41 protein-coding genes and 2 pseudogenes are annotated in these 41622 nt (G+C 64.0%); 28 read left to right on the top strand and 15 right to left on the bottom strand.

The window, feature by feature from the left end:
* Positions 1-726 precede the first annotated feature (726 nt).
* Both B2V90_RS02855 and B2V90_RS02850 read left to right on the top strand, forming a co-directional pair.
* Positions 727-2436 carry a thiamine pyrophosphate-dependent enzyme gene (locus B2V90_RS02855; protein WP_228222737.1) on the top strand — a complete coding sequence of 570 codons (1710 nt, stop codon included), beginning with the start codon at positions 727-729 and terminating at the stop codon, positions 2434-2436.
* Complete coding sequence (locus B2V90_RS02850; protein WP_228222733.1) at positions 2433-4073, top strand: FMN-binding glutamate synthase family protein; 1641 nt, start codon at positions 2433-2435, stop codon at positions 4071-4073. Before B2V90_RS02855 ends, B2V90_RS02850 begins: the two co-directional genes overlap by 4 nt.
* Before the next feature lie 495 nt (positions 4074-4568).
* On the opposite strand, the gene B2V90_RS02845 is transcribed toward B2V90_RS02850, so the two are convergent.
* Genes B2V90_RS02845 through B2V90_RS02835 form a run of 3 tightly spaced genes read right to left on the bottom strand, consistent with a single transcriptional unit; the run spans position 4569 to position 8090 of the window.
* Positions 4569-5633, bottom strand: coding sequence for a tyrosine-protein phosphatase (locus tag B2V90_RS02845; protein ID WP_228222732.1), 1065 nt, complete (start codon positions 5631-5633; stop codon positions 4569-4571).
* Positions 5634-5647: 14 nt separating this feature from the next.
* The gene (locus tag B2V90_RS02840) at positions 5648-5809 is read right to left on the bottom strand and encodes a hypothetical protein (RefSeq protein ID WP_349681202.1); all 162 of its coding nucleotides are present in this window, start codon (positions 5807-5809) and stop codon (positions 5648-5650) included.
* Between the two features lie 10 nt (positions 5810-5819).
* Entirely contained in the window at positions 5820-8090 is a 2271-nt protein-coding gene (locus B2V90_RS02835) for a TonB-dependent receptor (RefSeq protein ID WP_293919609.1), read from the bottom strand.
* Between the two features lie 289 nt (positions 8091-8379).
* On the opposite strand from B2V90_RS02835, the gene B2V90_RS02830 reads away from it, so the two are divergent.
* The 3 genes and pseudogenes from B2V90_RS02830 to B2V90_RS02820 all read left to right on the top strand — a co-directional run.
* Positions 8380-9573 (top strand): TetR/AcrR family transcriptional regulator, encoded by a 1194-nt coding sequence (locus B2V90_RS02830; protein ID WP_228222730.1) that lies wholly within the window; start codon positions 8380-8382, stop codon positions 9571-9573.
* A 57-nt stretch (positions 9574-9630) separates the two neighbouring features.
* Positions 9631-10977: an MFS transporter gene (locus B2V90_RS02825; protein ID WP_266103191.1), complete on the top strand. Its 1347-nt coding sequence runs from the start codon at positions 9631-9633 to the stop codon at positions 10975-10977.
* Between the two features lie 342 nt (positions 10978-11319).
* Positions 11320-11466: pseudogene (locus B2V90_RS02820) on the top strand (molybdopterin cofactor-binding domain-containing protein); the annotation flags it as partial.
* A gap of 60 nt (positions 11467-11526) precedes the next feature.
* Here B2V90_RS02820 and B2V90_RS02815 read toward each other — a convergent pair.
* The 7 genes and pseudogenes from B2V90_RS02815 to mnmA all read right to left on the bottom strand — a co-directional run bounded on the left by B2V90_RS02815 (position 11527) and on the right by mnmA (position 17125).
* Positions 11527-12081 carry an IS5 family transposase gene (locus tag B2V90_RS02815; protein ID WP_414711571.1) on the bottom strand — a complete coding sequence of 185 codons (555 nt, stop codon included), beginning with the start codon at positions 12079-12081 and terminating at the stop codon, positions 11527-11529.
* A 47-nt stretch (positions 12082-12128) separates the two neighbouring features.
* A pseudogene (locus tag B2V90_RS23095) lies at positions 12129-12247 on the bottom strand (hypothetical protein); the annotation flags it as partial.
* Between the two features lie 151 nt (positions 12248-12398).
* Positions 12399-12692 carry a hypothetical protein gene (locus B2V90_RS02810; RefSeq protein ID WP_228222728.1) on the bottom strand — a complete coding sequence of 98 codons (294 nt, stop codon included), beginning with the start codon at positions 12690-12692 and terminating at the stop codon, positions 12399-12401.
* A 504-nt stretch (positions 12693-13196) separates the two neighbouring features.
* Positions 13197-13643 (bottom strand): transcription antitermination factor NusB, encoded by a 447-nt coding sequence (gene nusB, locus B2V90_RS02805; protein WP_228222727.1) that lies wholly within the window; start codon positions 13641-13643, stop codon positions 13197-13199.
* An 86-nt stretch (positions 13644-13729) separates the two neighbouring features.
* Complete coding sequence (hisD, locus tag B2V90_RS02800; RefSeq protein WP_037541960.1) at positions 13730-15019, bottom strand: histidinol dehydrogenase; 1290 nt, start codon at positions 15017-15019, stop codon at positions 13730-13732.
* Complete coding sequence (hisG, locus tag B2V90_RS02795; protein WP_228222726.1) at positions 15009-15671, bottom strand: ATP phosphoribosyltransferase; 663 nt, start codon at positions 15669-15671, stop codon at positions 15009-15011. Before hisG ends, hisD begins: the two co-directional genes overlap by 11 nt.
* Positions 15672-16018: 347 nt before the next feature.
* A complete protein-coding gene (gene mnmA / locus B2V90_RS02790) occupies positions 16019-17125 on the bottom strand; it encodes a tRNA 2-thiouridine(34) synthase MnmA (RefSeq protein ID WP_228222725.1) in 1107 nt (368 codons plus the stop codon).
* A gap of 151 nt (positions 17126-17276) precedes the next feature.
* Here mnmA and B2V90_RS02785 point away from each other — a divergent pair, with 151 nt between their 5' ends.
* From B2V90_RS02785 to B2V90_RS02775, 3 genes are all read left to right on the top strand, one after another.
* A complete protein-coding gene (locus B2V90_RS02785; protein WP_228227841.1) occupies positions 17277-17576 on the top strand; it encodes a hypothetical protein in 300 nt (99 codons plus the stop codon).
* 104 nt (positions 17577-17680) lie between these two features.
* Positions 17681-17980 (top strand): DUF1153 domain-containing protein, encoded by a 300-nt coding sequence (locus tag B2V90_RS02780; RefSeq protein WP_009820412.1) that lies wholly within the window; start codon positions 17681-17683, stop codon positions 17978-17980.
* A 224-nt stretch (positions 17981-18204) separates the two neighbouring features.
* Positions 18205-18459, top strand: a complete 255-nt coding sequence (locus B2V90_RS02775) for a GlsB/YeaQ/YmgE family stress response membrane protein (RefSeq protein WP_009820411.1) — start codon at positions 18205-18207, stop codon at positions 18457-18459.
* A 63-nt stretch (positions 18460-18522) separates the two neighbouring features.
* Here B2V90_RS02775 and B2V90_RS02770 read toward each other — a convergent pair whose 3' ends face one another.
* On the bottom strand, positions 18523-18771 hold the full coding sequence (locus tag B2V90_RS02770) for a GlsB/YeaQ/YmgE family stress response membrane protein (protein WP_009820410.1): 249 nt from the start codon (positions 18769-18771) through the stop codon (positions 18523-18525).
* 261 nt (positions 18772-19032) lie between these two features.
* Between B2V90_RS02770 and B2V90_RS02765 the strand changes: the two genes are divergently transcribed.
* The 8 genes from B2V90_RS02765 to ribH all read left to right on the top strand — a co-directional run bounded on the left by B2V90_RS02765 (position 19033) and on the right by ribH (position 28900).
* On the top strand, positions 19033-20202 hold the full coding sequence (locus tag B2V90_RS02765; RefSeq protein ID WP_228222723.1) for an efflux RND transporter periplasmic adaptor subunit: 1170 nt from the start codon (positions 19033-19035) through the stop codon (positions 20200-20202).
* 77 nt (positions 20203-20279) lie between these two features.
* A complete protein-coding gene (locus tag B2V90_RS02760; protein WP_228222722.1) occupies positions 20280-23447 on the top strand; it encodes an efflux RND transporter permease subunit in 3168 nt (1055 codons plus the stop codon).
* An 83-nt stretch (positions 23448-23530) separates the two neighbouring features.
* The gene (locus B2V90_RS02755) at positions 23531-24796 is read left to right on the top strand and encodes a DUF445 domain-containing protein (protein ID WP_228222721.1); all 1266 of its coding nucleotides are present in this window, start codon (positions 23531-23533) and stop codon (positions 24794-24796) included.
* 201 nt (positions 24797-24997) lie between these two features.
* Positions 24998-25471 (top strand): hypothetical protein, encoded by a 474-nt coding sequence (locus B2V90_RS02750; RefSeq protein ID WP_228222720.1) that lies wholly within the window; start codon positions 24998-25000, stop codon positions 25469-25471.
* A complete protein-coding gene (gene ribD, locus B2V90_RS02745) occupies positions 25468-26457 on the top strand; it encodes a bifunctional diaminohydroxyphosphoribosylaminopyrimidine deaminase/5-amino-6-(5-phosphoribosylamino)uracil reductase RibD (protein WP_266103196.1) in 990 nt (329 codons plus the stop codon). The genes B2V90_RS02750 and ribD overlap by 4 nt, the downstream gene beginning before the upstream one ends.
* A gap of 35 nt (positions 26458-26492) precedes the next feature.
* Positions 26493-27107 carry a riboflavin synthase gene (locus B2V90_RS02740; RefSeq protein ID WP_228222718.1) on the top strand — a complete coding sequence of 205 codons (615 nt, stop codon included), beginning with the start codon at positions 26493-26495 and terminating at the stop codon, positions 27105-27107.
* A 69-nt stretch (positions 27108-27176) separates the two neighbouring features.
* The gene (ribB, locus tag B2V90_RS02735; RefSeq protein WP_228222717.1) at positions 27177-28466 is read left to right on the top strand and encodes a 3,4-dihydroxy-2-butanone-4-phosphate synthase; all 1290 of its coding nucleotides are present in this window, start codon (positions 27177-27179) and stop codon (positions 28464-28466) included.
* 11 nt (positions 28467-28477) lie between these two features.
* Positions 28478-28900: a 6,7-dimethyl-8-ribityllumazine synthase gene (gene ribH, locus B2V90_RS02730; RefSeq protein ID WP_228222716.1), complete on the top strand. Its 423-nt coding sequence runs from the start codon at positions 28478-28480 to the stop codon at positions 28898-28900.
* A 41-nt stretch (positions 28901-28941) separates the two neighbouring features.
* On the opposite strand, the gene B2V90_RS02725 is transcribed toward ribH, so the two are convergent.
* Positions 28942-30024, bottom strand: a complete 1083-nt coding sequence (locus B2V90_RS02725) for an alkene reductase (protein WP_228222715.1) — start codon at positions 30022-30024, stop codon at positions 28942-28944.
* A gap of 177 nt (positions 30025-30201) precedes the next feature.
* Here B2V90_RS02725 and B2V90_RS02720 point away from each other — a divergent pair, with 177 nt between their 5' ends.
* The 6 genes from B2V90_RS02720 (at position 30202) to B2V90_RS02695 (ending at position 34705) form a co-directional block, all read left to right on the top strand.
* Positions 30202-30864 carry a COQ9 family protein gene (locus B2V90_RS02720; protein WP_228222714.1) on the top strand — a complete coding sequence of 221 codons (663 nt, stop codon included), beginning with the start codon at positions 30202-30204 and terminating at the stop codon, positions 30862-30864.
* A gap of 82 nt (positions 30865-30946) precedes the next feature.
* On the top strand, positions 30947-31216 hold the full coding sequence (locus B2V90_RS02715; protein ID WP_228222713.1) for a FeoA family protein: 270 nt from the start codon (positions 30947-30949) through the stop codon (positions 31214-31216).
* Complete coding sequence (gene feoB, locus B2V90_RS02710) at positions 31213-33078, top strand: ferrous iron transporter B (RefSeq protein ID WP_228222712.1); 1866 nt, start codon at positions 31213-31215, stop codon at positions 33076-33078. Before B2V90_RS02715 ends, feoB begins: the two co-directional genes overlap by 4 nt.
* A gap of 56 nt (positions 33079-33134) precedes the next feature.
* Positions 33135-33731 (top strand): single-stranded DNA-binding protein, encoded by a 597-nt coding sequence (gene ssb / locus B2V90_RS02705; protein WP_228222711.1) that lies wholly within the window; start codon positions 33135-33137, stop codon positions 33729-33731.
* An 18-nt stretch (positions 33732-33749) separates the two neighbouring features.
* Positions 33750-34502, top strand: a complete 753-nt coding sequence (locus B2V90_RS02700) for an SDR family NAD(P)-dependent oxidoreductase (RefSeq protein WP_228222710.1) — start codon at positions 33750-33752, stop codon at positions 34500-34502.
* 71 nt (positions 34503-34573) lie between these two features.
* Positions 34574-34705, top strand: coding sequence for a hypothetical protein (locus tag B2V90_RS02695; RefSeq protein WP_266103190.1), 132 nt, complete (start codon positions 34574-34576; stop codon positions 34703-34705).
* 13 nt (positions 34706-34718) lie between these two features.
* Here the strand turns inward: B2V90_RS02695 and B2V90_RS02690 are convergent, their stop codons facing one another.
* The 3 genes from B2V90_RS02690 to B2V90_RS02680 form a co-directional block, all read right to left on the bottom strand.
* Complete coding sequence (locus tag B2V90_RS02690) at positions 34719-35597, bottom strand: UTP--glucose-1-phosphate uridylyltransferase (protein ID WP_009820394.1); 879 nt, start codon at positions 35595-35597, stop codon at positions 34719-34721.
* Positions 35598-35686: 89 nt separating this feature from the next.
* The gene (locus B2V90_RS02685; RefSeq protein ID WP_009820393.1) at positions 35687-36148 is read right to left on the bottom strand and encodes a hypothetical protein; all 462 of its coding nucleotides are present in this window, start codon (positions 36146-36148) and stop codon (positions 35687-35689) included.
* Positions 36149-36318: 170 nt separating this feature from the next.
* Entirely contained in the window at positions 36319-36492 is a 174-nt protein-coding gene (locus B2V90_RS02680; protein ID WP_009820392.1) for a DUF1674 domain-containing protein, read from the bottom strand.
* Positions 36493-36593: 101 nt separating this feature from the next.
* Here B2V90_RS02680 and htpX point away from each other — a divergent pair, with 101 nt between their 5' ends.
* The 6 genes from htpX to B2V90_RS02650 all read left to right on the top strand — a co-directional run.
* Entirely contained in the window at positions 36594-37544 is a 951-nt protein-coding gene (htpX, locus tag B2V90_RS02675; RefSeq protein WP_228222709.1) for a zinc metalloprotease HtpX, read from the top strand.
* A complete protein-coding gene (locus tag B2V90_RS02670) occupies positions 37544-37849 on the top strand; it encodes a hypothetical protein (protein ID WP_228222708.1) in 306 nt (101 codons plus the stop codon). Before htpX ends, B2V90_RS02670 begins: the two co-directional genes overlap by 1 nt.
* Positions 37850-37874: 25 nt before the next feature.
* Positions 37875-39197, top strand: a complete 1323-nt coding sequence (locus tag B2V90_RS02665; protein ID WP_293919594.1) for an RsmB/NOP family class I SAM-dependent RNA methyltransferase — start codon at positions 37875-37877, stop codon at positions 39195-39197.
* A 61-nt stretch (positions 39198-39258) separates the two neighbouring features.
* Positions 39259-39750 carry a diguanylate cyclase gene (locus B2V90_RS02660; protein ID WP_228222706.1) on the top strand — a complete coding sequence of 164 codons (492 nt, stop codon included), beginning with the start codon at positions 39259-39261 and terminating at the stop codon, positions 39748-39750.
* A gap of 90 nt (positions 39751-39840) precedes the next feature.
* Complete coding sequence (rpe, locus tag B2V90_RS02655) at positions 39841-40503, top strand: ribulose-phosphate 3-epimerase (protein WP_228222705.1); 663 nt, start codon at positions 39841-39843, stop codon at positions 40501-40503.
* A partial coding sequence (locus tag B2V90_RS02650; protein ID WP_422663664.1) for a heparinase II/III family protein occupies positions 40500-41622 on the top strand: 1123 nt, incomplete at its 3' end. The genes rpe and B2V90_RS02650, both read left to right, overlap by 4 nt.

The raw sequence follows: 41622 nt of genomic DNA, 5'->3' as shown, positions 1-41622 counted from the left end.
TTCGAAGCCAAGGTGGCATAATGAGATAAGTGACCGGCGCAAAACCGTTACAAGTCCAATCCTTTGTTCATAACTTCCACGAGCAATGGCCGCCGTCCCGTCGGAATAAGGCAAAGCTATCATTCCACGACCAACCCTCTCGCGCATGGCTGACCTTCGGTTTCTTTGGTGAAGCTGTCGGATGGATTGCCCGCCCCGACTGTCCGACACCTGATGGATGGGAGCCAGTCGCTTTTAGATGACCACGCGCGCTCGCATAACCAGCGTTTGCCATCTTGCAAACTCTATCAAAAAATGTCGAGTCCGATGACGCCGCGATCCAGCGCTCTAGCTATGAAAAGACTCCGTTTGCTGCCGCGTCCGGCCTCTCGAAACCGCCCGTTCGATGTGGAAAAGCAGGGCGCTCCGAACAGGCGACCAAGTAATAATGGCAGGTTCTGCTCTATTGCTGCTGCACCGCAGCGGACTGCCGCCGTAACTATCTTAGCTCGGGCCGTTCCAAGCTGTCGAGCGGGTTACCCCGCGGCGATCGACAGACGTTCGCGCCGTGACGGGGAAACGCCGATATGTTGGTTGATCGCTGCCGAAAACCGGACGGCCCGCGGCCGGGATACGAAATCCGCTGCTGAGCGTCGTCCAAGCGTCGAACATAAGGTATTTGCAACGGAACATACGCGCCATTCGCTGCTTTCCCCAGCATCTTGAGATGCAATCGGGGATCAGATGATGAGCACAATAGCGCAGGTAATCGTGCAAACGCTGGCGGCCGCAGGTGCTCGGCGTTGCTATGGCATTCCTGGCGACACCCTCAATCATGTGACCGATGCGATTCGCGACAGCGATATCCGCTGGGTGCATATGCGCCATGAGGAAGCGGGCGGCTTTGCTGCGGGCGCCGACGCGCTGTTGACTGGCGAACTCGCCCTGTGTGCCGGATCGTGCGGACCGGGCAGCCTTCACTTCATCAACGGTCTGTTCGAATCCCATCGCAACCGCGCGCCCGTCGTCCTCATCGCCAGCCAGATCGTCCGCGACGAACTCGGCTTCGATTTTCCGCAGGAGGTTGATTTCCAGCAAATCTACCGGGCATGTAGCGTCTTCTGCGAGGAGATCAGAACACCCGCCCAAGCCCGACGCAAGACCGCCATGGCCGCGCAGGCCGCATTGGCGAAGAAGGGCGTCGCCGTACTCATCGTGCCGGCCGACATAGCCAGCGCCAAGGCCCCCGACGAACCGCCCTTCGCGGTCCACCTGGCCGAGCCCGTCATCCGCCCGACCGATATCGATCTGGACCGTATCGCCGCCCGATTGAACGAGGGGAAGAAGATCGCCATCTATGGCGGATCGGGCTGCGAAGGCGCGCATGACCAGCTTGTCGCCCTTGCCTCCACCCTCCAGGCCCCGGTCGCCCATACATCGCGCGCCAAGGATTTCCTCGAATATGACAATGACTTCAATGTCGGGATGACGGGCATATTCGGCGGCGAATCCGGCTATCACGCGCTGATGACGTGCGACACGCTGCTGCTGCTGGGTTGCGATTTTGCCTGGCGGCAATATTATCCGGACAAGGCGACCATCATCCAAGTTGATATAGACGGCACCCATCTGGGTCGGCGTCATCCCGTCGATATCGGTGTCGTCGGCGACGTCGCGGCCACCTTGGACGCCCTGATGCCACGGATCGCGCCACGCAGCGACCGCGCGTTCCTGGACGAATGTCTGGCCCACCGGGTCCGCACGCTGGAGGTCGAGGCCAAACATGCGACCATCGGCAAGGGCGGCGCGATCCATCCCCAATATCTGACCGAACTGATTTCCAGGCACGCCCCGGATGACAGCATCTACACCGCGGACGGAGGATCACCGATGGTATGGTGCCTGCGCCACGTTGCCGCCACGGGGAAGAACCGCACCGTCATCAGCCTCAGCCATGGCACCATGGCCAATGCCATGCCCCAGGCGCTGGGTGCCAAGGCCGCCTTTCCCGACAGGACGGTGATATCCCTGTCGGGCGACGGCGGCATCGCTATGATGCTGGGCGATCTGCTGACGGCGGTTCAGGAACAGTTGCCGATCAAGGTCGCGATATTCAACAACAGCGCGCTCGATTTCGTCGAAATCGAACAGAAGGTCGAAGGGTTGCTGGAAGCCTATACCGACCTCGTCAATCCCGATTTCGCCCGCGTGGCCGAGGCTATGGGGTTCTGGGGGCGGCGCGTCGAGCAGGCCGAACATCTGGAAGACGCCGTCAAGGCCTGGCTCGCCGCGCCCGGCCCCGCGCTTCTCGATGTCGTGACGGATCGTTTCGAACTGGTCATGCCGCCCAAGGTGGAGGCGGGCCAAGTGGCGGGCATGGCGCTCTATTCGGCCAAGGCGGTGCTGAACGGACGGGGCCGCGACGTGGTCGGAATGGTCCGGAACCTTCTGTCGTGAGCGGCAAACCCAGTCTGGTCGTAGCGCTGACCCGCGACCATGCCCTGTCCCGCAACCTGTTGCTGGTGATCGGGCTGCTGGGCACGCTGGGCGCGCTGGCGGTCGGATGGCGTCATTCCCGCGCGCTCTGGTTGCTGCTTCTCTTCGCGCCGATGCTTGTCTTGGCGCTGATTGATTTGACCCAGCCCCATCACAGCCTGCGCCGAAACTATCCCGCGTCCGCCCGCTTTCGCTGGTTCTTTGAATGGCTGCGTCCTTTTGCCCGGGCCTATATCGTCGAAAGCGACCTGGACGGTCGCCCCTACAGCCATGACGAACGGGCGCTGGTCTATGCCCGGGCCAAGGGGGACGGAGACGCCCATCCATTCGGCACGGAGCTCGACGTCTATTCCGACGAATATGAATGGCTCGCCCATTCGATTGCGCCGTCAGCCGATGCGCCGAAGGAAACCCGCGTCCATGTCGGCACCGATCAGTGCAGCCGCCCCTATCAGGCCGCACGCCTCAACATCTCGGCGATGAGCTTTGGCGCACTTGGCGCCCACGCGATCGAGGCGCTCAATCTGGGGGCAAAGATCGGTAAGTTTTATCATGACACTGGCGAAGGCGGGCTGTCGCCCTATCATCTCAAACATGGCGGCGACATCGTTTGGGAAATAGGGTCGGGCTATTTCGGCTGTCGCGACCGACAGGGCCGGTTTGATCCTCGCCATTTCGCCGAACGCGCCGCCCATGACGCGGTCAAGATGACGGAAATCAAGCTGAGCCAGGGGGCTAAGCCCGGTCATGGCGGCTTACTCCCGGGGGCGAAGGTCACCCCGGAAATCGCTGCCACCCGCGACGTGCCCACGGGCGAGGATTGCCTGTCTCCGCCCGGCCATAGCGCCTTTTCGACCCCCATTCAGCTGGTCGAATTTGCCGGCAGGATGCGCGAGCTGTCTGGCGGAAAGCCGGTTGGTATCAAATTATGCGTGGGCTACCCCCATGAACTGTTCGCGGTCGTCAAGGCTATGATCGAAACTGGCATCCTTATCGACTATATCGTGATCGACGGCGCAGAAGGCGGCACGGGGGCGGCGCCTACGGAATTGTCGGATCGCGTCGGCATGCCCTTGCGCGAGGGGCTAATGCTGGCGCGCAATGCGCTGGTTGGCAGTCATCTCAAGGGCAAGATCAGGCTGGCCGCATCGGGCAAGGTCAGTTCGGGCGCGGGTATCGCCATGAATGCGGCCCTTGGCGCGGACTGGTGCAATGCGGCGCGCGCCTTCATGTTCTCGCTCGGTTGCGTCCAGTCGATGCGCTGCCATACCGACACCTGCCCGACCGGCATTGCAACCCAGTCTCCCGCACGCCAGAGAGCTCTGGTCATCCCGGAAAAGGCCGAGCGCGTGGCCCGGTTCCAGCGGTCCACCTTGTCAGCCCTGCACGACATGGTAGTCGCCTGCGGCCTCAACTCGCCGGACGAGTTTACGCCCGATAGCCTGCGTCAGCGGATCAGCGCAGTGGAGATGCGCTCAATGGACGAGCTTTATTCCTTCGTCGAGCCTGGCGAACTGCTCGATGGGGCGCGCGATGCCCGCCTCGCGCGCTGGTGGGCGCAGGCAGATCCGGAATCGTTTAAAAGGCGCATCACATGATCACTCGGCTCCCTTGTGAATGAGCAACCCGCTTTGGGAACCTGCTGCGTTCGCGTGCTCGATCCGTGTCGGCAGATCAGGATCGCAGAAAAGACGCCATAGGTGGCATAAGGAACCTATTGGCCTGAAGGTCGATCAGATGCGTCGGACGAAGGATTTGGAGCTAGAGAATGCGCAGCCGAGAAAACTCGTGGCGGATCTGGCGCTGGACCACGCGATCCTGAAAGGGGCGTAGAAGCTGCCTTCTTGCATCCCTCCATGCAATCGGACCATTCATCGCCGGCAGTCTAAAGGCGAAGCAGCCGCAACCAATGCGACTCTCGAACTGATTGTGCAGCTACAACAGGGCCTTGATGCGTTGGTCGAGCATCTCGCTCCATGTGCAAATGAAGCCGAAGGTTCATCCTCATTCATGGCGAATAAAGACAATCGGCCGTGACTATATCTGCGTCACGGCCGACCGGCGATCCTTCTTGGAAAGGCTATCTTGTCACGTTAGTCGAGCATGATCGCCCGCAACTTCGCGATGTCAGCGTCGGTCAGGCCCAGCGCCTTTTTCATATAGCCTTCCGACCCGCCATATTCACTGTCGATATGCGTGAAAAACTGGGCCAGATGCGATGCGCCGGTGGGGGTGTAAAGCGGTTCGGCAACAGCGCGCTTTTTTTCGTCCGCGCTGAAATAATATTTCAGGATCGGATTGTTGGGATAATCTGCTGGATTGACCTTGGGCATTTCATATTGCGGCCGCCGCAGTGCGGTCGACATATGATAATCCTTGAGGATCGTCTCGCGATCGACGCCCAGCATATCGTAGAGGATGGCTGTCGCCATGCCTGTGCGATCCTGCCCCGCCGAGCAATGATACAATACCGCGCCTTCATTCGCCTCGATCCGGCGATAGAGCGACCGAAGTTGTGGAACGAGCATCCGCTCCATGCCCTTGTAGGTGTTTTCGCCATTACCCTTGCCATAGGCTGCCATCAGGGGCTTGAGCGAATAGTCGTTGGCGATGAACAGGGCGCCGGTGCGATCGTCGATCTGGTCGGGCGCGACTTCGCGTTCTTCCAACGATCGCAGATCGACCACCGATCCTATGCCGAGTTGCCCAACCAAGGCATAGTCGGCCTCCGTGAACAGTGGCATCGCGCCGGAGCGATAGACTTTGCCCCAGCGTACGCTGCGGCCGTCTTTCGTCACATAGCCGCCAATGTCGCGGAAATTGCTGCCCTGTTCGATCGGCAGGACGCGTTCGCCCGCGACCGCGACGTTGCCAGCCTTGTCTTTCAGCAGGACATAGCGGCGTTCGGCGGCGGTAATGGGCAGCGTGACGGCGTCGCCCTTCGCCGCTGCCTTCATGAGCGCGCCATCGACCTTCTTGTCGTCCGCGTCGATCTGGTCATCCTTGCTGATCCAGATGCCGACCGGGATGATGTCGCCCCGGTTCAACGTGACGCTCTGCGCGTCGATGCGGGTCAGGCTGGCCACTTCCTTTGCCATTGCCGGGCTGGCCGAAGACAGCGCGATAAGGGCGAGGCTGATGATGAGGGTTGTGCGCATGGTGGGATCTCCCGTCAGAAGCCGAAGCGGACGCCGAACAGATAGCGCGACCCGATCTGCTCGACCTCGGTCGGCGTGGCAGGCGTGCCCTGATAGGCGATATATTTTTCGTTGGTCAGGTTGGCGAGGTCGGCGAAGAGCGTCAGATTTTCGGTCAATTCGTAACGGAGTGACACGTCAAGATTCTCATAGCCCTGACGATATTCGCCGCTGCCCATGCCGCCCAGAGTGTCGAGCCAGTGCGACCGCCATTGATAGCTGACGCGTGCCGATGCCGTATTTCTCGTAGAAGAGCGAGGCGTTGGCGATCGTCTTCGACATGCCTTGGAAAGCGATGCCCTTTTCTGTCGGGGTATCGAAGCTGCCGTCCAACAGGGTTACATTGCCCTGAAAGCCGAAGCCGTCCAGCGCGCCGGGCAGGAAGTCGAACTGCTTGAGCAGGTTGAACTCTACGCCGTAAAGCTTGCCGCTTTCGCCATTATAGGTGCCACTGAGCAAATAGCCCGACCGGTCGATACCACCGAAATTATAGAAGTCCGTGCCGACAGGCGCCTGGTTCTGATAGAGCACATTATCGACCCAGCGGTGGAAGCCAGCAACCGAAATCATGCCGTTGCCGGGCAGATAATATTCGATGCTGGCGTCCGCGCCCCAGGTATATTCCGGACGAAGGGCGGGATTGCCGCCGCTGATCGTGCCGGGACTGTTGGTATCGTTGATAGATGCGCCGACACGGATTGCGCCATAGGCCGGGCGCGAAATGCTGCGCTGACCCGCCAGACGCAGGACCAGATTGTCGGTCACGGCATATTTCAGATTCAGGCTGGGGAAAAAGTCGGTCTTCGTGTCGTCATAGGTTAGCGGCGTGGCGACGCCCTCGGCGACGACCGTGCCCTTGTTGTTCATGCTGTAGCGTTCGATGCGCACGCCACCCACGGCGGTCAGAGCGCCGCTTTCGACCTTACCCATAATATAGCCGGCCAGCGTCTTTTCGCGCTGGGCGTAGCGGTCACTCGCAGGGGTATCGAGCGCGGGATTATAAAGGCCTGCCGCTTCCATCCGGACCAACAGGCTGTCGATGTCGCGGCGCATGGCGACATTGTCGACATAGTTGAGCGTTACACCAAGCGGAAAGCCGGTGTCCCAGGCCGTGTTCGTAACATAGCTGTTGATGTCAAACGGTTGACCCACGCTGGCGCCCAACGCGCCAATATATGCGAGGTTGGCGGTCGAGAAGAGAGTACCGTCGATCGTGCGATCGGCATAGAGGCTGCCAGCCGATACCGTGATATCACCCATTTCCTTGGAGATGTCGAACTTGGCCGTATAGCTGTCGGACACAGTCCTTTGCCGCGCGGCGATCATGTAGGCACCGCTGCTCGACAGGCTGGCCTGATTGAAAGGACCCTCGACACTGACGATCGGGAAATTAGGATCGCTATTGTCATAGCTGAGCGACAGATTATTCTCCCCGCTGGTAGACGCCTGCACCAACGGCAGGTAACTGGTATTTTCTGTACGGGTATAGTTGAACTTGAAAGATGCGGTCAGACCGTCATCCGTTTCATAGTCGCCGCCCACGGTGCCGATATAGTTGCGATTGCGATATTCACCGAAATTGAAGCTGCCGCGCAGCGGTACACCGGTCAACGTGCCGCTATCCTGCGTGCGAATACCGCCTGTTGCGCGATCCAGTCGGAATTCATACTGGTTGCGCTGTTCATTGTCGTTGAATTCGCTGAAGATCGCCTTGGCATAGATGCGCTGGCCATCCGCTGGACTATACTCCACACCGCCAAACAGGCCGTTGTTCCAGCGCTCGATTTTATACTGGCGCACGTCGAATTCGGTTGGACCGTTCGCGTCGTAGGCGCCGACTTCGCGATTGTCAGTCAACTGTTTGCGGCGATAATGGGATCCGCCCAGCACGACGCCGAAATTGTCGTTGGACCAGGACAGGCGCAGCGACCCCTGACGCTGTTCGCCGCCGCCCAGATCCATCATGCCGTAGCCGGCATCGCCTGAAACGTGCAGCCCCTTGCGATCCATCGGGGAATAAGTCCGCAGATCGATAGTGGCAACGACCGCGTCAGCCTGCAGATCGCTGGTCAGTGACTTGTTGATGACCATTTGCGACAGCAGCACAGCGGGAATGGCATCGAAGCGGAAGGCGCGGGTGTCGCCGCCTTCATCGACACCGACCATCGGGATGCCATCGATACTGACACTGGTCCAGCGATTGGGTGCGCCGCGGACTTGAATATATCTTTCCTGGCCCTGATCGCGCTGAACGGCGACGGCGGGCAGACGAGACAGGGCAGCAGCGGCGTTCTGGTCAGGGAAGCGGCCGACGGAGTCTGATGCGGCAATGTCGGTCAGGTTTACCGCGTCGCGCTTCAGCCCGATTGATTCCTGCTGTGCGGACAGGATGGCGCCGGTGACGACGATTTCGCCCATATCGTCTTCCGCGGCAGGCGCAGGGGCGGGTGGTTGTTCGGCGGCAAAAAAAGGCTGAGTTAAGGCTAGAACACCGCAGATGGCGGTCGTTCGCAAAAGCAAGGTGCCAGGCAAGATCATGATGCAGTCCCCCAAGTGGTTCGCCGGCCGACTAGAACGGTTGTATGTAACTTATGTGACGCTTGTTCACTCGGACGCAACATATGTATGGCGCAGATTGCGGGTCGCCCGTTTGCGATAGGCTTGCTATGAGGGGCAGCCATATCCTTCAGATCAGAGCCGGTTCCCGATGATTGAAACGACAGCTAAATCGTCTGATATCAGGCTAATAGATGCTGTTATTGATATATGGGAAACGGGCGGGGCTGATGCCGTTTCCGCGCGGCAGCTGTCCGCTAACGCGGATGTACCCGCGTCTTCTATATACCATCATTTTGGATCTCTGGAACAGTTGTTGGTATTGGCGCAGGAACGGGCGCAGCGTGATGCACGGCTATGGGGACAGGATCGTCTGGCACAGATGGACGGCCTCTCGACCGATTCGCGGGCTTTTCCTGGTTTTTTTGCAGGGCTGGTCGACGATTGGGTGCATGATCAGCGCGGCGTGGCCTTTGCCTGGCGCGAAGGTCAGCTGCTTCGCACAAAAAGCCCGGCTGGGGCGCAGCTGCGGGCTGGCTGGCGCACGCTGTGGAGGGATTTTTGGGAGCAGGCCTGCGATCGGTTCGGTCTGAGCCATGGCGTAGACATGGTCGACCATCTGTTCGAGAACGAGGCGTTCCTGCATATGCTTAAGTGGCGCCGGGCGGTAGATCGCGCGGGGCTCGACGAATTGGCACAGGGTATTGGCGCATGGCTGATGGGGGAGGCGATGCCCGCGTCGCCCTGGCGCGATTTTGCGCGCAATCTGGCAATGGCGCAGGCCCCCGAACCTCCGGACCATGACCCCACGACCGCGCGGATTGCGGAGGCCGCGGCCGCGCTGGTCGAGGAAGCCGGGCCATCGGGGGTGACCCATCGCGCCGTAGCTGAACGGGCGGAACTGACGCTGGGCGTCGTGTCTCACAAACTGCGAACCAAGTCTGAGCTGCTACAGGCCGGATATGAGGGCATTTATGTCGAGGCTGCCTCGCGCGTGCGCGCGCGCGCATCGGCTGCGGCAGCCGATGCGGCGGCGGCGCTGGACGGCATTGCCGATTTTCTCACTGTATCGCGAGGCGGACGGGGTGTTGATGCACTGCATCTGGCGGTCGCACGCGATGCTGCGCTACGCCCGTTCGGCCTGCAACTCCGCTATCTGCGCGGCGCTACATCGCGCTCACTGCTCAGCCTGCTTCGCCCCGACCATCCTGAACCGGGTCATTTGGAAGCGGCCATATTGTCGGGTTTCCTGGCGGCGGTGACGCGCCTTCATGCCGACAGCGACGCCGATCATGCGCGCGCGAAGATCAGGGCGGATATCGTCCGGATGATAGCGATACGCTGAAATATTCGCGCAGTGGGCGGTCATAAGCCTGTCACGCGCGCGGCGTAACGGCCCGCCATGTCGATCGGCCTTTCCTTGCAGGCGAAGTCCACATCCTTTGCACCGGGCGTGCGTATAGGACGCCTGGAACTGGCGGCCTTCACTTTGCCGGTGCTGCTGTTCCAGGCGATCGAACTGACCTGGCGTGCTTATCTGCCCCGCTTTCTCAATCAGGATGTGGGCATTGCGCTGGGCGCTGTCGGGGCATTGCTGCTGGGCGCGAGATTGCTCGACGCCATGGCCGATCCGCTGCTGGGATGGATCAGCGATACGGTCCGCACTCCCTTTGGCCGACGCAGGCCTTGGATGGTCTTTGGCGCCACCTTGGTGCCCTTCGGTGCGTTGCTGCTGTTTCTGGCGCCGACTGACGCTTCCATGACGATGATCGTGGCGGCCAGCCTGTTGCTGCACATCGGCTACAGCTTCATCATCACGCCGCATGGCGGCTGGGGACTCGAACTGTCCGACGATCGGCATCAGCGGACCCGGATCATGGGGGCGAAGGTGTGGTTCGCGGTGGTCGGATCACTTGGCCTGCTGGCATTCCTTGCCCTGCTGGAACGCGGTTTTGCAGTCCCGTTGCGGCTTGAAATGGCGCTGTTGGGCTGGGCGATTGCGGTCCTTGCGCCATTGACGGTACTGGTCGTGATCCTGCGTTTCCCCGAACGGCCTGCACCTGACGGGGCGGGACAGGCGGGCGGACCGATGATGCTGATCCGGGCGATGCTGACCAATGGCGATATGCGCCGGATACTGCTGCTGTATATCGTGACCGGCGCGGCCGATGCGGCGGCCGCCTCCATCTTTCTGTTTCTGGCGGAGGATGGGCTGGGGCTGAAGGGGTGGAGCGCGACATTGCTCATGATCCAGCCGGTCATGGCGTTGCTCACCCTGCCTTTGTGGAGCCGGTTGAGCGTCCGGATCGGGCGCAAGCGGGTATTGATGATCGCTTATGCGATGCAGGCTCTGGCCGCGCCGCTGCTGTTCCTCGTTCCTGCCGGGCAGCCGGTCCTGTTCGGTGCTTTTCTTGTGCTGCGGGCGCTGGGCTGGGGCGTAGACTATATGCTGTTGCGCGCGATGATCGCCGACGTTGCCGATGAGGGTGATAGGGGCGCCAGCCGCTTTTCCGCCAGCTATTATGGCGTGAGCAGCATCACGCTGAAAATCGCAATGGGGCTGGGCGGCGCGGGCGGCCTGTGGCTGATCGACCTGGCCGGGCGGGCAATATGGCCCGGCGGCGGCGACCTCATTCTGCGCATGGCTTTCGCCGCGCCGGCGATGCTGGCGGCGCTGATCGCGCTTCCCTTGCTGAACGGAGGACGGCAGATGGTCCCGCATGCGGGCACTTTACAAGCCGACGCTTGACCAAACCTGCATTTCGACGATCGCGGACGCGCTCGGAATCGTGGCGGCGGATGTCACGGTTGAATTAGGTGCCTCCGACCTTCCGCCATCGATTTGCGCGGGGCGCGCGTGGACGACGGCCTCGGCAGGTTCTGCCATCCATCTTGCATGCAAATGGATCTAGGCGCGCTTTGGCGGTGCCTTGCCGAAATCGCTCGAGGCAGCTGGCGCCACCGTTATTAAGTAATATACCGAGTTCAACCCGCCGCATGGGGCGACCGAGATGGCGGACCTCCACCACGGCGCACTGATGGCCGGAGGCAGCATCGCGACGCAGCCGATGCCTGACCCGCCGCAGGCCGGATCATCAACCAGCAGACCCGCCGCAGCCAGCTGATGGGTGGCATGATTTGGGGTATCGCCTCGGCGTTGCACGAGGCGATGGAAATCGACGAACATAATGGCCGGGCGGTGAACGACAATCTCGCCGAATATGTCCTGGCGGTGCACGCCGACATCCCTGACGTTGATATCATCGTGCTGCCGGAACGCGACGAGCAGGTGAACGCGCTAGGCGACGTGGGCAAATTTGAGGCAGTATCTGGCGGTGGCGAGATGGACCATGCCGAGGAAGCTGTTGGCAAGCTGGTTATAGCGGGTGGCGATGGCGCGGTTGATTTTGAGATGGCCCAACATGCGCTCGATGCGGTTGCGCTGGTTGTAGAGCGTTCGATCATGCTCGATCTTGACGCGGCGGTTTGACCGGCAAGGGATGACGGCAGCAATCGTCTGCTCGGCAAGATCCGCACAGATGGCATCAGCGTCATACCCCTTGTCCGCCAACAAAGCGCCGGGCGTGCGCTCGGGCAGATTGATCAAAGCATCATACGCCTTGCAGTCCGCTGCCTCGCCACCTGTTAGTTGGAAGGCAACTGGTCGTCCGAGGGCATCAGCCAAGCAGTGAAGCTTACTGGTGAACCCGCCCCGCGAGCGGCCAAGAGCGCGTCGATGAGTCCCCCTTTTCCGCCCGCTGCCGAGACGTGGGCGCGGACTGTGGTGCTGTCGATGCTGTAGTGACCGGTGTCCGCCATGATTTCGGCCCACGTCACGGCAACGGCCTCCCATACCCCGGCTTCGCTCCACCGCCGGAACCGTCGATAGATGGTGTTCCAACTGCCATATTTGGGCGCCAAGGAGCGCCGCACCGAAGCCGCCAGAGTATGCCGTTAATGATTGAGCGGTTCTGCTCGGGTAGCCTGCCTGGACCACGGTTCTCTGGCTCGACCGGCAACAAATCCTTCAGAACCCGCCATTCTGCTTCAGTGAGATCGCCTCTGCTCAAGCCTGCCTCCAAAAGCAGCCTTGAATCAACCCTCTCAGGTCGGGTCAAGCCTCACGTCCTGTTAGCGAGGAGATGACCTAACCAAACTCCTCTGCCCCCCTTAATCTCGGGGGAGCTTCCCCGCGATACCTTCAAATTCGACCGCCGTAAAACCGGTCAAGGTCGGCATTTCCCACTCGCAGAAGCGTTTGTCAGAGATGGCGTGAAGCACCAAACCCCTGACGCCCAGAAGCTCCAAATGTGACAGGGCCGTGTTCGGAACAACGGCAAGCACGGCTTCCACTATCCGATCCGCCACCGGCTCAATGCTCGGAAAGGTGATCACCAAGTCTCCATCGAGCTCCAATTCACCCAGCGCCATCGCTACCGTTTTACTGAGAAGTTTGTCCTGCATGCTGCCTCACCCGTTCAAGATTCACTGATTGAGGAAGCGGGCCATGCGGCAACCGGGCACGTTCTCGCGGCATCAATTTGTCCACGCCAGCCGCCATCCTCTCAAGGATATGACCGGCTTATCATTCCACGACCAATCCTCTCGCGCCCAGCCAATCTTCGGCATTTTTGCTGGAGCTGTCGGCAGGATCGCCCGCGCCGGATGTCCGGGTTCTGATAGTTCAGGAGCCGGCCGCGTTCAGATGAACGAACGCGCATCGCTGGCGCTCGCTTATCTCGCATATTGTACCAAAAATGTTGCGTTCGAGCGAAGCCGAGATCCGGCGCTCTAGCGAGGAACAGCTTGGGCCAGCGGGCATGTCCGGCGTCTCGAAACTGCCCGTGGGATATGGAAAACGCAGGTGCTACACCGGCACCGCTCCTGACGAAGGCGCGTGGGCGAGCAATTGATATTCCGCTGCTGTTCCTCCTAGCGCAGCCCGATCCTCAGATCAGACGCGCCGGATCAGCCGCGCACATCCTTGGCCACGCCATCGAGCAGGCCGTTGACGAAGCCGGCCTCGCGCTTGTCGTAAAAGGCGTGGGCGACATCGACATATTCGCTGATGACCGTGCCGGTGCCGACATCATTGCGCGCCAGCAGCTCATAAGTGCCCGCGCGCAGGATTTGACGCATCGGCTTGTCCAGCCGGTCCATCGACCATCCGCTCGACAGGCGCGCGGCGACCAGCGCGTCTATCTCCGCCCGGCGCTTGTCCACACCGGTCACGATATCGTCGAAAAAGCTTTCCTCCGCCTGCGCATAGGTCACGTCCTCAATGGTCGCGCCCAGCCGATGCTGGTGAAATTCGTGCAACAGGCTGGCGAGCGGCGTGCCCTCCATCTCCAGCTGGTAGAGCGCCTGGACCGCGGCGAGGCGCGCGGCGGAGCGGGATTTGGAGCGATCGTTCATACGCTTAGATAATCCGTTCGGTTCGAGCCTGTCGAGAACCCTGTTCCTCCGGTTCTCGACAGGCTCGAACCGAACGGGGGTGGTTGTCAGGACAAGCGCAGCGCCACTGACGCTGCATGGGCGGGCAGCCCCTCCGCCTGCGCCAGTGCGACGGCGGCAGGGCCGATCGCGCCGATCGCATCGCGGTCGAGGCTGAGGAAACTGGTGCGCTTCATGAAGTCGAGCACCGACAATCCCGACGAGAAGCGCGCGCGGCGGCCGGTCGGCAGCACATGGTTCGGGCCGGCGACATAATCGCCCACCGCTTCTGGCGTCATCCGGCCCAGGAAGACAGACCCGGCATGGCGCACCTGCGCGAACAAAGGTTCGGGGTCTTCCACCGCCAGTTCGAGATGCTCTGGCGCCAGGGCGTTCACCAGCGGCATCGCCTCCTCCAGATCGCGCACGATGATGATCGCGCCATTGGCGTCCCAGCTGGTCCGCGCGACCGCGCTGGTGGACAGCGCGGGAAGCTGGCGCTCAACCGCTGCGGCGACCGCATCGGCAAAGGCGGCATCGTCGGTGAAGAGGATCGACTGGCTGGTCGGATCATGTTCCGACTGGCTGAGCAGATCGGCGGCGGTCCATTCGGGATCGTTGCGACCATCGGCGACGACGACGATCTCCGAGGGTCCCGCAACCATGTCGATACCGACCACGCCATAGAGCTGGCGTTTGGCTTCCGCCACCCACGCATTGCCGGGGCCGGTGATGACATCCACCGGCCTGACCCGGTCGGTGCCATAGGCGAGCGCGGCCACCGCTTGCGCGCCGCCGACACGCCAGATTTCCTCGATCCCCGCGATCTGCGCGGCGGCCAGCACCAGCGGGTTGATTTCCCCGCCCGGCGTCGGCGTCACCATGGCGATGCGCGCGACGCCCGCAACCTTGGCCGGGATGACGTTCATCAGCAGCGAGCTGGGATAGGCGGCGCGTCCGCCCGGCACATAAAGGCCGGCCGCGTCTACCGCGCTCCAGCGGGCGCCCAGCCGCACGCCGGCCGCGTCCACACCGTCGCTGTCCTGCGGCTTCTGCTTTTCATGATAGGCCGTGATGCGTGCGGCGGCGAGTTCCAGCGCGTCGCGCAATTCGCTGGAAATTCCATCGAGCGCCGCGCGCGTTTCCGTCGCCGTCACGGACCATCCGCTGACATTCAGGTCATGCCGGTCGAACCGCTGCGTATAGTCGGCCAGCGCCGCGTCGCCCCCGGCCCGCACCGCCTTGAGGATCGCGGTCACGTCCCGCGACACATCCTCATCCGCTTCCCGCCGCGCATCGACCAAAGCGGTGAAGGCAGACGGGAAATCCGAGTCCGTGGTAGAAAGCCTAAGCGGCATCCTTCACCCCCACGGCGGCGCGGAACGCTTCGACCAGCGGCACCAGATCGGCCGACCGCATCTTGTAGGCAGCGCGGTTGACGATCAAGCGCGCGGAAATCGGCATGATGATGTCGGTTTCGACGAGGCCATTGGCCTTGAGCGTCGCGCCCGACGAAACCAGATCGACGATCCGCCGCGACAGCCCGAGCGAAGGCGCCAGCTCCATCGCGCCATTCAGCTTGACGCATTCGGCCTGAAGCCCGCGCGCCTCAAAATAGCGGCGGGTGAGGTGCGGATATTTGGTCGCGACGCGCACATGGCTCATCGCCGCCGGATCTTCATCGGCCAGGCCCGCAGGCTCGGCGACCGACAGGCGACAATGGCCGATATCGAGGTCGACCGGCGCATAAAGTTCGGAATAGCCGAACTCCTCCACCACGTCGGACCCCACGATGCCGATTTGCGCCGCGCCATGGGCGACGAAGGTCGCAACGTCAAAAGCGCGCACGCGAATGATCGACACGTCCGCGCGGTTGGTGGCAAAGCGCAGCGCCCGGCTCTTCTTGTCATGAAACTCCGCCTCCGGCTCGATACCGGCCCTGGCAAGCAAAGGCAGCGCCTCATCGAGGATGCGCCCCTTGGGAATGGCGAAGGTGAGCGAACGAGTCATGACGCGGGGCACTTAGGCGCGGGGGCGCAAAAGGGCAAGGTTTGGGGGAGATACACCGCTGATGACAATGATGATGGTTTCTGGCAAAGGGGGCTTATGAGGCCAGTCCGTTTCGACCCCCTGTTCGCCATCTTCACGATCGCGACAACAATTTACGTGACAAATGAGGGCAATAGAGGCGGTGATCCGACCATTGCCCTGCTGTTGTTCCTTCTTATTACTTTTGGAACTGTGGTGGCCGACATACTATATCGTTGTATTGAATGTTTTTCCCGAGCAAGCAGGGAGTGTTGGTTAGGTAGGCTACTATAGCATTATTGCAGAACGCTTGAGAATCGGGGACCTGCTCAAGCCGCCTGCGCCATCACGCCTTGCGTGCTGGCGATCCAGCCGCCGCCCAGCACGCGGTCGCCGGCGTAAAGGACCGCCGCCTGCCCCGGCGCGACGCCATATTCCGGCGCGTCGAAGATCAGCCGGTCGCCCTCCAGCCGCGCGGGCACGGGCCTGGCCATCGATCGCACCTTGGCGGTCAGCGGCCCAGCAAAGTCGCCGCCCAGCCAGTTGATGTCCGACAAGAGCGCGCCCGACACCGCCAGCGCCGCCTTCGGCCCCACGATGACGCGGCGCGCCTCCGCGTCCAGCCGCACGACATAGAGCGGTTCAGCCTGCCCGCCAATCTCCAGCCCCTTGCGCTGGCCGACCGTATAATGGATCAGCCCCCTGTGCCGCCCCATCACCCGGCCATCGACATGGACGACCTCGCCGCCCTCGTCCGCATCCGGGCGCAGCTTGCGCACGATCTTGGCATAATCGCCATCGGGCACGAAGCAGATGTCCTGGCTGTCAGGCTTCAACGCTACAGACAGGCCCAGTTCCGACGCAATCTCGCGCACCTGGCTCTTGGGCAGCCCGCCCAGCGGAAAACGCAGATAGTCGAGCTGCGCCTGAGTCGTGGCAAACAGGAAGTAGCTCTGGTCGCGCGCAGGGTCGGCGGCGCGGTGCAGCTCTGCTCCTGCCGCGCCCTCGACCCGGCGGACATAATGGCCCGTGGCCAGGCAATCGGCCCCCAGGTCGCGCGCAATCTGGAACAGGTCGGTGAACTTCACCCCCATATTGCATTTGACGCAGGGAATGGGGGTGCGGCCGGCCATATATTCATCGGCGAAGTCGGCGATCACCGAATCGCGGAACCGGCTTTCATAATCAAAGACATAGTGCGCAATGCCGATGCGGTCGGCGACCGCGCGCGCATCGCGTATGTCCTGCCCCGCGCAGCAGCTGCCGGTGCGGCCCACCGCTGCGCCATGATCGTACAGCTGAAGCGTTACGCCGATCACTTCCGCGCCGGTCTTCGCCGCAAGCGCGGCGACGACGCTGCTGTCCACGCCGCCGGACATGGCGACGACAATGCGCCGCTGATCGCGCGGCTCGGCAAGCTGAAATTCGGGCTGCATGGGCGCGCATATAGGAGCAAGCGCGGCGGCGTGCAAAAGTTAACGAAATATGACGCCCTTCGGTCACTTTACCGCCAGAATGACTCGCAGAACGGGGTGAAGCGTTGGGCGGGTTTACCGACGGTTATCCATTCCCCGCTAGAACAAGCCCATGGACTTGAGTTTCCTCCGGGCAGGCGGGCTGACCCCCGCCAACGCCAGAGTGACCGGCTGGCCACGCGTGCCGGTCTGGCCGTTCCTGCGCGCCGCCACTGCGGCGGCCCAGGCTGCCAGCCCGACCGCAAAGGCCGTGGCGGGAAGCCTGCGGGGGCAGGATGGAGGCGATGATTGGGTCCAGGAACTGGCGGATGTGTTCGCGCCACGTTCCGGCGGCATGATCGAAGCCGTGCGATTGTCGGGCAGTTTCAACCCGGTGGTCGCAGGTCGACTGAATAGGGGACAGGAGGAATGAAGCCGGTGTTTACCTTCGCGCTTTAGTCCCTGTTCAGGGCTGATGGAGATAACAGGGTTTCACGGCAGAGTTCGGCAAGGCCAGCGCCGCAAATTGAGGTAAGAATGATCGAGAACCAGAAAATCAGGCCAGCCCAGGTCGTCGGTCCGCTCGGAGAGCCCCTGACGCTCGACAGCCTGCCGCCGCGCGATACGACGCGCTGGGTGGTGCGGCGCAAGGCCGAAGTGGTCGCCGCCGTGAATGGCGGGTTGCTCAGCGTGGACGAAGCCTGCGCCCGCTATAATTTGACGCTGGAGGAATTTGCCGGCTGGCAGCGGGCCGTCGATCGGTCGGGCATGCACGGACTGCGCGTGACGCGCATCCAATATTATAAGTCGCTCTATGAGCGGCAGCAGAAATATTGACCGTCGGAGCGTCACCGTCTTGGGCGCGGCTATGACAGCCCATCAGGAAGCCGCTGGCGCGATCCGGCGGCTTCTTTGCCTTGGCGCATAAAAAAGCCTGCTCTAACGGGCGGAAAGCCAAGATGGTTTCAATCCCGGAATCATTTCTGCGTGATGGAACGCGATGCCCTTTGCTCCGTTGAATAGGCACCCAACCCGATGGGGGCCTGGTCAAGGAGAGTAACATGGGAATCATCTTGTGGCTGATCGTCGGCGGCATCATCGGCTGGCTTGCCAGCATGGTCATGCGCACGGACGCACAGCAGGGCATTTTGCTCAATATCGTTGTCGGCATCGTCGGCGCCTTCATTGGCGGCCTGATCTTCAGCGGCGGTTCGATCAACGACGGTCTGACCGTCTACAGCTTCCTGGTTTCGCTGGTCGGCGCAATCATCCTGCTGGCGATCGTCAACCTGGTGCGTCGCGGCTCGATGCGCTAAGCGCGAAGACGCTTCAATCCTAAAAGGCCGCGCCCCATGGGCGCGGCCTTTTTTTGCATGCGCTCAACGGCGGGCCATGACCAACCGATAGAGCGCCAGTATCGCGGCCGATCCCGCGCAGGCGGCGATAAATCCGGCTTTTTGCCCGGCCCCGTAAAGCCCCATCAGTCGCCCGACGAAACCGGCGAACAATGCCCCCGCGATCCCCAGCAGGATCGTCACCGCACGACCGCCTGGATCGCGCGCCGGCATGAGAAAGCCCGCCAGCGCGCCCGCCACCAGGCCGATCAAAATCCACCCCAGCACGTCCATGACGCACCCTCCTTGTCCTTGATGTGCGACCCGCCGGGATAGCGCCACAAAACAGGCTGCGTGGCAAGTTGATGCGCTATCGAAACGGTCCAGCCCGTGCTAAGGCGTCGCCATGGTGAAACGGCCGGACGCCGGCGGACCATGGTCCTATTATCGCTTTGCGCTCTAACCCGCCCCCATGATAAATGGGCTTGAGGCAGGTGCTATATTCATATAACACAGTCGCCAACAGGGGCAAAGCGCCGGAGAGATGGAATCGGCATGAACTACGAAACCCAGCTGCTGGGCGACTCGGCAATCATCATGGACGGGGATGATCGGCGCCGCAGCAGGAAGAAGCTCATCATCGGCGCAGGCGTCGTGGTCGCGCTGATCGCGGTGGCGGCGGCCATTTCGATGCGCGGAGGCGATCCTGCCGCGACGCCCGCGCCGGGCGCTGTCGCACCGGTCGTGACCGTAACCAGCCCTGGCCAGTCGACGGTGGCCCGCACCGTGCGCGCGACGGGCTCGCTCGCGGCGCGCGTCGACATGCCGGTCGGCGTCGTCGGCGAAGGCGGCATGGTCAGCCGCGTTCTGGTTCAGCCGGGCGACTGGGTGAAGGCGGGTCAAACGCTCGCGACGATTGAACGTTCGGTGCAAAGCGAGCAGGTGCGCTCGCTCGCCGCGCAAGTCGAGGTCGCCCGCGCCGACGCCAAGCTCGCCCAGGCCCAGCTTGATCGCGCCAAGGCGCTGGTCGGCCGCGGCTTCATCAGCGCCGCCGACATTGACCAGCGCACCGCCACCCGCGATCAGGCGGAGGCGCGCGTGCGTGTCGCTCAGGCGCAGCTGGCCGAACAGCGCGCGCGCACGGGCCGACTGGATATCCGCGCGCCGGCCGCCGGACTGGTGCTCACCCGCTCCGTCGAACCGGGCCAGATCGTGCAAGCGGGCAGCGGCGTGCTGTTCCGCATGGCCAAGGGCGGCGAGATGGAAATGCAGGCGCAGGTCGCGGAAGGCGATCTTGCGACGCTGCGCGCCGGCAACAGCGCCGTCATCACGCCGATCGGCACCGACGCGCGGATCGCCGGACGCGTGTGGCAGGTGTCGCCCGTGGTCGATCCCCAGACGCGCCAGGGCATCGCCCGTATCGCCATTCCCTATGACCAGGCGATCCGGCCTGGCGGATTTGCGTCCGCGACCATCACCAGCGGATCGGGGAACGCGCCGTTGCTGCCGGAATCGGCGGTGCAGAGCGATCCCAAGGGCAGTTTCGTCTATATCGTCAACGGCAAGAATCAGGTCGAACGGCGCAATGTGACAGTGGGCCAGGTGTCCGATGATGGCGTGGCCATCACCGGCGGCATCACCGGCGCGGAAAAGATCGTGACGTCGGCCGGCGCCTTCCTGACGCCGGGGCAGAAGGTGAAGCCGGAAATGGCGAAGGGCCGCTGAGGCGACGGGGCCGATCCCGGCCCGGCAAGGACAGACAAAGCGGGCGCCAGGTGGGCGGTCGGTGAAGGAAGCGCGTCATGAATTTTCGCAACATTTCCGCATGGTCGATCCGTAATCCGGTGACGCCGCTGGTGCTGTTCGCCGCCTTGGTGTTGGCGGGCGTCGTTAGCTTCATGCGGATGGACGTGAACCAGAATCCCGACGTCAGCTTCCCCATGGTCAGCGTCACCGTGGTTCAGCCGGGCGCCGCACCGACCGAGCTGGAAACGCAGGTCACCCAACGCGTCGAGGCCGCCGTCCGTGGCATCAGCGGGGTGGAGGACATCACCTCCTTCGCGTCCGAAGGCCAGTCGCTTACCAACGTCCAGTTCCAGATCGGCACGCCGGTCGATCGCGCGGTCAACGACGTCAAGAATGCCGTCGATCAGATCCGCAGCGACCTGCCACAGGGCATATTGGAACCGCAGGTCCAGCGCATCGACGTGGATGGCGGCCCAATCGCCTATTTCAGCGCCGAAGCGACCGATATGACGCTGGAAGAACTGTCTTGGTATGTGGACAACACCATCGCCAAGCGCCTGCTGAGCATCAGCGGCATGGCGGCGGTCAATCGCGGCGGCGGCGTCAGCCGCGAAATCCGCGTCATCCTCGATCCCGCCAAGCTCCAGGCCTATGGCATCACCGCCGCGCAGGTGAACGCACAACTGCAACAGGTGAACATCAATTCGGCAGGCGGCCGCACCGAAATCGCGGGCGCCGAACAATCGATCCGCGTGCTGGGCAATGCCCGCAACGCAACCGCGCTGGGCGAAACCCAGATCGCCATTTCCGGTGGCCGCACCGTCAAGCTGGCGGACCTTGCCACCGTGCGCGACATGTATGCCGAACAGCGCAGCCTGTCGCTGATGAATGGCCGTCAGGTGACAAGCTTCAGCATCGCCAAGGCCAAGGGTTCTTCGGACGTCACCGTCTATGACGAAGCGATGAAGGTGCTGGACCAGCTTAGGAAGGAAAATCCCAAGGTCCAGTATAAGCAGCTTTACAGCAGCGTCGAATATACGCGCGGCCAGTATCACAGCGCCATGTCGGCGATGATCGAGGGCGCGGTGCTGGCGGTCGTCATCGTCTTCCTGTTCCTGCGCGACTGGCGCGCGACGATGATTTCCGCGCTCGCCATTCCCCTGTCGGCTATCCCGTCCTTCTGGTTCATGGACATGATGGGCTTTACGCTCAACGGCATTTCGCTGCTCGCCCTGAGCTTGGTTGCAGGTGTGCTGGTCGATGACGCGATCGTGGAGATCGAGAATATCGTGCGTCACATGCGCATGGGCAAATCCGCCTATCAGGCTTCGATCGACGCAGCGGACGAGATCGGCCTCGCCGTGCTCGCCACCACCATGGCGATTGTCGCGGTCTTCCTGCCGGTCGCGCTTATGCCCGGCCTTGCCGGCCAGTTCTTCATCCAGTTCGGCATGACGGTAGTCGTGTCCGTGCTGATGAGCCTTGCCGTGGCGCGCCTCATCACCCCGATGATCGCCGCCTATTTCCTCAAGGCCCATGGAGAAGCGAGCCATGGCGAAGGCTGGATGATGGATCGCTATATGGGCGTGCTGCGCTGGTCGCTTGAAGACCGCAAGGCCAAGGCGCGCCACGCACGCGGCGGCGTGCGCAATCATCTGGCGGGCTTTTTCACCGACCACCGCGTCTGGACGCTGGGCGCGGGCATCCTGGCCTTCATCGCCACGATCGCCGCCTTCGCCACGTTGCCCATGACGTTCCAGCCGACGATCAACACCGATTTCAGCCAGGTGAAGATCGAAACCGTGCCGGGCAGCACGCTTGAACAGACCACCGCAATCACGCGCAAGGTCGCCGACATGCTGGCGGCCGACACACAGACGGTCGAAGCCGCCTTTGCCGACATCAATCCGACCAGCGCCGATATTTTTCTGACGCTCAAGAAGGATCGGCCGATGACGTCGGTGGAATGGGAACGCAAGGTTGCGCCCAAATTCCAGACGATCGCCGACGCGCGCGTCAATTTCCAGTCGCAATCGGGTGGCGGCTTTGGTCGCGACGTCATCATGATGTTCGGATCGGACGATCCGGCGCTGCTGGAACGCACCGCCAACAAGCTGGTCGGGGAAATGAAGGGCCTCAAGGAACTGCGTGATCCGCGCGTCCAGGGCGACATGCAGCGGCCCGAAATCATCATCAAGCCGCGCATGGACCTGGCCGCCAGCATGGGCGTGACGACGGCGGCGCTCAGCCAGTCGATCCGTATCGCCACCATCGGCGATATCGACCAGAATGTCGCCAAATTCTCGCTGTCGGACCGTCAGATCCCGATCCGCGTGTCCCTGTCCGAAGACAGCCGGCGCGACCTGTCGACGATCCAGAACATGCCCGTTCCCACCGTGTCGGGCGGCACCGTGCCGCTGCGCGTGGTGGCCGATATCAGCTTTGGCGCCGGGCCAACCCAGATTCGCCGCTACAACCAGATTCGCCGCATCGTGGTCGGCGCCGACCTTGCCCCCGGCCTCGTCACCAGCCAGGCGATGACCAAGATCAACGCGCTGCCGACGATGAAGGCGATCAACGAAGGCCGCATCCAGGGCGTGCAGAAAATCAATGCGGGCGACGCCAAATGGCAGCTGGAAATGCTCCAGAATTTCGTGATCGCCGTCTTTTCGGGCGTGTTGCTGGTGCTCGCTGTGCTGGTCCTGCTGTACAAACGGATCATGCCGCCCTTCGTCAACCTTGGCTCGCTGTTGCTGGCGCCGCTTGGCGGGGCGCTGGCGCTGCATGTCGCCGGGCAACCGCTGTCGATGCCCGTCTTCATCGGCCTGCTGATGCTGCTGGGCATCGTTGCAAAGAATTCCATTCTCGTCATCGACTTCGCGCTCGAGGAAATGGAAAAGGGCGTGCCCAAGAAGGAAGCGATCATCGATGCCGGCCACAAGCGCGCCCAGCCGATCGTCATGACCACGGTCGCGATGGTCGCGGGTATGGTGCCCACCGCCCTGTCGCTGTCGGGCGACGCGGCGTGGCGCGCGCCCATGGGAATCACAGTGATCGGCGGCCTTATCCTGTCGACCATCCTGACGCTGGTCATCGTGCCGGCGGTGTTCAGCCTGGCGATCGGTCTGGAAAGCTGGGTCGGTCCGCGCCTCGGCCGTGGCCTGCTGACCTACAAACCCGGTGATGACGGGCGGCCGGTGCCGGGCCATGCGCCCGCCGAATGAGCTTGGTCAGCCAGGCGGCAGTGGCTGTTCGACCAAAAGAGAGGCTTGCCTGAACGAAACGGCCGCGTAACCGTTTCCCGCCCATGAAGTTGCTCGCCGCGCCCCGATCACCCCTGGCCCCTGCGTCCCATCCCGCGCGGCGCATGCGGATCGTGGCGACGGGCATGCTGGTCGCGATGGCGCTGCTGTTCATTCTGGCCCGCGCGACCGTGCATCTCCATCCCGCGATCGGCTTTGTCCAGGCCTTTGCCGAAGCCGCGATGGTGGGCGGCCTGGCCGACTGGTTCGCGGTAACGGCGCTTTTTCGTCATCCGCTGGGCCTTCCGATCCCGCACACCGCCATCATCCCGCGCAACAAAGACCGGATCGGCGATACGCTCGCCATCTTCCTGCGCGACAATTTCCTCACCCCCGCCGTGGTCGCGCGACGAATGCGGCACATGGACGTGGCGGCGGCTGCCGGGCGCTTCCTGGCCAGCCCGTCGGGCGGCGACGGCCGCTTGCGCGAAGGGGCGTCGCGCCTGATCGCGGACATATTGGAAGCGCTGGACCAGGAACGGCTGGGCGGCATGGTCAAGGGCGCGATCGGCCAGAGGCTGCGCGGCATCAACATCGCGCCGCTCGCGGGACAGGCGATCGAGGCGGCGATGCGCGACGGCCGCCATGGCCCAGTCATGGATGGCATCATCCACTGGGCCGACCGCACGCTCGAAGCGAACGAGCATCTCATCCGCCAGATGGTGCATGAGCGCGCAGGCAAGGTGCTGCGCTGGACGGGCCTCGATGAAAATCTGGCCGACGCCATCCTGTCGGGCCTGCGCAAGCTGCTTGCCGAAATGGCGCAGGATGCCGGCCATCCCCTGCGGTTGAAGGCGGAAGAGGGCATGGCGAAACTCGCCTTCGATCTGCAATTCGACCTGGACATGCAGGCGAAGGTCGCGGGCGTCCGCGACGAGATACTCGACAATCCGGCGATGCAGCGCTGGATCGACGGCCTGTGGGAACAGGCGCGGGCCGGACTGCTGCGCGCGGTGCGCGATCCCGGTCGCGCCATGGCCGGACGGCTGGGCGAGGCTCTGCGCGCGCTGGGCGCGACCCTGCAACAGGAGGCGCGGCTGCGCCTCGTCATCAATCGCTTCGCGCGCCGCGCGGCGGTGGGCGCGACCGCAAGCTATGGCGACGCGATCGTGCGGCTGGTCAGCGATACCGTGCGCGGATGGGACGCCGGGACGGTCACGACGCGCCTCGAACATGCGGTCGGGCGCGACCTGCAATATATCCGCATCAACGGCACGCTGGTCGGCGGGCTGGTCGGACTAGCCATACACGCGATCGACACGCTGCTGTAAGGCACAGGACACAGTGCGCGTCAGCATCAACGCGCAGGGCCGCATGACGGATATCGAGAAGGTCGAGGGCTGGCGACGCAGCGTCACGCAGTGCGGGCATGGCGCTTCCGTCCGGCAACGCGCGATGGCGCGGGGTCCGACACATCCTCGTCCAGGCGGACAGTTTTTGCATCCGTCCCGCCCTTGGCGTATAGAGACGGCATGGCGATCTTCCCCCGTCCCGTTTCCCCCAAGAACGCGCTTGGCGATTTCTGGAGCTATTTCCGTCAGCAGCGTCAGCATAAATGGCCGCTGCTCGGCCTGTCGGTGGCGATCACCTGGGTCATCATATGGACCTTCGTGATCGATGCGAACACCAACACCATGCCCACGCGCAACAAGATCATCTATGTCGAAAGCTGGGACGCCAACCGCTCCGACGCCGCGATCATCCTTCAGCAGAAGATCGACTTCGCCAAGCGCGAAGCCGCGCTGGTGCGCCAGCAAAAGCGGATGCAGGGCTATGCCGACGCCTTCGGCATCGAATGGCGCGAGGAGGAAAAGCGCAACACCGCCGAACGCAAGCAAGCCGTCAAGGCGATCAACGAACTGCTCGATGACCGGCTGGTAAAGGCCGAATCGGATGAACAGGCCACGCCGGCAACTCCGGGCGCGGCGGGGATCGGCCGCCCCTGAAACCGCCCGTCCCCGCCGACGACCGGCGCTACATGGCTGCGGCGATCGCGCTGTCGCGGCGCGGACGCGGCTTGTCCACCCCCAATCCCAATGTCGGCTGCCTGATCGTGCGCGACGGTCGCGTGGTCGGGCGCGGCTGGACGCAAAAGGGCGGCCGGCCCCACGCCGAAGCGCAGGCGCTGGACCAGGCGATGGAGCAGGCGCGCGACGCTACCGCCTATGTGACGCTGGAACCTTGTTTCCACCTCAGCCCGCGCGGCCCGCGCTGCGCCGACCTGCTGGCGCGCGCGGGTGTCGCGCGGGTCGTCATCGCCCTGCGCGATCCTGATCCCAGGACGAACGGGCAGGGCGCGGCCTGGCTGCGCGATCGGGGCGTTGCGGTGGAGATGGGGCTGTTGGCCGACGAGGCGGCGGCCGCCATGGCAGGTTTCGTCCTGCGCCAGACACTCGGCCGGCCGCATGTGACGCTGAAACTCGGCCTGTCGCTCGATGGCCGGATCGCGCTCGCCAATGGGTCGAGCCGCTGGATCACCGGCCCGCAGGCGCGCGCCCACGCGCATCTGGAACGCGCGCGCCATGACGCGATCCTGGTCGGCGGCGGGACGTTGCGCGCCGACGCGCCCAGACTTGATGTGCGGCTGCCGGGCCTGGAGGATCGCGCGCCCCGCCGCCTGCTGCTGACGCGCGGGCCAGCGCCTGGCAATTGGGAACGAATCGGCGCACCGGAAGAAATCGCCACGCTTGATCGGGTCGATCATCTGCTGGTCGAAGGCGGCGCGGGCGCCGCGGCCGCTTTTCTGCGCGCCGACCTCATTGATCGGCTGCTGCTCTATCGCGCGCCCATCCTCATCGGCGACGGGCTGGCCGGCATCGGCGACATCGGCCTTGGCGACCTCGCCCAGGCGCATGGCCGCTGGCGGTTGATGGATGGCCGCACGCTGGGCGTCGACAAGCTGGAGGTTTACGAGCGGGTTCGCAACGCTTAAGCGACCTTCCCATTCTGCTTAGCGGGGCAAGGCATATGTTCACCGGCATCATCACCGACATCGGCACCATCCGCAGCCATGAGCAGCGCGGTGATCTGCGGCTCGTCATCGGCTGTGGCTATGCCATGGACAGCGTGGCAATCGGCGCGTCGATCGCCTGTTCGGGCGCGTGCCTGACCGTTGTGGACAAGGGCGACGACTGGTTCGCGGTCGATCTGTCGGCCGAAACCGTTTCGCGCACCGCGCCCGGGCTGTGGCAACAGGGCGGCAGGCTCAACCTGGAACGCGCGCTCAAGGTCGGCGATGAACTGGGCGGCCATATCGTGACCGGCCATGTCGATGCCGTGGGCCATCTTGTCTCCGCGCAATCGGAAGGCGATTCGATCCGCCTCGTCATCCGCGCACCACAGGCGCTGGCCGCCGCGCTGGCCGCCAAAGGGTCGATCACCCTCGATGGCATCTCGCTCACCGTCAACAGCGTCGAGGATCAGCCCGACGGCAGCGTGGATTTCGGGCTGAACATCATTCCCCACACCACCGCCGCCACGACCTTGGATCGGCTGGAGGATGGGCGCGCCTTCAATCTCGAAATCGACGTGCTCGCGCGCTATCTCGATCGAATGCAGGCATTGCGGTCGGGCGTAATGTGATTGCTTCTTGAATTTATCACATTGTAGTGTGATATAGGGACCATTCCAAAGAGGGAATGGAGTCCTGCCATGTCGTCCGCGCTTCTCGATACCGTCCGCAATCTGGTCACGGAAGGCGGCATGTCCCGTTCCGGCCTTGCCCGGGCCGCCGGTCTGCACGCCAATTCCCTGCGAAAGCTGGGCGAAGCCGACTGGAATCCCACGGCCGACACGCTGGGCAAGCTCGAAGCCTATTTGTTGAAGCGCGAAGGCGGCACCGCGCTCGCCAGCCCCGAGGAAATCATCAACGAAGCGCGCAACGGCCGCATGTTCATCCTGGTCGATGACGAGGATCGGGAAAATGAAGGCGACCTCGTCATTCCCGCGCAGATGGCGACGCCCGATGCGATCAATTTCATGGCGACTCATGGGCGCGGGCTCATCTGCCTTGCCATGACGCGCGACCGGGTCGAACATCTCGGCCTGGAACTGATGAGCCGCAACAACGGCACCCGGCATGAAACCGCCTTCACCGTATCGATCGAGGCGCGCGAGGGAGTCACCACCGGCATCAGTGCCGCCGACCGTGCCCGCACCATCTCCGTCGCGATCGACGGGTCGAAAGGGCGCACCGACATCGTGACGCCGGGCCATGTCTTCCCGCTGGTCGCCAAGGATGGCGGCGTGCTCGTGCGCACCGGTCATACCGAAGCGGCGGTCGATGTGGCCCGGCTCGCCGGTCTCAACCCGTCCGGCGTCATCTGCGAGGTGATGAAGGATGACGGGACCATGGCGCGGCTGGACGACCTCATCCCCTTCGCGCGCAAGCACAGGATGAAAATCGGCACCATTCGCGATCTCATCGCCTATCGCCGCCGCCACGACCATATGGTCGAACGCCGCGCCGAAACCAGTTTCACCAGCAAATGGGGCGGCGAATGGAAAGCGATCAGCTTCTACAATCGCGCGACCCGCACCGAACAGATGGTGCTGCAAAAGGGCCATGTCCTGCCCGACCAGCCGACCCTGGTGCGCATGCACCAGCTGTCGCTGATGGACGATATCTATGGCGCGCAAGGCAAACGCAACGACCTGCTCGCTCGCTCGATGGAACTCATCGGTCACGAAGGATCGGGCCTGGTCGTCCTGCTGACCGGTTCGGACGAAGGCGATTTCTTGTCAAAGTCGATCCTGCGCTATGCCGCCAAGGGCGCATTGCCCAGCGACATGGACGAATTGCGCAACTATGGGGTGGGCGCGCAGTTGCTCGCGGAACTGGGCGTGCATGACATGATCCTGCTGACCAACAGCCAGCACAGTCTGGTCGCGCTTGACGGCTATGACCTGGCCGTGGTTGGGCAGCGTTCGATCACAGTGTAAGGATTATCGACATGGCCAAATTCCTGATCGTCGAGGCGCGCTTCTACGACCATCTCAACGACCTGCTGATCGAAGGGGCCAAGGCGGCGCTGGACGAACAGGGGCACCGCTATGAGGTGGTGACGGTGCCCGGCGCGCTTGAGATTCCCGGTGCCGTGGCGATGGCCGCGGAGACCGGCCGCTATGACGGCTTTGTCGCGATCGGCGTCGTGATTCGTGGCGAAACCTATCATTTCGAAGTGGTGTCGAACGAAAGCGCGCGCGGCCTGATGGCGCTCAGCATGGACGGTATCGCCATCGGCAATGGCATTTTGACCGTCGAAAATGAGGAGCAGGCGCTGGTGCGCGCGCGCCCCGATCAGAAGGACAAGGGCGGAGAAGCGGCCAAGGCTGCCATCGCCATGCTGACCCTGCGCGACCGCTTCGGGGCATAAGCGGAAAAAAAGGGGCTCCGTCGCAGGAGCCCCTCTTCATCTCACGCCACCTTTTCCAAAGCGGGATAGTCGGTGTAGCCCTCCGCCCCCTGGGTGTAGAAGGTCTTGGGGTTCCACTCGTTGAGCGGCGCGTCGATGCGCAGCCGCTCAACCAGGTCGGGATTGGCGATAAAGGGCCGGCCAAAGGCGATGCCGTCCGCTACCCCGCTGTCGATCGCGGCCTGCGCACTGGCCTTCGTATAATCGCTGTTGAGGATCAGCGGCCCCTTGAAATGCTGGCGGATGAGCGGCGACTGGCGCGGCACCTCGCTGCTGCCATAGGTGCCGGTCGGTGTCAGTTCGCGCAGTTCCAGAAACGCGATGCCCAGCGCATCCAGCGCCTGCGCCGCGACCGGGAACAGGCTTGCCGGGTCGCTGTCGTCCGTGCCCTGCGTCTCGCCATTGGGCGACAGGCGCACCGCGGTCCGGTCGGCGCCGATCGCATCGACGACGGTGCCGGTCACTTCCCGCAGCAACCGCACGCGATTGTCCGCGCTGCCGCCATAGTCGTCGCTGCGCTGGTTGACGCCGTCGCGCAGGAATTCGTCGATCAGATAGCCGTTCGCGGCATGGATCTGGACGCCGTCGAACCCGGCCGCGATCGCGTTGCGGGCCGCCTGAGCATAGGTGTCAAGCAAATGCGGGATTTCGGAAACCTCCAGCGCGCGAGGCGTGGGATAATCCTTGTTGCCCTCATAGGTATGCGCATGGCCCGGCGCTGCAATCGGGCTGGACGACACGGCATCTTCGCCCGTCACGGCCGGATGCACCAGCCGGCCCATATGCCACAGCTGCGCGACGATGCGACCGCCGGCCTCATGCACGGCGTCAGTGACCGGCTTCCACCCTTCGACCTGCTCCTGACTCCACAAGCCCGGCGCATAGGGCCAGCCCAGCCCTTGCCGCGAAATGCCCGTCGCTTCGCTGATGATGAGGCCGGCCGAGGCGCGCTGGCGATAATAATCGACCATCAGCGGCGTCGGCACATGATCGCGGGTCGCGCGGGCGCGGGTCAGCGGCGCCATCAGAATGCGGTTGGGCGCGGCAATCGCGCCAAGCTGGATAGGATCGAACAGGCTGGTCACTCAAACAATCTCCTTCGTCACATTGGTTTCATATTGAAACCAAGATGGATGCGTCCCGCCACGTGGGGAAGGCTTTGCCCCGCTTCAACCCTTGGCGCTGTCTTTTCCTCGAACCCTGGCTAACGAACGGCCCGGCAAATGGTTGTGCGCCGTGCGCGCGCGTCCTAGATTGGCGGCATGAGCGATACCCAGGACCTCACCCTTGACGAAATCCGCGCGCTGCTGGCGCCGGCCGTCCCCCGTCACGCCGCCTTCGACGGCTGGCGGCCACAGGCAGTGGCCATGGCCGCGCAGGAAAAGGGTGTGGACGTCGATATTGCGCAGCTCGCCTTTGCCGATGGCGCGATGGGCATGATCGACGCGTGGTTTGCCAGCATCGACGCGGCCATGCTGGACGCCCTTCCCGCCGAAGGTCTGTCGGCCCTCTCGATCCGCCGCAGGATCATCGCGCTGGTCGAAGCGCGGCTGGCCCTGCTCGCCTCCGACCGGGACGCCTTGCGCCGGGCGCTCGCGATCCTGGCGACGCCGACCCATGTCGTGCAGGCCGGCAAGCTCGGCTGGCGCGCTGCCGACGCGATGTGGCGGGCGGCGGGTGACAGCACCACGGACCTCAACCATTATTCAAAGCGCATGACGCTATCGGCCGTCTACGCCTCTACCCTGCTCGTCTTCGTCAATGACGACAGCGCCGATCATGCCGACAGCCGCGCCTTCCTTGCCCGCCGGGTCGAGGATGTGATGCGCTTTGAAAAGACCAAGGCGAAATTCCGCAACGCCGGTGGTGGCGAGCGGCTCAGCCTCGCCCGGTTCGTGGGTCGCCTGCGCTATCCCGCCATCTGATCGGGTCCCCCAATCGATTATGCTGGCCATCGCGCATCGGTATTGATAGTCACTCGCAAAATCGTTTGATGAGTGTCTCTCCTTGCGCCTGACTGACCTGCCGCTGCGCCAACCCGCTTATGTCGACCTGATCGACTGGACCAGCCTGCCTGCCAGCGACGCCCAGCGGCTGCGGGAATTCGGTTTGTGCGAAGGCGCCAGCGTAGAGGCGCTGCACCATGGCGGCTTGCTCGGCCGCGGGCCGATCGCCTGCCGCGTCGGTCGCATGACGATCGCGATGCGGCGCGCCCATGCCGCCGCCGTCACCGTGCGCACGGGACCGGAGACTCTCGGATCGGAGTTGGGGGTATGAGCGCCCTGCCGCTGGTGGCTCTGGTCGGCAATCCCAATGCCGGCAAGAGCGCGCTGTTCAATGCGCTGACCGGCGCGCGCCAGAAGCTGGGCAATTATCCCGGCGTCACCGTGGAGCGCAAGGCAGGCCGCCTCTCGCTCGCCGACGGCCGGCCGCTCGAACTGGTCGACCTGCCCGGAACTTACAGCCTCGACCCCGCCAGTCCCGATGAACAGGTGACGCGCGATGTCGTCATGGGGCGCCAGGCCGGCGAAAAACGGCCCGATGCGCTGGTCATCGTCGTGGATGCCGCCAATCTCGACAATCATCTGCGCTTCGCCCTCGAACTGATCGCGCTGGGCCTACCGACCATCGTCGCGCTCAACATGGTGGACCTGGCCACCCGCGACGGGCTGGAGCTGGACGCCGACGCCCTGTCCCGCGAATTGGGCGTACCCGTCATTGCCACCGTGGCGGTGCGCAAGCGCGGCCTGGACCATCTGCGTACCGAAATGGAAGGGCTGCTGAACGGCGCGCCCCCCCCCTATCGCGCCCCGGCCTCCGCCCCGCGTGATTTCGAGGCCACCCGTCAGGAAGCGCGGCGCATCGCCCGCGTAGGCATCATCCGCGAAACCCCATCGCGTCGGTTGACCGCCGCCGTCGATCGTGTCGCGCTACACCCGCTCGCCGGCCTTGCGTTGCTGCTTGCACTGCTGTTCGTCATGTTCCAGGCCGTCTATGCTTGGTCCGAAGCGCCCATCGCAATGATCGAGGGTCTGGCCGAAGCCGCCGCCACGCTGGTCCGCGATGCCCTCCCCGACGGTATCCTGCGCTCCTTTCTGGTCGATGGCGTCATCAACGGCGTCGGATCGGTGGTCGTCTTCCTGCCGCAGATCCTGATCCTCTTCTTCTTCATCCTGATGCTCGAAGCGACCGGCTATATGGTCCGCGCCGCCTTCCTGATGGATGGCATCATGGCGAAGGTCGGCCTGTCTGGCCGCGCATTCATCCCGCTTCTGTCTTCCTTCGCCTGCGCCATTCCCGGCATCATGGCGACCCGCACCATTTCCGATCCCAAGGACCGGCTCACCACCATATTGATCGCGCCGCTGATGACCTGTTCGGCGCGGCTACCGGTCTATGCGGTCATCATCGGCGCCTTCATCCCGGCCCGCGACATCGGGTTTGGCATCGGGCTTCAGGGCTTTGTCCTCTTCTGCCTCTATCTGGCGGGGATCGTCGGCGCGATGTTCGTCGCGCTGATACTGCGCCTCACCGTGACCAAGGGCGCGAGCGGCAGCTTCCTCATGGAAATGCCCAAATATCAGTGGCCACGCCCGCAGGACGTCCTGCTTGGCCTGTGGCAACGCGCTGTGATTTTCCTCAAGCGCGCCGGGACGATCATCTTCACCTCTACCGTCATCCTGTGGCTGCTGCTCAGCTTCCCACGCGTGCCCGACGGCGATCCCGCCAGCCAGGTCGATCATTCCATCGCCGGCCGAGTCGCCAGTGGCCTCAATGTCGTTCTGGAGCCGATCGGCTTCAACCGCGACATATCGCTGGCGCTGATCCCGGCCATGGCGGCCCGCGAAGTCGCGGTGTCGGCGCTCGCCACCGTCTATTCGATCGACGCGGGCGATGATGAAGCCGCGCTGGAACAGAGCCTGGGCGACCGGCTGAAGGGGCAATGGCCGCTGCCAACTGCGCTTGCCTTCCTCGCCTGGTTCATCTTCGCGCCGCAATGCATTTCCACCATTGCGGTGACGCGGCGGGAAACCAACGGATGGAAATGGCCGCTGTTCATGGTCGGCTATCTCTTCACCCTCGCCTATGTCGCGGCGGGCGTGACCTACTGGACCGCCACGGCTTTAGGTCTGGCTTAACGCTTGAAGGGCTGGAGCCGCGCTCTATAACGGCCGATCAATCTATCGGAGGTAACATGGCAGGCTCGGTCAACAAGGTCATTCTGGTCGGCAATCTGGGCGCCGATCCGGAGGTCAAGAGCTTCCAGAATGGCGGCAAGGTGTGCAATTTGCGCATCGCCACGTCCGAAAGCTGGAAGGACCGCATGACCGGGGAGCGCAAGGAGCGCACCGAATGGCACAGCGTCGCGATCTTTTCCGAAGGGCTTGTCGGCGTCGCCGAACGCTTCCTGCGCAAGGGCTCCAAAGTCTATATCGAAGGGCAGCTTCGCACCCGCAAATGGCAGGACCAGTCGGGCAATGACCGGTACACGACCGAAGTCGTGCTCCAGGGCCTCGGCTCTGTGCTCACCATGCTGGACGGCGCGCCGGGCGGTGGCGGTCAAGGTGGCGGCTATGGCGGCGGCGGCGGCGGCCGCTCGCAGGGCGTGAGCGACTGGCAGGGCGGATCGGGCGGCTTTGGCGGCGGCGATTATGATGATTTCGGCGGCGCGTCCGGCGGATCGGGCGGTGGCGGCTATGGCGGCGGCAACCGGTCACAGGGCGGCGGCAATCGCGGCGGCGCGGGCAGCCCCAATTTCGACAATGATCTGGACGACGAAGTCCCCTTCTGATCCGGCGGGGGACCAGCCATGGCGATCTTTGATGATCTGAACGGTAAGCGCGCGCTCGTCACCGGCGCGTCGAGCGGCCTTGGCCGGCATTTCGCGCTGTTGCTGGCGCGCCACGGCGTCGCGGTCACGCTGGCCGCGCGCCGGCCCGACAGGCTGGAGGCCGTGGCAGCCGAGATCGCCGCAACGGGCGCACAGGCCGACTGCGTGCGCATCGACGTGCGCGATCCCGCCTCGGTGGACGCCGCGTTCGACCGGCCGGCCTTTGACATTGTCATCAACAATGCCGGCGTGGCGCAGGGCGGCCCGGCGCTCGCCATGGATGAAGCGAGTTGGGGCGATGTGATCGACACCGACCTGTCCGGCGTCTTCCGCGTCGCGCGCGCGGCCGGACGGGCCATGGTCGCCGCGCAGCAGGGCGGCAGCATCGTCAACACCGCATCGATCCTGGGCCTGCGCGTGTCGACCTATCTTGCCGCCTATTCCGCGGCCAAGGCGGGGGTGGTCCAGCTCAGCCGCGCGCTGGCGCTGGAATGGGCGGGCCAGGGCATCCGCGTAAACGCGCTTTGCCCCGGCTATTTCGAAACCGACATCAATCGCGGTTTCCTCGCCAGCAAATCGGGCCAGGCGATGGTGGCGCGCATTCCCCAGCGCCGTGTCGGCCAGTTTGAGGATCTGGACGGCGCCCTGCTGCTGCTCGCCTCGGACGCGGGGCGCTATATGACTGGCACGGAACTTGTGGTCGACGGCGGCCATATGGTGTCGACGCTGTAATCGCCTCACACGATTATCTTGACTGATATAATCGACGCGACCGATGCCATCACCGCGCCTATATCATCGACATGTCCAGGATCGAACACAGCATCGCCCTTCCCATCCGTCGCATGGTGAACCCCGCCCAGCGGGCATTGGGGAGCGCCATCGCCGTCAGCGGACTGGCCATCCTGCTGCATGGCGCACTGGCGCTCTCCTGAGCCCGCGCGCCCTCTAGCGCGCCAGTTCCTGCTGCGCGAAGGCGCGAATATGGTCCTTCAGATCCTCGCGCTCCAACGACAGCGCCAGATTGGCTTCGATATAACCCGCCTTTGACCCGCAGTCGAAACGCCGCCCTTCGAACGTCACGCCATGGAAGGGCTGGGTGCCGATCATTGATGCCATCGCGTCGGTCAGCTGGATTTCCCCGCCCGCGCCCTTGTCCTGCGTTTCCAGGATCTTCATGACCTCGGGTTGCAGGATATAGCGACCCGGCACGATCAGGTTGGATGGCGCGGTGCCGAGCTTGGGCTTTTCAACCAGCCCCTTGACCTGCGTCAGCATGCCGTCCCGCGCGCCCGGATCGATGACGCCGTAGCTGGGCGTTTCGTCCATCGGGATTTCCAGCGCGCAGACCAGATTGCCGCCAACCTTGTCATAGGCATCGACCATCTGCTTGAGGCACCCATTGCCCTTCGCGCCCTTCATGAATTCGTCGGGCAACAGGATGGCGAAGGGTTCGTCACCGACGATCTCGCGCGCGACCCAGATCGCATGGCCCAGGCCCAGCGGCTCCTGCTGGCGGATGAAGACGGCGTTGCCGGGCATCAGCCGCGTGCCTTCCAGCGCGCCAAGGTCTTTGCCCCGCTCACGCTGGGTGGCCTCGGTTTCATAGGCAATGTCGAAATAATCCTCGATCGCTCCCTTGCCGCGACCGGTGACGAAGATCATCTGCTCAATGCCCGCCTCGCGGGCCTCGTCCACCGCATATTGGATCAGTGGCCGGTCAACGACGGGCAGCAATTCCTTGGGCACGGCCTTGGTGGCCGGCAGGAACCGGGTGCCAAGGCCGGCAACGGGGAAGATGGCTTTGCGAATAGGCTTGTTGGACATGCTGCTCCATTCTCGCTGCAACGCGGAAAGACGTGCCTGACTTCGCGGGCGCGGCCGCAAAGGTCAAGCATTTGCGCACGCCTAACGCATCACACCGCCAGAAGTCTCTGCGCGACCTCCTCCAGAGCGGAAATTTCGCTGTCCAATTGATCCAGGGAAACATGAATCCGGTTATTGCGCGGATCGCGGCAGGCAAAGCCGCCAGCCTCGGGCTGCTGAAACCCCTGGATGATGAGCGCGCGGAACCGGTCGATCCGCTGCATGTCCCGCTCGATCGCCGATATTTCCATCAGCGCGCTGGCGTTGCGCCGGTCGCGCATGGCAACCATGGTGCGCAATTCGGTCATGAGCTTGGACATGCTGGGCCGGGTGCGCGCGCCCACGGTGCGCACATCGCCCATGCCCTCGCGCATCAGCCCGACCTTGGCCTCCAGGCTCTGTTCCAGCATGGTCCAGGCGCAGATCAGCCGCCCGACCGAACAGAGCAGCGCCGCATCCTCCGGCGCATAATCCGAAACCGGTTTCACATTTACGTCAGATACAAGATGCACACCCACGCCCCATAGTCTCCTTTATGAGGCTGAGTCCTGCACCCCGCAAAGGCGCGAGGCCAGTGTCGGGGCGTCATGCTCCTCGCTTCTGCCGCACGGATCACCGGCAGCCGTGCAGGAAGGGCGGCGAATCGTGCGCGTGTCCCAGCTTTCCAAGGATCGCCGGTCGCTCAGAAATCGATGGCAATGCCCTTGCGCTCCCAGTCGCCATAGCGGACCGGGCTCATCGCCTCGTCATGCGGGGTCGGATTGTCGATCGGATCGGGCTCGGGCACCGGCGGGCTTTTAGACAGATGCCTGGGCGGCGTCACATGCGCGGGACGCTTGCCGTTGAAGGTTCCCATGAAGCGGCCTTTCGATTGGGGGCGGGCAATTGCGAGCAGCGCTGATCCACCCCATATTCATCTCTGCCCCGCTATCTGGGCGGGCAAGGAGCATTTGGCAAGTGAACGGCATCAAGACGACGATGTTGCTGGCGGCGCTGACGGCGCTGTTCATGGCATTGGGTTACACGTTGGGCGGCAGCGGCGGCGCGGTGATCGCGCTCCTGGTCGCGGCGGGGATGAACCTCTTCACCTTCTGGAACGCGGACAAGATCGTCCTTAAAATGCACAATGCGCGCGAGGTGGACGAACGCAGCGCCCCCGATTTCTACCGGCTGGTGCAGCAGCTGGCGCAGCGGGCCAACCTGCCGATGCCGCGCGTCTATCTGATCGACCAGGACGCGCCCAACGCCTTTGCCACCGGGCGCGATCCAGACCATGCCGCTGTCGCTGCCACTACCGGGTTGCTGGCGATGCTCAGCCGCGACGAGGTGGCGGGAGTCATGGCGCACGAACTGGGCCATGTGAAGAATCGCGACACGCTCATCATGACGATGGTCGCGACCATCGCGGGCGCCATTTCCATGCTGGCGCAGTTCGGCCTCTTCTTTCGCGGCGGACGCGACGAAGGCCATGGCAACATCCTCGCCACCCTGCTTGCGATGATTGTCGCGCCCTTTGCCGCGATGATCGTGCAAATGGCGATCAGCCGCACGCGCGAATATGGCGCCGATCGCGCCGGCGCGGAAATCAGCGGCAATCCTCATGCGCTCGCCTCCGCCCTCGCCAAGATTTCCGGCGCTGCGCAGGCGATTCCCAACCCGGTCGTCGCGCGCAACCCTGCCACGGCGCAGCTCTACATCGTACCGACCCACGTCAGCGAACTCTTCTCCACTCACCCCGCGACCGAAAAGCGCATCGCCGCGCTCCACGACATCGCCAGCGACATGGGATCGGGTGACGGAACCGCGCCCACGCCGATTGCCGATTCCCGCGCCTCGGCCCTGTCGCCGATCGCTTCCACCCCTACGCCTCCGCGCCGCCGCAGCGCGCTTGATCCGCACGGGCGCTGATGATCGACGATATTCCGGCCGAAGCCGCCGGATTTGTTGTTCGACAAGTCGGTGGACTGGCTGTCGACCTCACCGTCAAACAGATCTTTTCTCGGCATAGCGCCAGGTTTTTTCACGGCGTCGGGCGGCGCGCCGTTGCAGTGTCCACGCTGGGAGCGAAGCGGATTCCCAGTTCGCTCCGTATTGTGCCTGAGGGCAGCCGCGCAAAGCCGAGACGCTCGGACTGGCTGGCTTTGTGGATCGGCGTGCTGGTTTGGATCGCGTTGGTTCTCAGTCTGGGCGCAGGCGTCTCCCATTTTCTTTAACGGCGAAAGGGCGTAGGGGCCGCCAATGCCCCCTCGTCCGTCTTCCCGTCCGTCCCGCCCCCGTCCCGATGATGTCCCCGGCCTGCCAGCGCGCCGCGCGGCGTTGCTGCTGCTGGACGCCGTGCTGCGCCGGGGCGAGCCGCTCGAACTGGCGCTGCACGGCGCGGCGCAGGGATTGCCGCGGGAGGATCGCGCGCTCACCCACGCCATCGCCGCCGAAGTGCTGCGCCATTTGCCCGATCTCGACGCGCTGATCGACGGCGCAACCCGCCAGATCCTGCCAGACGATGCAAAGGCGCGCATGGTGCTGCGCATCGCGCTCGCCCAAACCTTGCGGATGGATACGCCGCCCCATGCCGCGATCGCCACCGCATTGCCGCTAGTCGATGGCGGCCCGCGCAAGCTGGTCCATGGCGTGTTCGGCACGGTGACGCGCAGTAACCCCGTGCTGCCCGACCCGCCAACCCTGCCCGCCGAGGTGCTTGCGCGCTGGAGCGATCAGTGGGGCGCAGCGATGCCGCAGGCGGCGGCCCATGCCTATGCCGTCCGCCCGCCGGTGGACCTCACCCTGCGCGACGCGAGCGAGACAGCGAGATGGACAGATGCGCTGGACGGCGCATCCTTCGCGCCCGGCCATGTCCGCCTGCCCGCCCATCCCGTTGACGGCAACGGGGCCATCCCCGCGCTGCCCGGTTTTGCCGAGGGCGCCTGGTGGGTGCAGGACATCGCCGCCGCCTGCCCCGCGCGGCTGCTGGGCAAAGGCGATGGCCGCCAGGCGCTTGACCTGTGCGCCGCGCCGGGCGGCAAGACGATGCAAATGGCCGCCGCCGGATGGCGGGTCATTGCCGTCGACCAGTCGAAGAAACGGCTGGAGCGATTGTCCGAAAATCTGGCGCGCACGGGGCTTGCCGCCGACATCGTGGCGGCGGACCTGCGCCAGTGGCAACCGCCCGCGCCAGTGGACGCCATCCTGCTCGACGCCCCCTGTTCGGCAACCGGCATCTATCGCCGCCATCCTGACGTCCTGCACCGCATCGGCTTGCGCCAGATCGCGGACCTTGCCGAGTTGCAGGCGCAATTGCTGGCGCGCGCCGCCGACTGGCTGACGCCGGGCGGGCGCATCGTCTACGCCACCTGTTCGCTCGAACAGGCGGAGGGCGAGGATCAGATCGCCCGCTTCCTTGACGCCCGGCCGGATTTTGCGCGGGACCCGATCGCAACCAGCGAATTGCCCGAAGGAATGGCGCCCGACCCGCAGGGCTGGCTGCGCACCCTGCCCGACACGCTCGCCAGCGCGGGCGGCACGGATGGATTCTTCATCGCCCGGCTTGTCAGGCGCGCACACTGAGCATTAACCATGATGGCGTAAGGCTGCGACAGAATCCCTTCCACCAGCCCAAGGTTCATCCATGCGCCCGATCGAGCCATTGCCCCTTCACCATAGCTGGCCTCTCTATGATCTGCGCGCGCATCTTGCCCCGGTGTTGCTGGACCCTCACATTGCCCGCAACGACGCGGCGCTGGCGGAACGCGGGCTGGGCTTGTGGCGATGCGACTTGACCGACAACCGGCTGGAATGGACCGCCGGCGTCTATGACATATTCGGGCTGGAGCGCGATCTCGACGTGTCGCGGCCGCTGGCCGTGTCGCTCTATACCCCGGAATCGCGCGAACCCATGGAGCGGCTGCGCGATTATGCGATCCGGCACAAGCGCGGCTTCACGCTCGATGTCGATATCAATCAGGCCGATGGCCAGGGTCGCTGCGCGATGCGGCTGATCGCAGCGCCCGTGCTCGACGCCGCGCAACAGGTTGTCGGCCTGCATGGCGTCAAGCAATTGCTGCCTCATGGCGCGCCCGCCTCGCGACGGCTCGATCCGACCATTTTCGTCATGCTCTGACCCGGCCTCCGGCTCCTGGCCTGATCGGCCCGGACGGTCGGGAAAATCGCCGTTGCCTCCCGCACCGCGCGCCACTAAGGCGGGGGGTTAATGACCCATCCCATCCTTATCTCACCCTCGATCCTGTCCGCCGACTTCGCGCGCCTTGGCGAGGAAGTGCGCGCGATCGACGAAGCCGGTTGCGACTGGATCCATATCGACGTCATGGACGGGCATTTCGTGCCCAACATCACCATTGGTCCTGCCGTGGTGAAGGCGCTGCGCCCGCACAGCCAAAAGCCGTTCGACGTCCATCTGATGATCTCGCCGGTGGACCCGTATCTCGACGCCTTCGTGCAGGCAGGGGCCGATATCATCACCGTCCATCCCGAAGCGGGTCCGCATATCCACCGCACCGTCCAGCATATCAAGTCGCTGGGCGTGAAGGCGGGCGTGGTGCTCAATCCGGGCACCCCGGCAAAGATGCTCGACTATCTGATCGATGATGTCGACCTCATCCTGGTGATGAGCGTCAATCCCGGCTTCGGCGGCCAGAGCTTCATCGAAAATCAACTGCGCAAGATCGAGGCGATCCGCAAGATGATCGACAAGTCGGGGCGCGACATCCGCCTTCAGGTCGATGGCGGCATCGACCTCAATACCGCGCCCAGGGCCATTGCAGCCGGCGCCGACGTTCTGGTGGCCGGCACCGCGACCTTCCGCGGCGGCCAGAGCGCCTATGCCGACAATATCCGTCAATTGCGGGGCGGGTGAGCGACCCGCGACGCCTGTCGACCCGCTCGGGCCAGGACCTGCCGCCCGAAGAGGGCGCGGACGGCATCGAGCAGGGCAAGCGCCTCATCCGCGTCGCGGATGACAAGGGGCTGTCGCTGACGCAGAAGATTGCGCACCACGTCTATCTGCTCAGCTGGAAGACGCCGATCCACGGTCGCCGGCTGCGGGGCAAATATCCGCTCAAGCTGCTGGCCGTGCCCGACGACGACATTGTCGGCGACGGCCGCGCCGGGGCGGCGATGCGCGCGGGCTATTTCCTGTTTCGCGGGCAGAAATTGCCGATCGACCGGCTGGACTTTGCCCGGCCGGGCGTGGGGCCGGCCTTTTCCGATTATCTGCATGGCTTCCGCTGGCTGCGCGACCTGTCGGTCAGCGCCTCGCGCGAACAGGGCGCACCGATTGCCGAAGGCGTCATGCGCAAATGGCTGGCGGTCCATGCCGAAACGCCCAGCGAGCCGGCCTGGCGGGCGGACAATGCCGGCTGGCGGCTGCTGTTCTGGACCGCGCACGCGCCGCTCATCCTCTCGTCCAGCGACCTCGTCTATCGCTCGCTGGTGCTCAACTGCATCGCCCGCACCGCCCGGCATCTGGATCGGGGCGCGGACAAGGCGCCGATGGGCCTGCCGCGCATCGTCGCCTGGTGCGCGATCATCGCGGCCGGGCTGCTGATCCCGGGGGGCGAAACCCGCAGGCAATTTGGCGAGGCGGGGCTCAAGCGCGCGATCGACAGTGGCATCCATGCCGATGGCGGCATCGTGTCGCGATCGCCGCTGGCGCAGATGGAGGCGATCATGGCGCTATCCATGCTGCGCGCCGTCTATGACGTGCGCCGGGAAAAGCCACCGCTCTTTCTGGGCGATGCGCTGTCCCGCACGGTCCCTGCGCTGCTGGGCCTGACCCATGGCGATGGCGGGCTTGGCAACTGGCAGGGGTCCGGCGCCATCGCGCCGCAGATGGTGGACAGCGTGGTGCAGGCCAGCCGCGTGCGCACCCGCCCGCTGCGCCAGGCGCGCGACTGGGGCTATCAGCGGATCGCGGCCGGCGCGACCGTGGTGCAGGTGGACGCTGCCCCGCCGCCGGAGATCGGAAGAGCGTCGT

Source organism: Sphingobium sp. UBA5915 (assembly GCF_002431195.1).
GTDB classification, from domain to species: domain Bacteria; phylum Pseudomonadota; class Alphaproteobacteria; order Sphingomonadales; family Sphingomonadaceae; genus Sphingobium; species Sphingobium soli.
Note: the sequence above shows the minus strand (reverse complement) of the source record. Positions and strands in the feature narration are given on the sequence as shown.

Coding starts and splice junctions, on each gene's coding strand:
- B2V90_RS02855 (WP_228222737.1), top strand. CDS start 727: ATGAGCACAATAGCGCAGGTAATCGTGCAAACGCTGGCGGCCGCAGGT.
- B2V90_RS02845 (WP_228222732.1), bottom strand. CDS start 5,633: ATGCGCACAACCCTCATCATCAGCCTCGCCCTTATCGCGCTGTCTTCG.
- B2V90_RS02835 (WP_293919609.1), bottom strand. CDS start 8,090: ATGGGCGAAATCGTCGTCACCGGCGCCATCCTGTCCGCACAGCAGGAA.
- B2V90_RS02830 (WP_228222730.1), top strand. CDS start 8,380: ATGATTGAAACGACAGCTAAATCGTCTGATATCAGGCTAATAGATGCT.
- B2V90_RS02825 (WP_266103191.1), top strand. CDS start 9,631: ATGTCGATCGGCCTTTCCTTGCAGGCGAAGTCCACATCCTTTGCACCG.
- B2V90_RS02815 (WP_414711571.1), bottom strand. CDS start 12,081: ATGGGAGGCCGTTGCCGTGACGTGGGCCGAAATCATGGCGGACACCGG.
- B2V90_RS02810 (WP_228222728.1), bottom strand. CDS start 12,692: ATGCAGGACAAACTTCTCAGTAAAACGGTAGCGATGGCGCTGGGTGAA.
- nusB (WP_228222727.1), bottom strand. CDS start 13,643: ATGAACGATCGCTCCAAATCCCGCTCCGCCGCGCGCCTCGCCGCGGTC.
- hisD (WP_037541960.1), bottom strand. CDS start 15,019: ATGCCGCTTAGGCTTTCTACCACGGACTCGGATTTCCCGTCTGCCTTC.
- hisG (WP_228222726.1), bottom strand. CDS start 15,671: ATGACTCGTTCGCTCACCTTCGCCATTCCCAAGGGGCGCATCCTCGAT.
- mnmA (WP_228222725.1), bottom strand. CDS start 17,125: ATGCAGCCCGAATTTCAGCTTGCCGAGCCGCGCGATCAGCGGCGCATT.
- B2V90_RS02785 (WP_228227841.1), top strand. CDS start 17,277: ATGGACTTGAGTTTCCTCCGGGCAGGCGGGCTGACCCCCGCCAACGCC.
- B2V90_RS02780 (WP_009820412.1), top strand. CDS start 17,681: ATGATCGAGAACCAGAAAATCAGGCCAGCCCAGGTCGTCGGTCCGCTC.
- B2V90_RS02775 (WP_009820411.1), top strand. CDS start 18,205: ATGGGAATCATCTTGTGGCTGATCGTCGGCGGCATCATCGGCTGGCTT.
- B2V90_RS02770 (WP_009820410.1), bottom strand. CDS start 18,771: ATGGACGTGCTGGGGTGGATTTTGATCGGCCTGGTGGCGGGCGCGCTG.
- B2V90_RS02765 (WP_228222723.1), top strand. CDS start 19,033: ATGAACTACGAAACCCAGCTGCTGGGCGACTCGGCAATCATCATGGAC.
- B2V90_RS02760 (WP_228222722.1), top strand. CDS start 20,280: ATGAATTTTCGCAACATTTCCGCATGGTCGATCCGTAATCCGGTGACG.
- B2V90_RS02755 (WP_228222721.1), top strand. CDS start 23,531: ATGAAGTTGCTCGCCGCGCCCCGATCACCCCTGGCCCCTGCGTCCCAT.
- B2V90_RS02750 (WP_228222720.1), top strand. CDS start 24,998: ATGGCGATCTTCCCCCGTCCCGTTTCCCCCAAGAACGCGCTTGGCGAT.
- B2V90_RS02740 (WP_228222718.1), top strand. CDS start 26,493: ATGTTCACCGGCATCATCACCGACATCGGCACCATCCGCAGCCATGAG.
- ribB (WP_228222717.1), top strand. CDS start 27,177: ATGTCGTCCGCGCTTCTCGATACCGTCCGCAATCTGGTCACGGAAGGC.
- ribH (WP_228222716.1), top strand. CDS start 28,478: ATGGCCAAATTCCTGATCGTCGAGGCGCGCTTCTACGACCATCTCAAC.
- B2V90_RS02720 (WP_228222714.1), top strand. CDS start 30,202: ATGAGCGATACCCAGGACCTCACCCTTGACGAAATCCGCGCGCTGCTG.
- feoB (WP_228222712.1), top strand. CDS start 31,213: ATGAGCGCCCTGCCGCTGGTGGCTCTGGTCGGCAATCCCAATGCCGGC.
- ssb (WP_228222711.1), top strand. CDS start 33,135: ATGGCAGGCTCGGTCAACAAGGTCATTCTGGTCGGCAATCTGGGCGCC.
- B2V90_RS02700 (WP_228222710.1), top strand. CDS start 33,750: ATGGCGATCTTTGATGATCTGAACGGTAAGCGCGCGCTCGTCACCGGC.
- B2V90_RS02695 (WP_266103190.1), top strand. CDS start 34,574: ATGTCCAGGATCGAACACAGCATCGCCCTTCCCATCCGTCGCATGGTG.
- B2V90_RS02690 (WP_009820394.1), bottom strand. CDS start 35,597: ATGTCCAACAAGCCTATTCGCAAAGCCATCTTCCCCGTTGCCGGCCTT.
- B2V90_RS02680 (WP_009820392.1), bottom strand. CDS start 36,492: ATGGGAACCTTCAACGGCAAGCGTCCCGCGCATGTGACGCCGCCCAGG.
- B2V90_RS02670 (WP_228222708.1), top strand. CDS start 37,544: ATGATCGACGATATTCCGGCCGAAGCCGCCGGATTTGTTGTTCGACAA.
- B2V90_RS02665 (WP_293919594.1), top strand. CDS start 37,875: ATGCCCCCTCGTCCGTCTTCCCGTCCGTCCCGCCCCCGTCCCGATGAT.
- B2V90_RS02660 (WP_228222706.1), top strand. CDS start 39,259: ATGCGCCCGATCGAGCCATTGCCCCTTCACCATAGCTGGCCTCTCTAT.
- rpe (WP_228222705.1), top strand. CDS start 39,841: ATGACCCATCCCATCCTTATCTCACCCTCGATCCTGTCCGCCGACTTC.